This is a genomic window from Saccharothrix sp. NRRL B-16348 (assembly GCF_001280085.1).
Taxonomy (GTDB): domain Bacteria; phylum Actinomycetota; class Actinomycetes; order Mycobacteriales; family Pseudonocardiaceae; genus Actinosynnema.
Genome location: NZ_LGED01000046.1, coordinates 1 through 54,132, shown reverse-complemented (window position 1 = coordinate 54,132; position 54,132 = coordinate 1). Strand labels below are relative to the sequence as shown.

Genomic DNA, 54,132 nt, shown 5'->3' with positions numbered 1-54,132 from the left:
CTGACCCAGGAACAGGTGCACCTCGGCCAGCGCCCGGTGGCTGTCGGCCTGCGTCATCCACGCGCCGAGCCGGTTGCCGACGTCCAGCGCGCCCTCGAACGACGACACGGCCCGGTCCAGCTGCCCGAGCTGCATGTAGACGCCGCCGAGGTTGAGCTGGGCGATGCCCTCCTGCTGCAGCGCGCCGATCTTCCGGGTGATCACGAGCGCGCGTTCCAGGTGCTCGGCGGCCTGCTCCAGGTCGCCGATGTCGATGCAGACCGCGCCGAGGTTCGCCAGCACGGCGGCCTCGACGGCGGGCGCGGCGCCGGTGCGCCGCTGGATCGGGATCGCGCGGCGGAAGTAGTCGACGGCCACCCGGTGCTGCCCGATCGCCCAGTACAGCGTGCCGAGCGACGACAGCATCGCCACCTCGCCGAGGGCGTCCTGGGACGACTGCGCGACCGACAGCCCGGCCTTCGCGGTCGCCAGCCACTCCACCGGCAGGCCGATCGTGTAGAAGTACCGCCGCAGCGCGTCGGCGAGCTGCCACACGTCGCGGTCGGGCTGGCGGTCGGCGGCGTGCACGACGAGCCCGACCAGGTTGCCCCGCTCGACGTCCAGCCAGGCCAGGGCCTCCGCCGAGGTGGAGAACAGGCGGGGCGTGACGCCGGCCACGACGTCGGTGCGCGGCAGCCGCAGCAAGGTGCTCTTGAACGCGTCCGTGGCGTTGTCCACCGACCGGATCGACCAGTCCAGCAGCCGCCGCGACGCCTGCGCGCTCTCCGCCGCGTCGTCCTCGATCTCGCGCCGCTCGGACGCGTAGTCCCGCAGCAGGTCGTGGAACTGGTAGCGGCCGGGGGCGTGGTTGTCCACGAGGTTCGCGGTGGCCAGCCGGTCGAGCCGCCGTCGCGCGTCCTGCGTGGTCAGCCCGCCCAACGCCGCCGCCACGTCCGGCGTGATGTCGCCCGGCGCCAGCGACAGCAGCCGGAACAGCGACGCCAGCTCCGGCTTCAGCGCCGTGTACGACAGGTCGAACGCCGCGTGCACGGCCGCCCGCTCGTCACCCTCCACGGCCAGCGCCGCGAGCCGGTTGCCCGCCCGCAGCTCCTCCACGTACGACGCGATGGTGATCTCCGGCCGGGACAGCAGGTTCGCCGCCGCGATCCGCAGCGCCAGCGGCAGGTGCGCGCACAGCTCGGCCAGCTCGTCGGCGGCGTCGGACTGCGCCGCCACCACCTCCTCGCCGAGCATCCCGGCCAGCAGCGCGCGCGTCTCGGACCGGTCGAGCACGTCCAGCCGCACGTTGGACGCGGCGTGGCTCACCGCCAGCCCGCGGAGCGTGTCGCGGCTGGTCACGAGCACCGCGCACCCCGGCGAGCCGGGCAGCAGCGGCCGGATCTGCTCGGCGTTGGCCGCGTTGTCCAGCACCAGCAGCACCTGCTGGTCGGTCAGCCGCGACCGGAACATCGCCTCCTGCTCGTCCTGGTCCAGCGGCACGGACTCGGGCGGCACGCCCTGCGCCCGCAGGAACCGCGGCAGCACGTCCACCGCGCTCAACGGCGGGCCCTGGGCGTAACCGCGCAGGTTGACGTACAGCTGCCCGTCGGGGAAGAAACGCCGCATCTTGTGCGCCGCGTGCACGGCCAACGCGGTCTTGCCGACGCCCGGCGGCCCGGCCAGCGTCACCACCGGCACGCCCTGCGCGGTCCGCAGCAACGCCTCGATCAGCTGAACGGCCTGCTCACGGCCCACGAAGTCGCCGATGTCGGCGGGCAGCTGGGAGGGCACCACCCGGTCCCGCCGCGCCGCGGGCGCGCTCTGGCCCAGGTCGAGCGACGGCGAACCGCCGAGCACCTGCTGGTGCACGCGCCGCAGCTCGTCGCCGGGGTCGATGCCGAGCTGCTCGGCCAGCAGCCCGCTGACCCGCCGGTACGCGCCGAGCGCGTCGGCCTGCCGCCCGGACCGGTACAGCGCGACCATCAGCTGCGCCCACAGCCGCTCCCGCAGCGGGTGTTCGCTGGTCAGGCGGGACAGCTCGGGGATCAGCTCGGCGTGCCTGCCCAGCTCCAGGTCGACCTCGACCCGGCGTTCCTCCACGTGCAGCCGCCGTTCACCCAGGCGGGGCACCTCGTCGCGGTGCAGCACCTCGGACGGCACGTCCACCATCGCGGGACCGCGCCACAGCGCCAGCGCCGCGGTGAAGATCGCCGACGCGGGCTCCAGCCTGCCCGCGGCCCGCTCGCGCTCGCCCTCCTCGACGAGCTGCTCGAACCGCATCACGTCGATGGTGCGCTCGTCGACGTCGATCAGGTAGCCGTCGGGCACGGTCCGGATCGGCACCGCCGGTCCGAGCACCTGCCGCAGCCGCATCACGTAGGTCTGCAGCGTGCCGCGGGCCCGCGCGGGAGGCTCGGCGCCCCAGATGTGCTCCGCCAGCTCGTCCACGGAGACGCCGGCGCCGGCGCGCATGAGAAGGGACACAAGCAGGGACCGCTGCCGGCCCGCCCGCACCACGACCTGCTCGCCGTCGACCAGCACCTGCAACGGGCCGAGGACGCGGAACTCGACCACAGGGCTCACCGGCGACCTCCCTCCGCACGTGTGCAGGTTTCTGTTGTCCGTTGTACAGCGTAGGAGGGTGTTTGCCCGATCCGCCGTGGTCGAGTTGGGTCAGCGAAGCTGTGTGAGACGTGTGTTAATGCTGATTCACGTGGCCGGATCGTGACCTCGGACGAGTCGGAAGGGTTGTGGTGACCGGTTAGGGTCCCTGACCACACCGTGAGATCCCGGATTTCCCTAGGGGTGTGTCAAATGCTTCAATCTCGAACGGCCCGGCGCCGATGGTTGGCCGCGATCGGCCTGACCGGCGTCGCGGCACTGGCACTGTCGGCCTGTGCCCAATCCGAGCGCGGCGACGACTCGGGGTCCGGCAAGGTCGGCGGCACGATGGTCTTCGGCGCCGCGGGCGAGCCCAAGAACTTCGACCCGATCTTCAACGACGACGGCGAGAGCTTCCGCCCCATCCGCCAGATGTTCGACACGCTGGTGACGTACAAGCGGGGCACCGCCGACCTCGCGCCGGGTCTCGCGGAGAAGTGGACGCCGAGCGAAGACGGCAAGTCGTGGACGTTCGACCTGCGCAAGAACGTCAAGTTCCATGACGGCACGGCGTTCAACGCCGCCGCCGTGTGCTTCAACATGGACCGCTGGTTCAACATGAAGGGCGCCGCCGCCCAGAGCCAGATGATCTACTACGGCGACGTGTTCGAGGGCTTCGCCAAGAACGAGGGCGACGCGGCGGGCGAGCCGGTCTACAAGTCCTGTGAGGCCAAGGACGAGCACACGGCCGTGCTGAACCTCAACAAGTACAAGGGCGCCTTCCCGGCCGCCTTCGGCTTGACCGCGCTCTCCATCTCGAGCCCGGACGCGCTGAAGAAGTACGACGCGGACAACGTCGTGCAGTCCGGCGACTCGTTCACCTACCCGGCTTACGCGACCGAGCACCCGACCGGTACCGGCGCGTTCAAGCTGGAGAAGTTCGACAAGGCCAACAAGACGATCACCCTGGTCCGCAACGACGACTACTGGGGCGAGAAGGCCAAGCTCGACAAGCTGATCTTCAAGATCATCCCGGACGAGAACGCGCGCAAGCAGGAGCTCAAGGCCGGCACGATCGACGGCTACGACTTCCCGAGCCCGGCGGACTACAACTCGCTGAAGACCGACGGCTTCAACGTCACGCCGCGGCCCGCGTTCAACATCCTCTACCTGGGCATCAACGGCGCCAACAACCCGGCGCTGAAGGACCTGCGGGTCCGCCAGGCCATCGCCTACGCCGTCAACCGCGACCAGCTGGTGAAGACCAAGCTGCCGCTGGGCGCCGAGGTGGCGACGCAGTTCATGCCGAAGACCGTGGCGGGCTACGCCGACGACGTGCAGAAGTACCCGTACGACGTGGCCAAGGCCAAGGACCTGCTCACGCAGGCCGGCGTGTCGAACCTGAGCCTGAAGTTCTACGTGCCGACCGAGGTCAGCCGGCCGTACATGCCGAACCCGTCCGAGATCGCCGCGGTGATCGCCGACGACCTGAAGGCCGCGGGCATCACCGCCGAGATCGTGTCCCGCCCGTGGAACGGCGGCTACAAGGACGACGTGCAGAAGCTCGGCAAGCACGACCTGCACCTGCTCGGCTGGACCGGTGACTACAACGACGCGGGCAACTTCGTCGGCACGTTCTTCGGCCGGGAGAAGAAGGAGTTCGGCTTCGCCGACCAGTCGATGTTCGACGGGATCGCCGCGGCCGACGGCGTGGTCGACCAGGACAAGCACGCGGACGCGTACAAGCAGGTGAGCCGCGACCTCATGAGCAAGTACCTGCCCGCGATCCCGGTGTCCCACTCGCCGCCGGCGATCGTGGTCAGCAGCAAGATCTCGGGCCTCGTGCCCAGCCCGCTGACCGACGAGCGCTTCGACACGGTGAGCAAGGGCTGAACCGAACGGTAGGCGGGTGGTGGCGCTCGTGATCCGGGCGTCACCACCCGTGCTGTCCAGAGGGCTTCCATCATGCTGCGATTCATAGTCCGTCGCCTGCTCCAGGCGATCCCCACACTGCTGATCCTGTCGCTGCTGGTCTTCGTCTGGCTGCGGTCGCTGCCCGGCGGCCCGGCGGGCGCGCTGCTCGGCGACAAGGCGACCCCGGAGAAGATCGAGGCGCTCAACAAGGTCCTCGGCCTCGACCAGCCGATCTTCATCCAGTACTTCAAGTTCCTGGGCCGCATCCTCAGCGGTGACTTCGGCAGCTCGCTGATCAGCGGCGAGCCCGTGGTGGCCGAGATCGGCCGCGCGCTGCCCGCCACCATCGAGCTGGGCCTGACCGCGCTGCTGTTCGCCGTGGTGTTCGGGATCCCCCTCGGCTACCTGGCGGCGAGCTACCGGGGTCGGTTCCTGGACAACGCCACGGTCATCGGCACGCTGGTCGGCGTCGCGGTGCCCGTGTTCTTCCTCGGCATCCTGCTCAAGCAGCTGTTCGCGCAGGACCTGGCGCTGTTCCCGCCGTCGGGCAGGCAGGACGTCACCATCGACCCGACGCACGTCACGAACTTCGCCGTGCTCGACGGGCTGATGACCCAGGAGTGGGACGTCGCGGCCGACGCGCTGTGGCACCTCGTGCTGCCCGCGATCGCGCTGGGCACCATCCCGCTCGCGGTCATCGTGCGGATCACCCGCGCCTCGGTGCTCGACGTGCTCAACGAGGACTTCGTCCGCACGGCCAACGCCAAGGGCCTGCAGGCGACGCTGGTCCGCCGCCGGCACGTGCTGCGCAACGCGATGCTGCCGGTGTCGACCACGATCGGCCTCCAGACCGGTCTGCTGCTGGGCGGCGCCGTGCTCACCGAGCGGGTGTTCGTGTGGGGCGGGCTGGGATCGTTGCTGGCCCAGGGGATCGAGCGCCGGGACTACCCGCGCCTGCAGGCGTTGCTGCTGCTCGCGGCGGTGGTCTACGTGCTCGTCAACCTGCTGGTCGACATCTCCTACGCGATCATCGACCCGAGGGTGCGGGCATCATGACCAGTCTCCTCAAGCGCAAGCAGCAGCGGGTGGACGCCCTGGCCGAGTCGGCGGGCACGAGCCTCGCCGCCGACGCGGTGCGGCGGATGCTGCGCAGCCCGGTCGCGCTGATCGGCGCGTTCCTGGTGCTGCTGTTCCTGGTGCTGGCGATCATCGCGCCGTTCATCGCGCCGAAGGACCCCTACCAGCGCTACCCGGAACTGCTGGAGGACCTGCGGCCGGACTTCATCCCCGGCCCGATGCCGGGGTTCCTGCTCGGTGGCGACGAGCTGGGCCGCGACTTCTTCAGCCGGCTGCTGGTCGGCGCGCAGCAGTCGCTGATCGTGGGCGTCGGCGCGACGTTGATCGGCCTGGTGCTCGGCATGCTCATCGGCGGCGCGGCCGGCGCGTTCGGCGGCTGGGTGGACAGCTGGCTGATGCGGTTCACCGACATCATGCTGTCGATCCCCAGCCTGCTGCTGGCCATCTCGATCGCGGCGCTGGCGAGCCGGGGCAGCCAGACCACGGTGATCATCGCGGTCGCGGTGACCACCGTGCCGATCTTCGCCCGGCTGCTGCGCGGCGCCATGCTCGCGCAACGGCACAGCGACCACGTGCTGGCGGCGACGGCGCTGGGCGTGCGGCGGCGGACCGTCGTGTTCCGGCACATGCTGCCGAACTCGCTCGGCCCGGTCATCGTGCAGTCGACGCTGACCCTGGCGACCGCGATCATCGAGGCGGCGTCGCTGTCGTTCCTCGGCCTCGGCGACCCGGACCCGTCCCGGGCCGAGTGGGGCCTGATGCTCGGCAACTCGCAGCGCTACATCGACGTCAAGCCGGAGCTGGCGTTCTACCCGGCCATCGCCATCATCATCGTCGCGCTGGGCTTCACGCTGCTCGGCGAGTCGTTGCGCGAGGCGCTCGACCCGAAGAACCGGAGGTGAACCGCGATGGCGTTGCTCGAAGTGCGTGATCTGCGGGTGGTCTTCCAGCGCAGGGGCACCGAGCCCTTCACGGCCGTGGACGGCGTCTCCTTCGACGTCGACCCCGGGCAGACGGTGGGCCTCGTCGGCGAGTCCGGCTGCGGCAAGTCCGTGACGTCGCTGGCGATCATGGGCCTGCTGCCCTCGCGGGGCAACAAGGTCACCGGCTCGGTCCGGTTCGAGGGCACCGACCTGCTCACCTTGAACGACAAGGAGATGCGCAACCGGCGTGGCCGCGACCTGGGCATGGTGTTCCAGGACCCGCTGTCGTCGCTCAACCCGGTCATCCCGATCGGCCTGCAGGTCACCGAGGTGCTGGAACGGCACCGCGGCATGTCCCGCAAGGCGGCGATGGTGGAGGCGGCCGACCTGCTGGGCCGGGTCGGCATCCCGGACCCGCAGCGCAGGCTGAGCGAGTACCCGCACCAGTTGTCCGGCGGCATGCGGCAGCGCGCGCTGATCGCGATCGCGCTGGCGTGCCGGCCGCGGCTGCTCATCGCCGACGAGCCGACCACGGCGCTGGACGTGACGATCCAGGCGCAGATCCTCGCCCTGCTCAAGGAGCTGGTGCGGGACATGGGCACCGCGCTGATCATGATCACGCACGACCTCGGTGTCGTGGCGGGGCTGTGCGACGAGGTCAACGTGCTCTACGGCGGCCGGGTCGTGGAGAAGGCGGCGCGGTACCCGCTGTTCGCCGACCCGCGGCACCCGTACACGCACGGCCTGCTGGCGTCGATCCCCCGGCTCGACGGCGCGCGCGGCGAGAAGCTGGTGCCGATCAAGGGTTCGGTCGCCGACAACATCCCGTGGGACCACGGGTGCGCGTTCGCGCCCCGCTGCCCCAACGCGCTCGCGGTGTGCCGTGAGGTCACGCCCGAGCTGGAGGCCGGTGACGTGCGGTCGCTGCGCTGCCACAACCCGGTGCTGCCGGGAACGCCCGCCGCCCAGGAGGTGCCCGCATGACCGCCGCTGTCGAACCGGCAGCAGCCGACGCCCCCACGGGCGACACGCTGGTGTCGGTCGAGGGCCTGAAGATCCACTTCCCGATCAAGCGCGGCCTGCTCGTCGACCGCACGGTCGGCCACGTGTACGCGGTCGACGGCGTGGACCTGCGGATCAACCGCGGCGAGACCTACGGCCTGGTCGGCGAGTCGGGCTGCGGCAAGTCGACGCTGGGCCGCGGCATGCTGCGGCTGGTCGAGCCGACGGACGGCCGGGTGCTGTTCGACGGCACCGACCTGGTCGGGCTCAAGGGCGAGGAACTGCGCCGGATGCGCCGCCGGATGCAGATGGTGTTCCAGGACCCCATGTCGTCCCTGGACCCGCGCCAGTCGGTGGACTCGCTGCTGGTCGAGGGCCTGCGGGCGCACGGCCTGGACAAGGGCCGCGAGCAGACCGGCAAGCGCTTGCGGGAGCTGCTGTCGGCGGTCGGGCTGCCGTCCACGTCGCTGCGCAAGTACCCGCACGAGTTCTCCGGCGGCCAGCGGCAGCGCATCGGCATCGCGCGTGCGCTGGCGGTCGAGCCGGACCTGATCATCGCCGACGAGCCGGTGTCCGCGCTGGACGTGTCGGTGCAGGCGCAGGTCGTCAACCTGCTGGAGGACCTGCAGGAGGAGTTCGGCCTCACCTACCTGGTGATCGCGCACGACCTCGCCGTGGTGCGGCACATCTCGGACCGGGTCGGCGTGATGTACCTGGGCGGCCTGGTGGAGGAGGCGACCTCGGACGACCTCTACGCCGAGCCGCTGCACCCGTACACCAGGGCGTTGCTGTCGGCGATCCCCGTGCCGGACCCGCTGGTGGAGGACGAGCGCGAGCGGATCCTGCTCACCGGCGACCTGCCGTCGCCCGCCAACCCGCCGACGGGCTGCCGCTTCCACACCCGCTGCCCGTGGAAGCAGGCGACCCGGTGCGACACCGAACGGCCCGAGCTGCGCGAGGTGCTGCCGGGGCACAAGGTCGCGTGCCACTGGGCGGAGGACATCCGGGCGGGCAGGATCCGGCCGCACGAGGTCGAGGCCGTGCTGGTGGAGGAGGGCGGCATCTCGCCGGACATCCCCCTGGTCGGTCCCGCCTCGATGACGGAGGCGTTGAACCCGTGAGTCCCGCGTCCGGGGGCGCCGAGCGGCGCCCCCGGACGTGTTGTCAGACCACCTGCGGGTAGAGGGTGCGCGGGTCGGCGGACAGCGCGGCCTTCAGGTCGACCACGCCCTGGTCGGCCAGCACCTCGACGAGATCGGCCTCGACGCCGTCCAGGGCGGCGCGCACGACGTCGGCCGGGTCGTTCTTCGGCATGTCCAGGTGCGCGGTCATGTCGGTGTCCGTCGGGCCCAGCAGCACGCCGGTGACCAGCGTGCCCTGGCCCGCCAGCTCCACCCGGACGCCGTTGGTGAGGCTCCACTGCGCCGCCTTGGCCGCGCTGTACGCGGTGGCGCGGTCGTAGGACACCCACGACATCGACGACAGCACGTTCAGGATCGCGCCGCCGCCGTTGGCCGCGAGGACCGGCGCGAACGCCCGGATCACCGCCAACGTGCCGTAGAAGTGCGTGTCCATCTCCAGCCGGATCGCGGCGGGGTCGCCGGTGACCAGGTTCTCGCCGGTGATGATGCCCGCGTTGTTGACCAGGAGGGTGACGTCGCCCGCGGCGGCGGCCGCGGCGGTGACGGCGGCCTCGTCGGTGATGTCCAGCGACAGCACCTCCACGCCCGGCAGGTCGATCGAGCCCGCGTCGCGCGCGGTGGCGTAGACCTTCGCCGCGCCGCGGTCCAGCAACTGCCGTGCGAAGTGCCGGCCGAGGCCGCGGTTGGCGCCCGTGACCAGGGCGACCGAGTTGGCGATCTTCATGGATGTCTCTCCCAGGCGTGAGTTGGCTTTGCCAACCTAGCCTGGCTGGATTGGGATGCACAACCGAGCCATACTGGGGCGGTGACGGGACCCGACGAGAACTGCTCCCTGGTCAAGGCGGTGGAGCTCGTCGGTGAGCGCTGGACCTTCCTCGTGCTGCGCGAGGCCCTCGCGGGCGCGACCCGCTTCTCGGAGTTCCGCGCACGCCTCGGCATCGCCTCCGATGTGCTCGCGGCCCGGCTCGCGAAGCTGGTCGACAGCGGCCTGCTGGCCCGGCAGTCCTACCGGGAGCCGGGGCAGCGCCCGCGCGACGGCTACTGCCTCACCGAGGCGGGCAGGCAGGTGAACCTGGTGCTCTGCGCGTTGGAGCAGTGGGGCGACGAGCACCTGCCGGACACCGTGTCCAAGGTCGTCTACCGGGCGGACGACGGGCGCCGGGTCCGGGTGCGGTTCGTGGACGGCGAAGGCGCCGTGGTGCCGGCCGGCGACGTGCACCCCGACCAGGGCTAACGGCTCACGGGCCGGTAGAGCAGCCGGACGATCGCCAGGCAGCCGGCCTGGAGGGCGAGCGCCACGAGGGCGTGCACGGCCCAGGCGCCGGCGAGCGTCGGCCCGCCCCACGCGCCGTCGAGGTCGGGGTCGGCGGTGAACGGGTGGCCGATCGCGCCGATCGTGTCCGGCCAGAGCGGGTAGAACCAGCCGCGGGCCACGAGGTAGAGGGCGAGCAGCACGGGCACCGCGGCGACGAGGGCGCGGACGACACCGGGCCGCGGGTGGATGCCGAGGGTTTTCACGGCACGAACGCTAGGCGTGACGCGGTCGCGGGTCGTCACCCCGCGGAGCCATCCCGGCCGTGCTACCGGGGTAGCGGGTCGGGGGCGCCTCCCCCTGTGGTGGCGCCCCCGACCCGGTGGTCACGTCACGCGGGCCAGTTCGGCGAACGGCCGAGCAGGCCCACGAGGCGGTCGGTGATCGGCGCGTCCTCCGGCACGTCGACCGGCAGCGCGAACGCCCCGCCCGGACCCCGGACGTCCGGCGTGGTCGGGAAGTGCCGCGCCATCCGGTAGGCGGCGGTGGCGAGCTCGGCGTCGAGGGTGCTGTCGAGGCCGATCGCCCGGCACAGGTCCCAGGCGTGCACCAGGTTGTCCACGAAGTGCCCGGCCACCAGGTCGCGGCCCCGGCGCAGGCCGTAGCCGGGGAACTCCGCCTCGCGCTCCAGCACGCCGTCCGCCCGGAACGCCTCGGTGACCGCGTCGGTCGCGATCCGGTAGGCGGTGGGCATGTCGTCGCTCGCCGCCGTGTCGACGGTCGTGCCGCGGACGGCCGCGGTGAACGACAGCGTCGACTCGACCTGGTGGCGCAGCAGTTCGTAGACGGTCCAGCCGGCGCACGGCGTGGCCAGGTCCAGGTGCGCCTCGTCGAGATCGGCCATGAGCTTCAGGTTGAGGTCGAGCGCCGACCGGTTCAGGTCCAGGAGATCCATGTGCAGCCACCCCTCGTCAAGTTGTACGAACGATCGTACAATTAGTTTGGCGGTGGTCAAGGGCGCTAGCGTGGAGGTTGTGAAGGTCGACGGACGGGTGGAGCGCGGCGAGCAGACGCGGCGGCAGATCCTGCGGCGCGCGGCGGAGATCGCGTCGGTCGAAGGGCTGGAGGGCCTGTCGATCGGGCGGCTGGCCACCGAGCTGGAGGTCAGCAAGAGCGGGGTGTTCGCGCACTTCGGGTCGAAGGAGGAGCTGCAGCTCTCGACCGTGCGCGCGGCGGCGGCGATCTTCGTGCGGCAGGTCGTCGAACCGGCGCTGGTCGAGCCGCCGGGGCGGGCCAGGCTGGAGCTGCTGCTGGACGGGTGGCTGGCGTACTCGGAGAACCGCACGTTCCCCGGCGGGTGCTTCTTCTACGCCGTGCAGGCCGAGTTCGACGCCCGGCCGGGACGGGTGCGCGACTCGATCGCCGGGTTCGGGCGCGAGTGGAACTCCTACGTCCGCGAGACCGTCGCCGCGATCCCGGAGGTCGCCGACCCGGACCAGCTGGCGTTCGAGCTGGTCGCGTTCCTCGAGATGGCCAACGCCCAGTCCGTGCTGCACGACGACCCGCACGCGTACGAACGGGCGCGCGTCGCGGTGCGCAACCGCTTGGCTCAGGCGGGCACGGCGGCGTCAACCGCCCTGCGCTGAGCGGCTTTGACGGCCATCCCGATCGGCACGCCGATCAACGTGGCCACCGCGAACGAGACCAGCGTGGCCACGATCGGGTCGGTGAAGAGCCGGCCGCCGAAGTAGCCGAGCGTGGCCGTGTAGGCGCTCCACAGCGCGGCGCCGACCAGCGCGATCGGCGCGAACCGCCGCAGCGGCCACCGCAGCGACCCGGCCAGGACCGCGCCGACCAACCCGCCGCCGGGCACGAACCGCACCGCGACCAGGATCGACTCACCGCCGGTGGCCAACTTCGACGCCGTCCACGCGATCACGGCCCGCGGCCCGGGCCGTTGACCGACCCGTGCGAGCGCGCGCAACCCGACCCCTCGCCCGATGCCGAAGTTGACGAGGTCGGACAGGGCGCAGCCGACGGCCGCCACGGCGATCACGGCGGTCAGCGACAGCTCGCCGGACGCGGCCAGCACGCCGTACCCGATCAACACGGCCTCGGTCGGCGCCAGCGGCACGAGGGCGACGACGAACAGCACCACGAACGCGGTCATGACCGGGGAACGTCGAGGGGTTCCCGATCATCTCCGACCTGTCGATGTCTTCAGCAACCCGTCACCTTTGCGGCGTGCGTGGGCGTGGGCGCTCCGTGACCGGCACCGCCCTCACGGCGACTCGCCGATCGCGCGCGCACAGCGGTCGGCGTGGGCGCGCAGGGCGTCGACCAGCTCGGGCGGGCCGTCGACCAGGGTGAAGTCCACGTCCACCGACGTGACCATCCAGGCCAGGTCGCGGGCGGTGTCGGCGCCGACGTGCAGCAGGCACGTGCGGTCGTCCACGGGTTCGACGACGCCCATGCCCGGCCAGACGCGTTCGGTGACGGTGTCCGCGGGCTCGTGCAGCGCCACGGTCGCCCGCACCGGCCACGCGCGGGACGACAGGCGGTGCTCCAGGTAGGTGGCCACGTCGCCGCCGGGTGGTTCGCGGGGCGTGAAGCGGGGGCCGTTCGGCGTCCGCAGCGCCAGCCGGTCCACGCGGAAGCTGCGCCAGTCGTCGCGGTCGGTGTCCCAGGCGACCAGGTACCAGTGCCGGACGAAGCTGACCAGGCTGTGCGGCTGCGCGGACCGGGTCGTCGCACCACCGCGCGGGCTGTCGTAGTCGAACCGCAGCGACTCGTGCCGGCGGCAGGCGTCCGCGATGGCCATGAGCACGTCCGGGTCCACGCGCGGCCCGCCCGTCCCGACGCGCACGGTCGCCGAGTGCAGCGTGCCGACCCGGTGCCGCAGCCGCGCGGGCAGCACCTGTTCCAGCTTGGCCAACGCGCGCAACGACGTCTCCTCGATCCCGGCGACCGAACCGCCCGCCGCCGTCCGCAGGCCCACCGCCACGGCCACCGCCTCGTCGTCCTCCAGCAGCAGCGGCGGCAGCGCGGCGCCCGCGTCGAGCCGGTAGCCGGCCGTGCCGCGGCTGGCGCGCACCGGGTAGCCCAGGTCACGCAGCCGTTCGACGTCACGGCGGACCGTGCGCGTGGTGACCTCCAACCGCTCGGCCAGCTCGGCGCCCGACCAGTCCCGCCGGGTCTGCAGCAGCGACAGCAGTCGGAGGAGCCGAGCGGTGGTGTCCACCGCTCCACCTTAGGACAGGAACTGTCCCAACCGCTGCCTAGCGTCGCGCCCATGACCGCACAGCACGACATCCGCCCGTTCCGCATCGACATCCCGCAGGAGCAGCTCGACGACCTGGAGGCGCGGTTGGCCGCCACCCGCTGGCCCGACGAGCTGCCCGGCGTCGGCTGGAGCCGGGGCGTGCCGGTGGGCTACCTCAAGGACCTCGCCGAGCACTGGCGCACGGCCTACGACTGGCGCGCGCACGAGGCGGCGATCAACGAGCACCCGCAGTTCCTGGCCACCGTGGCCGGGCAGACCGTGCACTTCCTGCACGTCCGCTCGCCCGAGCCGGACGCCCTGCCGCTCGTGCTGCTGCACGGCTGGCCGGGCGGGGTCACGGACTTCCTCGACGTCATCGGCCCGCTGTCCGACCCCCGCGCGCACGGCGGCGACCCGGCGACGGCGTTCCACCTGGTCGTCCCGTCCCTGCCGGGCTTCGGCTTCTCCACCCCGCTCGCCGGGCCGGGCATGGGCGCGGCGCGGATGGCCGGCGTGCTGGTGGAGCTGATGGACGCGCTCGGGTACGGGCGGTACGGCGTGCAGGGCTACGACACCGGCGCGTGGGTCGGCCCGGAGGTGGCCAGGCAGGCACCCGACCGGGTGGTCGGGCTGCACGTCAACGCCCTGCTCACGTTCCCGGTCGGCGCGGAGGGCGAGTTCGACGGTCTCAGCGACGTCGAGCGGCAGCGGTGGGCGGCGATGGAGCACTTCAACGACGGCTACCTGCAGTGCAACTCGAAACGGCCGCAGACGGTGGCCTACGGGCTGCACGACTCGCCGGTGGGCCAGCTCGCGTGGATCGTGGAGAAGTTCAAGGAGCTCACCGACCCGGAGGACGGCCTGCCCGAGGACAGCGTCGACCGGGACCGCGTCCTCACCGACGTGTCGCTGTACTGGCTGACCGGCACGGCCGCGTCGGCGGCGCAGATCTACTACGAGGAGATCAGCGCCAAGGGGTGGGCCGACGCCGAGCGGACCACCGTGCCGACCGGCGTGCTGGTCTCGGACCACGACAAGACCATCCGCCCGTGGGCCGAACGCGACCACAACGTCGTGCGCTGGACCGAGCTGGACCGCGGTGGCCACTTCCTGGCGATGGAACAACCGGAACTGCTGGTCACGGACGTGCGCGATTTCTTCTCGGGACTGTGTTGAATTGCCGCTGCTCCGCAGACGGCGGGCGAGGTCGCCCGGAAGTCGACCGCTCGCGCCTGATTTTCCGACGATCGAAAAGCGTGATCGCCGGAAAATGAGTCACGAACGATCGACGCGACCTCGCGGTTGAGGGGAAGTCGCCTCGCCGTCACGTCGACGGCGAGGCGACCCCCGAAGCTCAGCGGTGGGCGCGGTTGATCGCGGACACCAGGGCGCGCAGCGACGCGGCCACCGTGGAGCTGTCGATGCCGACGCCCCACAGCACGCGGTCGGACACGGCGCACTCCAGGTAGGCGGCGGCGCGGGCGTCGTCACCCGACGACATGGCGTGCTCGAAGTAGTCCAGCACGCGCACGTCGTACCCGACGGTGGCCAGGGCGTCGACGAACGCGGCGATCGGGCCGTTGCCGCCGCCGGTGATCTCCTGCGTCTCGCCGTCCACCACGACCACGGCCTTGATCTTCTCGTGGCCGCTGCCGTCGCCGGACACCTTCTGGCGCAGCAGCTTCAGCGGCGCGGCGGCGTCCAGGTACTCCTCGGAGAACGCGTCCCACATGTCCTTGGGGCCGATCTCGCCGCCCTGGGTGTCGGTGACCTCCTGGATGACCTTGGAGAACTCCACCTGCAGCCGGCGGGGCAGGTCCAGGTGGTGCTCGGTCTTCATCAGGTACGCCACGCCGCCCTTGCCGGACTGCGAGTTCACCCGGATCACGGCCTCGTAGTTGCGGCCGACGTCCTTCGGGTCGATCGGCAGGTACGGGACGTCCCACGGGAACTCGTCCACGTGCTGCCCGGCGGCCTTGGCGGCGTCCTCCAGGGCCTCGAAGCCCTTCTTGATCGCGTCCTGGTGCGAGCCGGAGAACGCGGTGAACACCAGGTCGCCGCCGTACGGGTGCCGTTCGGGGACGGGCAGCTGGTTGCAGTACTCGACCGTGCGCCGTACCTCGTCGATGTCGGAGAAGTCGATCTGCGGGTCGACACCCTGGCTGAACATGTTCATGCCCAGCGTCACCAGGCACACGTTGCCGGTGCGCTCGCCGTTGCCGAACAGGCAGCCCTCGATCCGGTCGGCGCCCGCCAGGTAGCCCAGCTCGGCGGCGGCCACGCCGGTGCCGCGGTCGTTGTGCGGGTGCAGCGACAGGATGATCGACTCGCGGCGGGCCAGGTTGCGCGACATCCACTCGATCGAGTCGGCGTAGACGTTCGGCGTGGCCATCTCCACCGTCGCCGGCAGGTTGATGATCAGCGGCTTCTCCGGCGTCGGCCGGATGATCGCCGACACGGCGTCGCAGACCTCCAGCGCGTACGACAGCTCGGTGCCGGTGTAGGACTCGGGCGAGTACTCGTAGCGGAACTCGGTCTCGGGGTAGAGCTTCTCCTGCTCCAGCGCGAACGCGGCGGCGTCCGTGGCGATCTTCTTGATGCCCTCGCGGTCGGACTTGAACACGACCCGGCGCTGCAGGATGGACGTCGAGTTGTAGAAGTGCACGATCGCCTTGCCCGCGCCGCGCAGCGACTCGAACGTGCGGGTGATCAGCTCGGGGCGGCACTGGGTCAGCACCTGGATGGTGACGTCGGGCGGGATCGCGCCGTCCTCGATGATCTCGCGGACGAAGTCGAAGTCGGTCTGCGACGCGGCCGGGAAACCGACCTCGATCTCCTTGTAGCCCATCCGCACGAGCAGGTCGAACATCTTGCGCTTGCGCGCGGGCGACATGGGGTCGATCAGGGCCTGGTTGCCGTCACGCAGGTCGACGGCGCACCACAGGGGCGCTTTGGTGATCCGCTTGGACGGCCAGGTGCGGTCCGGTACGTCGACCGTTTCCACCTGTTCGTGGAACGGCCGGTAGCGGTGGACCGGCATGGACGTGCCGCGCTGCGGGTTCCAGACCGGCTGGTCGGCCACGGGACGGGCCGGCGGTCGGATGCGGCTGGTGCCGGAGGTGTAGGCGTCGGGACTCGCGCTCATGATCGGGGTGCTCCTGCTGCTGCCGGTGGGAAGACGACCGGCGGGCAACGCTCGTCCCGCGACGGGGGGCCGGTCTGATCAGACCCCGTCACGGCGGCGAAGCAGGAGGGCGCGTGCCATGACGGACAGGTTAACCGGATTCCGCGCCGAGGTGGAACCGAGCGCCCAGATGGTGGAACTTCACCCGTCCGAGTTTCACTCGATCGTGGGGCGGGCACCTTCTTGACATGTCCAGATGGCGAACCTCAACGCGCAGCGGCAGCTACACCGCTGCCCGGGTGATCCGCGGCGTCGGTGCCGTTTTCGCGGGCATCGAAGTGCTGTACATCCTGATGCTCCTCATCGGGGTGAACACGGCCAACGCGTTCTTCCGCTTCATCCAGCAGCTCGCCGAGCCGCTGGCGTTGTTCTTCCCCGGACTGTTCCAGACGGGCAACGTCAACCTCGACGTGATCCTGAACTACGGCCTCGCGGCGGTGTTCTGGCTCGTCGTGGCGAGCCTGCTGGCCCGCGTCGTCGCGCGCTAGCCCCCTGCCGTCCCGGTCTCCGCCGTCCTCCCCCCTGCGGCGGGGACCGGGCGTTCGCCCTTTGCTCACGACGACCAGCGCGTCACGGCGAGGCCGATCGTCGGCTGCCGCCGCACCACGGCACTGCTCGCGGGTCGGCTCGGCCCGTCCGCGAACAACCAGGCCGAGCCGTTGGAGCCGGGGTAGACGTTGCCGTCGCAGTCGTCGTGCTCTAGGTCCGCTTCCCTGCTCTCCTCCTCGCCCGGCACGCCCGCTCGGGCGCGTCCAGGTGCACGTCGACGCCGGCGGACGCACCACAGCCCGGCGGCGGCACGCTCATCGCGAGGTCGGTGACGACGACTTCTTGGGGCACACCGACGGCCAACGTCACGAGGGCGATCACGGCTTCGACCGACACGATCCGCAACCCAGCCGTCGGACCGGTCGGAGCCACCGCACTACGACGGCTCGGACGGGTGAACTCGATCGGCGCACGGGCGGTGGGCGCGGCGCCTTGGCGGCGATGTCCCGGCCGGTCGTGCGCTCACTCGTGCTCCGGCTCGTCCGGGAAGGCCGGTTGACCCCACCGACCTGCGAAGACGGTCTCGCTCAGCGGCTTGCGCACGCGTGGCCGCCGCTCACGCGCCCGCAGCTCCTCCGGCAGCTCGGCGGCGTCACCGAGGAGTCCCACGGCGATCACGACGACCGGCCGCACGTGGTCCGGCAGCCCGAACGCCTCGCGCACCTCGTCCGGCGAGAACCCGCCCATCTGGTGCGTGACCAGCCCCAGCTCGACGGCCCGCAGCACCAGGTTCTGCACCGCGAGCCCCAGCCCGAACTCGGTGTTCGGCATCGGCCCGCGCTCGTCGGACTCGGCCACCGCGCCCACCAGCAGCACCGACGCCCGGCCCGCCCACGACTGGTTGCCCGGCCGCAGCGCCGCGAAGATTCGCCCGAACGTGTCGTCACCGCGGTAGCCGACCAGGAACCGGGCGGGCTGGGTGTTGCCGTGCGAGGCCGCCCAGCGGGCCGCTTCCAGCAGCGCGCGCACGGTGTCCGGCGACACCTCGGCCGTGCCGTCGAACGCCCGCGGGCTCCAGCGCCGCATGATCAGGTCGTTGCCGTCCACCGACCCATCCTGTCGATCAGATCGCGTACGGCCAAGCCGTGATGGCGTACGCGCCGAACCACGCGCTGAACACCGACACGCCTGCCAGCACCGCCACCACCGTGCTGGTCCGCCGCCGGGCCAGCGCCAGCGCGATCGGCACCAGCAGCGTGAACGCGGGCAGCAGCAGCCGCGCCTTCGAGTTCATCAGCCCGTTCGACCCGAGGTCCATGGCGAGCACGCCCGCGCCGTAGACGACCAGCGGCCACTCCAGGCCGCGCCGCAGGCTCAGCACCACCAGGGCCAGCGCCACCACCAGCAGCCACACCGTGGCCAGCTCCAGCACCGACCGCGGCTCGCCCAGGATGAGCAGCGCGAACTTCCAGGTGGCCGCGCCGCCGTCGAACCGCGAGTCCCACCCGATCTGCTGCACGGCGAACCAGCCGTCCCACCGCCCGGTGCGCAGCGCCACGTACCCGAGGTAGCCGAGCAGCCCGAGCGGCGCGATCAGCGCGCCCACCCACGGCCGCCAGTCGTCCCGCCGCCGCCACGCCGCGACCAGGGCCGCCGCGCACACCGCCAGCACCAGCGCCGCCGCCGTGGGCCGCACGAGCCCCGCCGCCGCGCAGCACACACCGGCCAGCAGCCAGCGCCGTTCGACCACGCCGACCAGCGACCAGACGGCGAGCGCGCAGAACGTCGCCTCGGAGTACGTCATCGACAGCGCCACGGCCATTGGCGACGCCGCGAACAGCACCACCAGCACCAGCCCGGCGCGCCGCGACCCGCCGAACACCCGCGAGCCCAGCCGTGCCAGCCCGTAGGCGCACACCACGCCGCTGACCAGGCTCACCGCGAACGCGGCGCCGACCGTCGGCACACCGGGCAGCCCGTCCACCCACCGCACCAGCGTCGGGTAGCCGGGGAAGAACGCCAGCGGCGTCTCGGGCGTCCGCCGCCCGAACGCGTCGACGAGCCACGCCGGCACGTCCGCGTAACCGCCCTCGGCGATGCCCAGGAACCACTGCCCGTCCCACGACGTGAGCGCCCGCGTGACGTCCTTGTCCCACCGGGCCGCCATCAGCTGCAAAGCGAGCAGGCCGAGCTCGCGCACGGCGAGGTAGAGCAGGGCGGGCGCGAGCGCCGCGGTGACCCGGTGTCTGGCCGCGCGCGCCAACCGCCCACGCGCTCCGGGCGCGTCATCGGGGTGCACGCGAACGCCCTCCAGGGTCGACACGGGGTCGAGAGTAGTGGGCGTCACGGCGACCGCTGTCCACTCCTTGGGCCAGGTAGTCTCCCCGGTGAGCTGGGCTTGAAGCACCTGGGAGGAGTGGGTCTGTGGCGCTCGTCGTCCAGAAGTACGGCGGTTCCTCGGTCGGGAGCGCCGAGCGGATCAAACGGGTGGCCGAGCGCATCGTCGCGACCCGCAAAGCGGGCAACGAGGTCGTCGTCGCCGTCTCCGCGATGGGCGACACGACCGACGAGCTGCTCGACCTCGCCCGCCAGGTGTCCCCGGTGCCGCCCGCCCGCGAGATGGACATGCTGCTCACGTCCGGTGAGCGCATCTCCATGTCGTTGCTGGCGATGGCGATCAGCTCGCTGGGCGCCGAGGCGCGCTCCTACACCGGCTCGCAGGCCGGCGTGATCACCACGTCCGTGCACGGCAAGGCGCGCATCATCGACGTGACGCCGAGCCGCATCCAGGACGCGCTGGCCGAGGGCGCGATCGCGATCGTCGCGGGCTTCCAGGGTGTCAGCCAGGACAGCAAGGAGATCACCACGCTCGGCCGCGGCGGCACCGACACCACCGCGGTGGCGTTGGCGGCGGCGCTGAAGGCCGACGTCTGCGAGATCTACACCGATGTCGACGGCGTGTTCACCGCCGACCCGCGCATCGTGCCGAACGCCAAGCGGCTGGAGACCATCACCTACGAGGAGATGCTCGAGATGGCGGCGAGCGGGGCCAAGGTGCTCATGCTGCGCTGCGTCGAGTACGCCCGCCGCTACGGCGTCCCGGTGCACGTCCGATCTTCGTTCAGCAACAAGCCCGGGACCATCGTGTCCGGGTCAGTGGAGGACCTTCCCGTGGAACAGGCGATGATCACCGGCGTCGCGCACGACCGGTCCGAGGCCAAGGTGACCGTGACCGCGGTGCCCGACCTGCCCGGCATGGCGGCGCGCATCTTCCGCGTCGTGGCCGAGGCGGAACTCGACATCGACATGGTCGTGCAGAACGTCTCGCAGGCCGTGTCCGGCCGCACCGACGTGACGTTCACGCTGCCGAAGGACGACGGGCCGCGCGCGGTCGCCGCGCTGGAGAAGTCGCGCGCCGAGATCGGCTTCGACCAGGTGCTCTACGACGACCACGTGGGCAAGGTGTCGCTGGTCGGCGCGGGCATGCGCTCGCACCCCGGCGTGACCGCGCAGTTCTGCGAGGCGCTCGCGTCGGCGGGCGTCAACATCGAGATCATCTCCACCTCGGAGATCCGGATCTCGGTCATCTGCCGCGACACGCAGCTCGACGACGCGGTGCGTGCCCTGCACGACGCGTTCGAGCTGGGCGGCGACGAAGAGGCTGTGGTGTACGCGGGGAGCGGACGATGAGCGGACCTGTCCTGGCTCTGGTGGGAGCCACCGGTGCCGTCGGCACCGTCATGATCGACATCATGAACGGCCGGGAGTCCGTGCCGTGGGGTGAGATCCGGCTGATCGCGTCCGCGCGCTCGGCGGGCAAGAAGATCACCGTGCGCGGCGAAGAGCTGACCGTGGTCGCCCTGTCGCCCGAGGCGTTCGACGGCGTGGACGTCGCGATGTTCGACGTGCCGGACGAGGTGTCGGCCGAGTGGGCGCCGGTCGCCGCGTCGAAGGGCGCGGTCGCGGTGGACAACTCGGGCGCGTTCCGCATGGACCCCGAGGTGCCGCTGGTGGTGCCCGAGGTGAACGCCGACCAGATCGGCGTGCGCCCCAAGGGGATCATCGCGAACCCGAACTGCACGACGTTGTCGATGATGGCCGCGCTCGGCGCCCTGCACCGCGAGTTCGAGCTGCGCGAGCTGGTCGTGGCGTCCTACCAGGCCGCGTCGGGCGGCGGGCAGGCGGCGATCGACCGGCTGTACGCGGAGATCTCGGCGTTGGCGGGCAAGGAGGTCGGCGTGCGCGCGGGCGACGTGCGCGAGACGTTGGAGGCCGCCGGCCTGCCGGTGTCGGACTCGCCGTTCCCCGCGCCGCTGGCGTTCAACGTGGTGCCGTGGGCCGGGTCGTTGAAGGACGAGGGGTGGACCAGCGAGGAGCTGAAGGTCCGCAACGAGTCCCGCAAGATCCTCGGCATCCCGGACCTGAAGGTGTCGGCGACCTGCGTGCGCGTGCCCGTGGTGACGACGCACTCGCTGGCCGTGCACGCGACGTTCGCCCGCGAGGTGACCGTCGAGCAGGCGCACAAGATCTTCGACGCGCAGCCGTCCATCGTGCTGGTGGACGACCCGGCGGCGAAGGAGTTCCCGACGCCCGCGGACGTCGTCGGCGGCGACCCGACCTACGTCGGCCGGGTGCGGCAGGCGTTGGACTTCCCGAACACGCTGGACTTCTTCGTGTGCGGCGACAACCTGCGCAAGGGCGCGGCGCTGAACACCTACGAGATCGCCGAGGAGCTGGCGACCCGGCTGTAGGTTCAGGCCCATGGCGGACGTAGTGCTCGCGATCGACCTGGGGACGACGTCGACCAAGGTCATCGCGGTGGACCGGGACGCGGGCGTGGTCGCATCGGCGGAGCACGGCTACCCGATGCGCACCACGCCCTCCGGTGAGGCGACCCACGACCCGGTCGAAGTGTGGGGCGCGGCCCTGCGGGCGTTGCGCGAGGTCGCGGCGCAGGGGCACGCGGTGCGGGCGCTGTCGTTGACGGGCGCGATGCACACCCTGGTCGGGTTGGACGCGTCGGGCACGCCCGTCACGCCGTCGCTGTCGTGGGCGGACAACCGCGCCGTGGAGCAGACGGCCAGGCTGCGCGGCACGGCCGACGGGATCGCGCTGCACCGCGCGACCGGCACCCCGATCCACACCATGTCGCCGTTGGTGAAGCTGGCGTGGTTCCACGACCAGGGGTTTTCCGCCGCACGGTGGTGCGGGCTGAAGGATTTCGTCGCCCTGCGACTGACCGGGGTGCTGGCCACCGAGCACTCGTCGGGGTCGGCGACCGGCTTGATGGACCTCGTGTCGCTGGACTGGCACCCGGACGCGTTGGCGTTCGCCGGCGTGCGCGCCGAGCAGTTGCCGTCCCTGCACGCGCCGGTGGACTCGCTGCCGTTGACGCTGGACGTCCCGGGCCTGCCCGCCGGCCTGCCGGTCGTGCTGGGCGGCGGTGACGGGCCGATGGCGAACCTCGGCGTCGGCGCGGTCGTGCCGGGGGTGGCGGCGGTGTCGCTGGGCACGAGCGGCGCGCTGCGGGTGGTGCGTTCGGAGCCCGCCGTGGACGAGCACGGGCGGGTGTTCTGCTACGCCGTCGCCGAAGGGCTGTGGGTGATCGGCGGCGCGGTCAGCAACGGTGGTGTGGTGGCGAAGTGGGCCGCCGAGACGTTCGGCGTCGAGGTGGGCGCGTTGCTGGACGAAGCCTCCGGCGTGCCGGTGGGCGCGGCGGGCGTGGTCGCGCTGCCGTACCTGCTGGGCGAGCGCGCGCCGTGGTGGGACGCGGACGCGACGTCGGCGTTGATCGGGCTGCGGCGTGAGCACGGGCGGGCCGAGATCACCCGCGCGCTGGTCGAGGGCGTGGCGCAGCAGTTGGCGCTGGTGCTGGACGCGGTGCGCTCGGTGGCGGACGTGCACGCGGTCCGGGTGACCGGCGGCGCGTTCCGAAGTGACCTGTGGGCGACCGTCCTGGCGTCCGCGCTGGGCCTGGAGCTGGAACTCGCCGACGACAGCGAGGGCTCCGGCGTCGGCGCCGCCCTGGTCGCCTGGCGCGCGCTGGGCGAACTCCCGTCCTTGACCGTCGCCGCCGACCTGATCAAGCCGGTGAAGACGATCGCCCCCGACCCGGACGCGGCCCGCCACTACGCCAGGACGCGCTCCGCCGTCGACCGCCTCTACCAGGCCCTGCGCGACCTGGGGCGGGAGCAGCCCTAGCGCGCCCGCAGCAGGAAGCCGTGCTCCACCAGGCCGGTCAGGCCGAACTTCTCGACCATCCGGTGCTCCGGCCTCGGCTCCGCGGCCACGTGCTCGACGTCGAACGCGTGCCCGAAGCGCTCGACGACCTCCTCCAGACCGACGGAGAACGGTGGCGACGGCAGCCTCGGGTGGTACTCCAGGGTGTTGATGAAGTACCGGGCGCCGGGCCGCACCAGCCGGGTGATCACGTCGGCGTAGCGCTGCCGCATGTCATCCGGGAACGCGATCAGCGAGGCGCGGTCGTAGACCAGGTCCACCGGGCCGATCTCCGCCGGTCCCAGCTTGAAGATGTCCTGGCGGCGGATGACGAGGTTGCCGGCGCGGAACACGTCGGGCTCCTCCTCCACCGGGTCCAGGCCGTTCTCGGCGAAGAACTCGGCGACGGCCCTGGGCACCAGCTCGACCCCGACGACCTCCGCCGCCGACTCGGCGAAGAACCGCAGGTCGGTCGTCTTGCCGCAGAGCGGCACCAGGACCCGGGCGCCGGCCACCAGGCCGAGCCGGGCCAGCATCCGGGCGTGCTCGTGCACGTCCCGCAGGTGGAAGCTGGTCTTCGTGCCGCCCTGCTCCCAGGATTCGAACCAGAACTCGGACTCCATGGTGGAGTAGAGGTGCGCGGAGCGTGGTGGAGACGGGTCCGAACGGGTGATGTTCGTTCCGATCAGCCCACCGCGACCGGCGCCGTGCGCCTGCCGAGCACCACCGTGCCCGCCGCGATCACGACCGCGCCGACGCCCGCCACGGCGAAGCCCCAGGCCGGTGACGAGAGGTCGATGACGAAACCGGTCACCGGCGCACCCAGCGCCACGCCCAGCGTGAACGCCGACCCCTGCAGGCCCATCGCCACGCCGCGCGCGGACGCCGGCGCGTGCTTCGTGATCAGCTCGCCCGTCGCGGTGATCGTCGGCGCGCACAGGAAGTTCGTCGGCACCAGCGCCAGCGCCAGCCACCACGGCGACCAGCCGAACAGCCCGATCGGCACGGCCAGCACACCCATGCCGCCCATCAGCACCCACAACGGCGGCACGCGCGTCAGCCCGCCGTAGACGAACCCGCCGACCAGCGACGCCACGCACATCACGACGATCATCGCGCCGGTCCACCCGGTCAGCCCGAGCTCGCGCATCGACGCCACGACCGACACCTCGACGCCCGACAGCACGAACGTCGCACCGCCCGCGCTGATCAGCACGCCGAGCAGCCGGCCGTCCAGCCACTCCCGCCGCGGCACCCGCGCGCCCGTCTCGCCCTCGTGCCGCACGGGCGGGTTCACCGCGTACAGGATCACGCCGATCACGACCATGGACGCCCCGATCGCCCACATCGCCGTCCGGCTCGACGCCTGCGTGGTGAGCGCGACGCCCAGCGCCGGCCCGGCCATGAACGAGACCTCGACGGCCATCGAGTCCATCGCCAGCGCGGTGCGCCTGCGGTCGTCCGGCACGAGCGCGGTCAGGATCTGGCGGCCGAGGGACATGACGGGCATCACGGTGAAGCCGGACACGAAGCACGTGACGAGCAGCACCTCGTAGGACAGCAGCGGCGCGACGAACCAGAAGACGCCTTCGGTGGCCATCGACAGCAGCAGCATCGCGCGCAGCCCGCGCCGGTCGACCAGGTGGCCCATCAGCGGCGAGCCCAGCGCGATGCCGACCGTGCTGACCGCTCCGACCAGGCCCGCGGCGCCGTAGCCCCGTTCCAGGCCGAGGAGGACGTGCATGGTGACCGTCATGCCCGCGGCCGTCGGTGGCACGCGCGCCAGCAGCATCAACAGCATGAAGCCGGGCACGCGCGGCGTCCGCAGGACAGCCAGGTAGTGAGAGACGTTCACGTGCCCATCTTCACTCGCCGGGGCAACAGGTTTAACCGTTCGTTTTCTTGACTCGTTCCAGAAAGGGTGGTGGAGTGGCAGAGCCATGACCCCAGGACCACGCGAGCTGCTCAAGGACGCCGGGCTGCGCATCACCGCGCCCCGGATCGCGGTGCTCGACTGGCTCGCCGAGCACCCCCACGCCACGGCCGACGCGGTCGCCGAGGGCGTGCGGGCCAGGTTGGGGTCCGTGTCGACGCAAGCCGTCTACGACGTGCTGCACGCGTGCGCGCGGACCGGGTTGCTGCGCCGGATCGAACCCGCCGGGCACCCGGCGCGGTACGAGACGCGGACCGGCGACAACCACCACCACCTCGTCTGCCGGGACTGCGGCCGGACCGAGGACGTCGACTGCGTCCACGGCGCCGCGCCCTGCCTGGAACCCTCGGACACGGTCGGCTTCGCCGTGGACGAGGCAGAGGTCCTGTTCTGGGGTCTGTGCCCCGACTGCCGAACCCCTCAGAAGGAGCTACCAGCGTGACCGATGCGCGTCCCACCACCAACAACGCAGGCATCCCCGTCGCGAGCGACGACCACTCGCTGACCCTCGGCGCCAACGGCCCGATCCTGCTGCAGGACCACTACCTGATCGAGAAGAACGCCCAGTTCAACCGGGAGCGGGTGCCCGAGCGGGTCGTGCACGCCAAGGGTGGCGGTGCGTTCGGCTACTTCGAGACGACCGAGGACATCAGCCGCTTCACCAAGGCTGCCCTGTTCCAGCCCGGCGTGAGGACCGAGACGCTGCTGCGCTTCTCGACCGTCGCCGGTGAGCTCGGCTCGCCCGACACGTGGCGGGACCCGCGCGGTTTCGCGCTGAAGTTCTACACGACGCAGGGCAACTACGACATCGTCGGCAACAACACGCCGGTGTTCTTCCTGCGCGACCCGATCAAGTTCCCGGACTTCATCCGCTCGCAGAAGCGCCGCGCCGACACCGGCCGCCGCGACCACGACATGCAGTGGGACTTCTGGACGCTCCAGCCGCAGACCGCGCACCAGGTGACGTGGCTGATGGGCGACCGCGGCATCCCGAAGACGTGGCGCCACCAGAACGGCTACGGCTCGCACACCTACCTGTGGGAGAACGCCGCCGGCGAGCGCTTCTGGGTGAAGTACCACTTCAAGACCGACCAGGGCATCGAGAACCTGACGTCGGAAGAGGCCGCGAAGATCGCCGGCGAGGACGCCGACGCGCACCGCGCCGACCTGTGGCACGCCATCGAGCGCGGCGAGTTCCCGTCGTGGACGCTGCACGTCCAGGTGATGCCGTACGAGGACGCCGCGACGTACCGCTTCAACCCGTTCGACCTGACCAAGGTGTGGCCGCACGCCGACTACCCGCTGATCAAGGTCGGCAAGCTGGTGCTGGACCGCAACCCGTCGGACTACTTCGCGGAGATCGAGCAGGCCGCGTTCGAGCCGACGAACCTGGTCCCCGGCATCGGCACGTCGCCGGACAAGATGCTGATCGGCCGGATCTTCTCGTACCCGGACGCCCACCGGTACCGGATCGGCGCGAACTACAACGAGCTGCCGGTGAACCGGCCGAAGTCGCCGGTGAACTCGTACTCCAAGGACGGCGCGATGCGGTTCACCAACGCCGTCGACCCGGTGTACGCGCCGAACTCGTACGGCGGCCCGCACGCGTCCACCGAGGCGGCCGGCGAGGTGGCGTCGTCCTACGGCGTCGAGGACGCGGTCACCCGTTCGGCTTACAAGCTGCACGCGGAGGACGACGACTTCGGCCAGGCGGGCACCCTGATCCGCGAGGTGATGGACGCGGGCCAGCGCGAGCGCCTGGTGCAGACCGTGATCGGGCACGCGTCGAACGGCGTGTCCGAGCCGGTGCTGGAGCGGGTGTTCGAGTACTGGCGCAACATCGACAAGGAGACCGGCGACAAGATCGCCGCGGCCTTCGGCAAGTGATCGTGCCTCCCGAATAGTGCACCCCTGAAAGTGCACACCGACAGGGCCGTCCGGATTCGTCCGGGCGGCCCTGTCACCTTGTCACGGTGCGGACTACGGCCCGGTGTCCCGGTCCTTCTGCCAGGGGTAACGCGGCACGACCAGCTCGAAGGAGTCCACCAGCCACGTCTTTCGCGTCTCCGCGTCGGACGCGGCGTCGGCGTCGGTCTCGGCAGCACGCGGTGGCGCGACCACGGCGGCACGGCGCGTGACCCGGACCCAACGGGGCTCACTGTCGGTGATCGGCATCGCGGGTGGTGGCGGATCGCCCACCCTGACCCTCACCCAGTAGCCCACGATCTTCAGATTACCGTAGTGAATAACGGAACCAGGCTCGGTTGATGTTCGTCCGAACGGGGACACCGTGCCGCCGATCGGGGGTCGTGCGCATGACGGATCAGCCTTCACTGGACGAGCTGGCGGCCCGGGCCGAACGGCTCGACCAGGCGCGGCTCGCGCTCAAGCGCGACCTCGCCGACCGGGTCGTCCTCGGCCGCGACGACAGCGGCCTGGTCGAGATCGGGGTGGACCACACGGGCAAGGTCGTCGAGGTCGCGGTCAACGCGACGCTGGTCGGCCGGGTCGACCCGAAGGTGCTGGCCAACGCCGTCCTGCAGGCGGCGGCCGAGGCGCAGCGCCAGGCGCGCGAGCTGGTGGCGGAACGGCGGTCGTACTACCTGGGCACGCGGTAGGGGCAGGGCAAGACAGCGAAGGGGGAGGTCATGGCAGGTTTCAAGGTCGACAGCAACCGGTTGCGCCGGTCCGCCGACGGGTTCCGGAGCGCGGGCGACCAGGCCGGCGTGGTGGCGGGCTCGTTGGGCGACACCACCGTCCCGGCCGGCGCGTTCGGCGTCTCCGGCCCGGGCGCCGGGCTCGCGGCGGACCTGGACGCGATCGTCGGACGCCGGCGTGACGGGATCGCGCGGCGCCGCGACCGGCTCGCCGAGATCGCCGACAAGGTGCGCCGGGACGCCGACGAGTACGACCGGTCGGACGCGGACAGCGCCGACGGCGTCAACCGTTCCGGAGAGGGCCTGCGATGACCCACCCGGCACTGCAGAAGGCGATGGACGGCTGCGCGCGGCTCGCGCAGGCCGCCGCCACGGTCGGCTCGCCGGACCCGATCGCGGCGATCCGGCAGATCGACTACGACCCGGAGGCGATCCAGGCCTACGTCGACCGGCTCCGCCAGGCCGCCTCCGACCTCGACAAGGCGATCGAGCAGCAGGAGAACGCGATCGCCGAGCACGAGGCGGGCGCCGAGGGCTCCGCGTCGGACTCCGCGCGGGCGGAGATGAACGAGGAGCTGGCCCAGCTGCGCGACGAGCGCAAGCGGCTGGAGGACCTGATCGGCGAGGTCGAGCGGATCTCCACGCGGATGGACGGGATCGCCAACACCACGGCCGACCAGGTGCTGGCGATCGCCGCCCACGCCGATCCCGCGGTCGCGATGGTGCTGGACGGCAGCTGGCTCGACGACGTGACCGGCGACGGCGCGGCGGCGGAGGAGACCGTGCACGTCGCCGTCGCCGACGTCATCAAGGCGTGCCAGGCGGCCCAGGAGCAGGTCGCCGCGCTCCGGTCGGAGCTCAACGCCAACATGGACGCCGCCGAGAGCGGTGGCGGCGGCGAAGCCTCCTCGGGTGGCGGCGCGGAAGCCGGCACGGGGGAAGGCGGGGCCGCGGGATCCGGACAGCCGGAAGCGGGCACGTCGGGCGGCGGCGGCACCGGGGCGGCCGGGAGCGGCAACCCCGTGCCGGACTGAGCCGGAGGACACCGGCCGGTCGCCCCACGCCGGGGCGACCGGCCGCGCGTCACGCGGTCTCGGGGATGTCCTGCCGGGTGTTGGCCAGCGCCAGCCCGGTGCGCAGCGACCCGACGGCCTCCGCCACCGCCTCCCGGAACACCCCGCCGACGCCGAGGATGTTCGCGTAGCCGTGGAACAGGCCCTCGTAGCGCCGCAGCACCACCGGCACGCCCTGGCGCGCCAGCTTCTCCGCGAACGCCTCGCCCTCGTCCCGCAACGGGTCGAACCCGGCCGTCGCCAGGTACGTCGGCGGCAGCCCGCTCAGGTCCTCCGCCAGCAGCACCGACAGCCGCGGGTCGGTGTGCGCCTCGCGTGCCGGCGCGTAGTGGTCCAGGAACCAGTCCATCTTCTCGTCGGTGAGGAAGAACCCGTTGCCGAACAGCTCCCGCGACCGCCGCCGCACCGACGCGTCCACCGCCGGGTAGAACAGCAGCAGGAACACCGGCTTCACCTCGCCCGCGTGCAGCGCCGTCACGGCCGCCAGGTTGCCGCCCGCGCTGTCGCCGCCCAACGCGATCCGCCGCGGGTCGATGTCCAGCTCCTCCGCGTGCGCCACCGCGTACTCGAACGCGGCCTGCGCGTCGTCCGCCGCGGCCGGGAACGGGTGCTCGGGAGCGAGCCGGTAGTCGGCCGACAGCACCCGCACCCCGCCCTGGACGGCGAGGAACCGGCACAGGTTGTCGTGGCTGTCCAGGTCGCCGCTGACCCACCCGCCACCGTGGTAGAAGACCAGCAGCGGCGAACCCGCGGCCAGCCCGGTCGGCTCGTAGAACCGCGCGCCGACGCCGTCCAGCGACAGCGAGCGCACCGCCACGCCACCGATGACGGGCCCGCACACGAGCGCGTTGCTGCGGGACAGCGCCAGGCGGTTGGCGGCGGGCGTGGTCAGCGTCAAGTCCTCGCCGCTGAGCTGCTGCAACCTCAGCAGCAGCTGGGCTTCCGGGTGCAGCCGTTGACCGTCCAGCGTGATGGGGCGGCCGGTGATCAACCGGCGCAGCGGCGCGGGCAGACCGAACACGAAGCGCAGGGCACCGGCCAGGACACCGGGAGGGATCGACTCGGCGAGCTTCGACATGAGACGTACGTTACTCGCGGGTAGGGGTGCGGGGCGAGCGACTGGACCTCCAGTTAGGTGCAGGTGGCAGGATCGGGCACCATGACGGTCACCGTGGTGGGCATCGGCGGATCCCTCCGCCCCAACTCGCAGTCCGAGCGCGCGATGAGGATCGCCCTGGAGGGCGCCGTCGACGCGGGCGCGAAGGTCGTCGAGGTCTCCGGACCCGACCTGGTGCTCCCGTTCTACGACCCGGCCATCCCCGACCGGACCGACAACGCGCGGCGGCTCGTCGAGGCGCTGCGCGGCGCCGACGGCGTCGTGCTCGTCTCGCCCGGCTACCACGGCACCGTGTCCGGCCTGGTCAAGAACGCCCTGGACTACATCGAGGACCTGCGCGACGACGAGCGCCCCTACCTGGACGGCCGCGCCGTCGGCTGCGTCGCCACGGCCCAGGGCTGGCAGGCGTCGGTGACCACGCTGACCGCGTTGCGCTCGATCGTGCACGCGCTGCGCGGCTGGCCCACGCCGTTGGGCGTGGCGGTGAACTCGCGCGAGGTCGAGTTCGACGTGGAAGGCGGCTGCACGGTGCCGTCCGTCGCCGACCAGCTCCGCACGATCGGGCGACAGGTGGCCGAGTTCGCCGTGTCGAGGACGGGCTGAGCGGGTACGTGTGAGAGGGGCGTGAGCTGCCACACGACCGGGTGTGGTTCGGCTTCGGCCGGGTGTTGAGCCGATCGACGGGCTCGACCACCAGCTCAAAGGAGAGCGTTCACCATGCAGGTGCTCTACACCGCGGAAGCCATCGCAGTCGGGGACGGTCGCAACGGCGAGGTCCGCTCCTCCGACGGCGTGATCGACGAGCAGCTCTCCACGCCCAAGGAGCTGGGCGGCCCCGGCGGCGACCGGACCAACCCCGAGCAGCTGTTCGCGGCCGGGTACGCGGCGTGCTTCCACAGCGCGCTGAAGGTCGCCGCGCGGCAGGCCAAGGTGACGATCGGCGAGACGTCCGTGACCGCGAAGGTCGACCTCGGCCCCAACGGCAGCGGCGGCTTCGAGCTCGCCGTCGAACTGGCCGCCCACATCCCGGGCGTCGAGCAGGACGTGGCCGAGCGGCTGGCCGCCGCCGCGCACCAGATCTGCCCGTACTCCAACGCCACGCGAGGCAACATCGAGGTGGCTCTCACGACCACCGTCTGAGGAGGCGTCAGACCCCATGAGCAAGTCTCAGAAGTCTCCGATCACCAGCCCGCTGTCCGAGTCCGACAAGGCCTCGGTCGCCGCGGTGCTCCAGGCCACCCTGGTCGACCTGATCGACGTGTCCCTGGTGGCCAAGCAGGCGCACTGGAACGTGGTCGGCAAGAACTTCCGCAGCGTCCACCTGCAGCTGGACGAACTCGTCACGACCGCCCGCACGTACACCGACGAGGTGGCTGAACGGGCCGCCGCGCTCGGCATCTCGCCGGACGGCAAGGCGAAGACCGTCGCGGCGGGCTCGGGCGTGCCGGAGTTCCCCGGCGGCTGGCTGAAGGAGGACGAGGTCGTCGCGGCCGTCGTCACCGCGCTGGGCGAGCTGATCGGGCGGCTGCGCGCGCGGATCGACGAGACCGACAAGTCCGACCTGGTCACCCAGGACCTGCTGATCGAGATCACGAAGAACTTCGAGCAGGCGCACTGGATGTGGCAGGCGCAGCAGGCCTGACCGACACCGCGGGGGCCACCGGACAGCCGGTGGCCCCCGAAAATGTCGTACCCCGTCGGTAAAATCGAAAACAGGGTTCCCCTGGGCGGGGACTCCTGCGTAGCCGGCTCCGCAGCCGGTTCCACCGTCGGCTCGTCGGCAAGCCCAGCCCACGGCGAGCCCGACGACGTGCGGCAAGTCCGACGGCCCACGGCCGGCCCGGCGGCCTTCGGCAAGTCCGGGCCTACCGGGAGCCCGGACCTACCGCGAGCCCGGACCCACGGCAGGCCCGGACCCACGGCGAGCGCCGGTCCTGCGCCGCTACAGCACGCGCCGCACGAACGCGACCTCGGCGGCCGTCTGCCGGATCGTCTCCGCGACCACCAGGGAACCGTGCCCGGCGTCGTACCGGTACACCTCGTACGCCGCCCCGCGCGCCGCCAGCCGCTCCAGGTAGTTGTCGATCTGCCTGATCGGGCACCGCGGGTCGTTCTCCCCCGCCAGCACGAGCACGGGCGCGCGCACCGCGTCCACGTACGTCAACGGCGAGCACTCGCGGTACCGGTCGGGGAGTTCCTCCGGCGAACCGCCGAACAACGCCCGGTCGAACGCGCGCAGCGGCTCCATCTCGTCCTCGTACGCGGCCAGGTAGTCCGCCACCGGCACGCCCGCGACACCCGCCGCCCACCGCTCCGGCTGCGTGCCCAGCGCCAGCAGCGACAGGTACCCGCCCCACGACGCGCCGTTCACCACGCACTTCGCCGGGTCGGCGAACCCGGACGACACGGCCCAGTCGTGCACCGCCGCCACGTCCTCCAGCTCGGTCAACCCCGGCCGGCCCTCGATCGCGTCACGCCACTTCGACCCGTACCCGGTGGACCCGCGGTAGTTCACGTGCACCACGGCGAACCCGGCGTCCAGCCACACCGCCCGGTAGGCGGAGAACCGGTCCTCGTCCGCCGAGTGCGGCCCGCCGTGCAGGTGGAACACGGTCGGCAGCGGGCCGTCGGGCGCGCCGGCCGGCCGTGCGACCAGGGCGTGCACGTCGCCCACGAACACGTCGGTCAGGTCGACCGACGGCGGCGCCTTGTGGCCCGGCGGCTCCAGCAGCACGCGCTCGTCGCCGTCCACGTCCAGCACCCGCACCACGCCCGGCCGCGCGGCCGACGACCACGAGTACTCCACCGCGCCGTCCGGCCGCACGTTCGCGCTGCCGACCGTGCCGTGCGGGGTGTCCAACGCGGACAGGACGCCGGTGGCCAGGTCGTAGCGGTGCAGGGTGTTGCGCGCCTGGAACGTGTGCACGACCAGCAGCGACTTCGCGTCCGGGTACCAGTCGGCGCTGATCTCGCCGGGCAGGTCGATCACGACCTCGGTCTCGGTGTCCGCCGCGACGTCCCAGATCAGCAGCTCTTCCTTGCCGCGCCGCTCGTGCCCGACCAGGAGCCGGTTGTCGCCGCGCACCGGGCTGAACGCGATCGCGTCCAGGCCCTTGCCCGGCCCGTCCCACTTCTCGGTGATCTTCTCGCCCGTCGGGGTGACGACGCGCAGTGCCGCGTGCCGGTTGTCGCCGTGCTCCGAGTGCGACAGCACGACCAGCGTCTCGTCCTTGGACAACGCCGCCACGCCGCCGTCGTTCTCGTGCGCGTAGATCACCTCGGCCGGCCCGCCGTCCCGTGACACGTACACGGTGGTGCCATCGTCGGTGGACGTGCCGACCGCGACGACCTCGTGCCCGATCTCCAGCCCGGCCGGGTACCCGGCCTGCACGCCGTCCACGGCGGGCTTCGCGTCGCCGCCCGGCTTGAACGGCTCGCTGACCCACGTGCCGAACTCGTCACCGTCGGTGTCGGCGAACCACCAGATCGTGTCACCGTCAGGGCTGAGCGCGCCGTGCGACGTGCCGTTCGGGCGGTCGGTCACCTTGCGGTGGGTGTCGCTCGCGCGGTCCCACGCGTAGATCTCCCACACGCCGCTGGAGTTCGACAGGTACAGGCTGCGGTCGGGTGCGTCGTCGGCCCACCCGGGCAGGCTCACGCGCGGAGCCGTGAAGCGGGCCCGCCAGCGGGCTTCGGCCTCGGCGTCGGCGAACAGCGGCTCGGGCACTTCGGCGGTCGGGTGCGTCGTCACACACCCGATCCTGCCGGCTTCCGCGCGGTGACCAGGTAGTAGTCCACGAGACCCCGCTCCGCGGCGCGCAACCAGTTGCGATCCCACCGGTCGGGGCGCGGCCCCTGGTCGAGCCACCGGTCCAGCGCGCGCCACACGTGCTCGCCGATGCTGAGCGCGGTGACGTCGGCGAACCCGGCTCCGCGCAGGTCGCGCACCACGTCGTCGACCAGGTGGGCGCGGTCGAGACCGGAGGCGAACGTCTCCAGCAGCTCGGCCAGCCGCGCGCCCGCGTCCGCCGTCCTGGCGAAGAACGTGGTGACGGCGAACCGGCCGCCCGGCGCGAGCACGCGGGCGCTCTCGCGCGCGAACCCCGGGACGTCCTCGAAGTGCTGCGCGGCCTCCACGGACAGCAGGGCGTCGAACGAGCCGTCGGGGAACGGGAGGTCGTCGGACGCGCCCTGGACGAACGCCACACGCGGGTCGTCGTTGGCCTCCGCGGCCCGCGCGACCTGCTCCGGCACCAGGTCGACGCCGCGGACCAGGGCGGGCTCCCTGCCCAGGACGCGGCGCGCGCCCAGGCCGCGCCCCGAGCCGACTTCGAGCACCCGGTCGCCCGGCCCGATCCCGAGCGCGGCCACGACCAGGTCGTACAGGGCCTGCTGGGACGCGATCCGCTGCTCGACGGTCAGCTCGCCGTCCAGCGGGATGCCCGCCCAGTAGCCGAAGTTGATGAAGCCGCCGGCGAACACCGGCAACGCCGCCAGGTCGCCCACCCCGTACACCCGCCGCACTTCGCCCATGTCCCGATCATGCCGCGCCGCGTTCACGGTGCGTGAGGCGATTCGGGTGACGCAAGGTCACCGGTTCGCGTGAGTCAGCGGTCGAGTTCCTCGGCCAGGATGCGGTCCACCTTGCGTGACGCCCGGACCAGGGCACGGCAGGCCAGGGTGACCAGCGCGGCGACCGTGCCGACGACGACGGCCGCGGCGGGCGAGGCCAGAACCCCGACCAGACCGGCTAAGCCGAGCGCGACCGGGATCCAGGCGACGACGGGCAGCCGGTTCTTGGTGGCGGTGGTGGTGGTCATGGGACATCTCCCTGCTGGCGGGGCGGACGCCGGTCGGACACGTTGACTCGTCGTCGTCCGAACCCCGCCACTTGTTACGCAACGTCACATGAACGGTCAACCTTCACTCGATCGGATTAACCGAACGTGACGGACCCTCGGTCAGCGACCCGGATGGGGGATTAAGCAACAGCGGGGAGTAGTTCGTAACGTCCTCGTTGGTCCGAACGAATCACGGTTACACGGGTGGTAACGCTGGGAGGTCTGACCGATGATCGAGAACACGGTTCGGCAGGGCGGTCGCGTCGGGTGCACCGACGCCCTGGGTCGTCGGCGGACGCTGGAGGTGTCGCTCACCGAAGAGGGCAACGTCTGCATCCACACCCCGCCCGGCGAATCCGCGAAGCTCGACTGGAACGAGGTCGGCGAACTCCTCCGGCGCCTCGCGGAGCTGCGACCGCACGTGAAGTGACGTCCGGTCGACGCGGCCGGGAGGTCCAGCGGACCCTCCCGGCCGCGCCCGAGCCGGAAAAGCGCTCGCCGACCGCCACGCGAGCCACTCCAATGGGCACGTGATCGACCACACCGAACTCAACCGCCGGCACTGGGAAGACACCGCCGCCGCCGCGCACGGCCCCCTGGCCCGCGAGCACTGGGCGAAGACCGAGCCGCACTGGGGCCTGTGGGCCACCCCGGAGTCCGAGGTCTCCGCCCTGCCACCGGACGTGTCCGGCATGGACGTCATCGAACTCGGCTGCGGCACCGCCTACGTGTCGGCGTGGCTGGCCAGGCTGGGCGCCCACCCCGTCGGCATCGACATCTCCGCCCGCCAACTCGACACCGCTCGCGAGATGCAGGCCGAATTCGCCCTCGACTTCCCGCTGCTCCTCGGCGACGCCCAGCAGGTGCCGCGCGAAGACGCCTCGTTCGACCTCGCGATCAGCGAGTACGGCGCCTCCCTCTGGTGCGACCCGTACCGCTGGATCCCGGAAGCCGCACGCCTGCTGCGCCCCGGCGGCCACCTCGTCTTCCTCCACCGGTCGCCGCTGTTCGCCCTCTGCGCCCGGGACGAGGCGACGGCGTCCACCTCGCTCATGCGCCCCCAGTTCGGCCTCAACCGGGTCGACTACGGCACGTCCACCGAGTTCACCCTCCCGCACGGCGACATGCTGCGGCTGCTGCGCTCATCCGGCTTCACCGTGGACGACCTGATCGAGATCCAGGCGCCCACCCCCGCGAACCGCGAGTACCACGAGGTGTCGTCCACGTGGGCCCAGCAGTGGCCGAGCGAGGAAATCTGGAAGGCGCGACTGACGTCTCCGCAGGTCAGGTAGTCGCTCCTGGGCGAACGAGTAAATCTGTGATCACGGGAGTAGACATTCGCACCTCGACGTGTGTAGTGTTCTCCTTGTACGAGAGAGAACGTCAGATCGGCACGGGAGATGACGAACTACCCGTGATGCGAGGGCGGTCGGCGCGTGCAGTACCGGGAGTGCAAGCGATTTACGCAGGACAGCAAGTCGCACCCCGAGCCGACAGACCCGCGTGCAGTGGCAAGGCGGTCAGGCGAGCTGGAGCCGATCAGTGGAAGGGGTTCCAGCGCGGTGGCCGGACGGTCGGCGAGGTGAGCCGGAGCAAGCGAGAAGTCCGGTGTCGGCCGTCGAACGAGTGGCGAGTAAGTCCGGAACCAGAGAAGAAGGGAAGGGTTGAACACCATCGGATCGCCCGCCTCAGGCTGAAGTCAGGTCAGGCGGGTACCGCAGTCCAGAAAGATTGGAAGGTGGTCTCCGGTTACGCAAACGCGATCCACGCAGTCTCCGTCGCGGTTCGGGCGGATGACGCGGACACGGTAAACCGGCCGCGAGGCCGGATGGTGGGAACCCATAACCCTGGGGCCCGGTGCCGACAAACGGCACCGGGCCCCTCGTGGCGCGGAGGTGCGATGACCCCAGAAACGAACGAGCCGCGACCCGCGGCTGACAACTTGGACGACGACCACTACCCCGCCTTCACGATGGGCAGAGCCGCGGAGATGCTCGGCACCACGCCGGGTTTCCTGCGGGGCCTTGACGAGGCGAAGCTGATCGAGCCGGAGCGCTCGTCAGGCGGCCACCGCCGCTACTCCCGGTACCAACTCCGGTTGGCCTCCCGGGTCAGGGAACTGGTCGACCAGGGCATGAGCCTCGACGCCGCGTGCCGCATCGTCACCCTGGAGGACCAACTCCAGGAAGCCAGGAACCTCAACAAGCAGAACGCCCCGCCCGAGCCGGACCAGCCCTACCCGCCGCTCCGGGGCATGTGACCGAGTCGGACCGTCGACCCGACCGAGCAGAGCAGCGCGCGTCACGGCCTCACCACCCGTGACCGCGCCCGCCGGTCAATCTCTCGTCACCCGAACACGGATCGAGCCGTGCGGCCACCGTGCCCCGGAGCGCACTTCCTTCCTGCACCGTTCACCGCTGTTCGCGCTCCGCGCCTGTGGATGGTGGCGTGCTTCTCCTCAGCTCCCCGTCTCCCCTGCTGTGGGCGGGACAGCACGTGGTGCACGATGAGGTTCAGCAACGCGAAGAGCGCGGGCACCGGTTCTTCGTCGCCGTCGATGAGGATCTCGCCTGGATGCACAGCTGCCGGCCCTCCCAGTACCTGCCCTCTTCCGTCACCTGCCAGTCCGCAACGGTGTCCGCAGCCCAGTGCTGGGCCGCGAAAACGCCGCAGTACGGGCACCCGAATGCGGCGCCCCGTACTTCGGAGACCGATCTTCTTGCGCCTCTGCTGTCACCAGAGCTTCGACTTCCGCTAAGCGACCCAAGGTCACCCGATCGTGTCTGGGCAAGGAGGACCGATGTCCCAGGGAAGCTCCTTCGCCGGGAGACCAGGATCGAGCCACGCAGCGCGACTGGGGCGCGGACCGTGCGATGCACGATGAAGGATGTGTCGGACATCACTGTGGCGTGACGGGCGGTGAGAGCCGCTGCGGTGCCTCGTTGTCGACGGCCAAGACCAAGCAGGCCCACAGAGAAAGTCTCTGTGGGCCTGACCTGCGTCGGGGTGACAGGATTTGAACCTGCGACCTCTTCGTCCCGAACGAAGCGCGCTACCAAACTGCGCCACACCCCGGCTTGGGATCGAACGAGGGGAACTCTACCTGACGTTCCCACCCACTCCGAACCGGGTATCCCTTTTCGCGTCGGACACGTCCTGACCTGCGTCGACAGGCCGCGGCACCAAGGTCAACAGGCTCGCCTCCGGTGGGCACGCGAAGCGCACCGGCGCGTACGGCGACGTGCCGAGGCCGGCGGACACGTTCAGCCACATGTGCGAGCCCCACCGCGAGACGCCACGGGCACGCGAGCGGTCCAGTTCGCAGTTCGTCACGATCGCGCCGTAGCCCGGGATGCGCAGCTGGCCGCCGTGCGTGTGGCCCGCCAGCACCAGGTCGTAGCCCTCGGCGGCGAACGGGTCCAGCACGCGCGGCTCGGGGGAGTGCGTCACGCCGAGGCGCAGCGGCACGTCCGGCACCTGGCCGCTGATCTCCTCGAACCGGTCACGCTTGAGGTGCGGGTCGTCCAGGCCCGCGGCGAACACCTCCAGGCCGTTCACCTCGAACCGGCGGCGCGCGTGGGTCAGGTCCAGCCAGCCGCGCTCGACCATCGCGGCGCGCAGGTCCTTCCACGGCAGGGGGATGCCGTGCACGCGCCGCGTCTTCGCCGACGGCATCAGGTAGCGGGCCGGGTTCTTCGGGCGGGGCGCGTAGTAGTCGTTGCTGCCGAACACGAACACGCCGGGACGGTTCAGCAGCGGACCCAGCGCGCGCACGACGGCGGGCACGGCCTGCTTGTGCGCCAGGTTGTCCCCGGTGTTCACGACGAGGTCCGGCTCCAGCTCGTCCAACGCCGCGACCCACCGCTGCTTGGACTTCTGGCCCGGCATCATGTGGAGGTCGGAGAGGTGCAGCACCCGCAGCGGCGACGAGCCGGGCGCGAGCACCGGCACCGTCGCTTCGCGCAACGTCCACCTCCTGCGCTCGATGCCCGCCGCGTAAGCGAGCGTGGCGGTGCCCAGGGCGGTCGTGGCGAGGAGCGTTCGGCCGAGCGTGTTCACGTAGTCGAGGGTAGGGGGTTAACCGATTCGGGGTGAGACGGGCTTCCCGGTACCGTTCCGGCTCATGGCGGAGCTGAAGGCGCGGTTGCAGGCGGATCTGACGGCGGCGATCAGGGGGCGGGAGACGGTCCGGGCGGGCGCGCTGCGGATGACGTTGGCCGCCCTGACCACCGAAGAGGTCTCCGGCAAGAGCGCTCGTGAGCTGAGCGACGACGAGGTCCTGAAGGTCATCACCCGCGAGGTGAAGAAGCGCAAGGAAGCGGCGGAGGCGTTCGCCGGCGCGGGGCGGACCGAGCAGGCCGAGCTCGAGCAGGCCGAGTCCAAGGTGCTGGAGGCCTACCTGCCGGCGCAGCTGGACGACGCCGAACTGGCGACCCTGGTCGACGCGGCGATCGCCCAAGTGACGGAGCAGCTCGGCGAACGGCCCGGCCAGCGCCAGATGGGCCAGGTCATGAAGGCCGTCAACGCCCAGGTGGCGGGTCGTGCGGACGGCGGCCGAGTAGCCGCTGCGGTCAAGGCCAAGCTGGCCTGAGGGCGTTCCGAGCGCGGAATCGCGTGAGTTCGGGCGATCTTGCGGACGAAACCTCCGTAGGTTCGAATCCTGCCGCCATTCACGGCGTGCCGGCCGGGGCCGGTCAGGACGTACACGATTGGGTGATCATCGCCCGAAAATGTACGGAAACACTGTTCTCGTACCTCGGTTGAAAACCAGCGGAACCGCCGAAACCACCCCCCGACCGTCCAGCCGCCCCGACCCCAGCCATCCAGCCGCCACCCGGCCATCGGTCGCCAGGCCCCGGAGTCGGTGAGAACTCCGGGCCGTCCGAGCCGAGGCCGAGCCGTGCGCAGGGCACGGCGGCGACAGGGCGAGGCGGGGGTTGGTGCGCCGCACCCAGGGCCGGCCCGTGGGGTAGGTGTCAGCGGCGGGGTGGGTCGGTGGGAATGGTGATTTCGGGTGGGCCCGTGGGGCGGCCCGGGTCGCCTGGGCGGCCCGGTTGGCCTTGGCCCGGGTTGGGGGATTCGGTGGTCGGTGGTGGGTCGGTCGCCTGCGGTGGGGGGACGTAGCCCGTGGAGACCAGGAGGGTGACGACGGTGCCCTTCAGGGCGCTGCCGCGCGGGGTTTGGCCGACTACTTGGCCCTTTGGCTGCTCGGAGTTGCGGTTCTGCGCGGAGACCTTGTAGCCGGCCTGTTCGAGGATGCGGGTGGCGTCGTTGACGTTCCGGCCGACGACGTCGGGGATGCGGATCTCGCTGCCGCCCTTGAGGTAGCGCTCCTCGACGGCCGGCATGCCGCGCACCGGGAGTCCATCGTGGACTTTCGTCATCGTGTCGAACCACGTGCGCGCGGGCACGGTGCCGCCGTAGATGTCACCCTTGCCGCACAAGCGGGGAGGGCCGGCGTTCACGCAGATGCCGCGCGGTTCGACGCCGTCGTTGAACGTCTGCACGGCGCCGGCGAAGTCCGGGGTCGCGCCGATGAACGCGGCCGACTTGTAGTCCTCCGTCGTCCCCGTCTTGCCCAGCATCGGCCGGGTCCACTTGAACTGCCGGGCCGCGGCGGAGGCGGTGCCGGCACCTTGATCGTCCTTCGACAAGCCGACGGCCAGGCCGTTCGCCAGCGGCTCGGCGACGACCTGCTCGCACGGCGCCTCGTTGACCGCCACCGGCTGCCCGTCGCGGTCCAGGATCTGGCCGATCGGGGACGGCGGGCACCACACGCCGCCGCTCATGATCGTCGCCGCGACGTTCGCCAGTTCCAGCGTGCTCACCGGCGCCGGGCTCAACGTGAACGAGGCGTTGCCGCCGTTCGACTTGTAGAACTCGGTCTGCGAGACCCGCAGCTCCTTGCTCTTCGCCTTCGGGTCCGGACGCACGCCCGCGATGTTCGTCGCCATCGTCTCGCGCATCCCCAACCGGGACGCCATGTCCACCACCGGGTCCATGCCCAGCTGCTCTTCCAGGATCACGAACCCCGTGTTCGGCGACGTCTGCAACGCCGTCTGCAACGACATCTGCGGCGGGTACGACGACGACGCGTTGCCCAGGCAGTACCACCGCGTGGCCGGCTCCGGAGCGGGCGGGCACTTGTCGCCGCCGCCCTTGAACACCCGCGACACGTACGAGTTCGGCGTGGCCATCGTGTTCTCGATGCCCATGCCCTTCTCCAACGCCGCCGCGGCTGTGAACACCTTGTAGACCGACCCCGCCCCGAACTTGTTCTCCACTCCCGACGGCAGGTCGAACTGGGTCTGGAACTGGTCGGCCTTCAGCCCGTAGTCCCGGTTCGCCACCAGTGCCACGACCTCGTGCCGCTCCTTGCCCGGCCGCACGACCGCCATCGTGTTCGCGATCCCGTCGGTCGACTTCGCGACCTGGCCCTCGGCCGCGCGCTTCGCGTGATCGGTGATCGTGCGGTCCAAAGTGGTCCGGATCGTGTAGCCGCCGGTCTTCAGCTGCTCCTGGCTGAAACCGTTGCGCGCCAAGTAGTTCAGCACGTATGAGCAGAAGAACCCGTGCTCCGGCCCGGCGCCGACGCACCCGCTGGGCGGCGTTCGCACCGGCGTCGCCAACCCGAGCGGTTCGGCTTTCGCGGCCTCGGCGGCGTCACGCGACAGCTTGTCGTTCTCGACCATCTTGTCGATCACCTGGTTGCGCCGCTCCAACGCCTTCTCCGGGAACACCTCCGGGTTCAGCGCGGACGGGCTGTTGACCATGCCCGCGAGCATCGCCGCCTGCGGCACGGTCAGCTTGTCCGCCGTCGTGTTGAAGTACGCCTGCGACGCCGCCGCGATGCCGTAGATCGTCGAGCCGAACGGCACCACGTTCAGGTACCGGGCGAGGATCTCCTCCTTGCCCATCTGGCTTTCGAGCTGCAACGAGATGCGCCACTCGCGCGCCTTGCGCGCGACCGTCTGCTCCTGCGCCTTCTGCTGCTCGACGAGGTTGTTGCGCGCGACGACGTGCACGAGGTAGTTCTTCACGTACTGCTGGGTGAGCGTGGACGCACCCTGCGTGACGGAGCCGCTGAACTGGTTCGTCAGCCCGGCCCGGATCGTGCCCCGCCAGTCGACGCCCTGGTGCTCGTAGAACCGGCGGTCCTCGACCGAGACGAGCGCGGCCTTCATCGTCGGCGAGATCATCTCGGGCGGGACGAGGATCCGGTACTGGTCGTACAGGTACGCGATCGGCGCGCCGTCCTTGTCGGTGATCGTGGAGATCAACGGCGGGTCGGTGGTGACGAGGTCGGCGGAGATGCTGTCGACGGTGTCGCTGGCTTCGTTCGACACCATCCCCAGCGAGCCGACGACAGGGAACAACATGCCTGCCAGCAGCACTCCGGCTAGCAGACACAGGCCGAGCAGCTTCAGCACGCCGTTCCTGGCTCGCATGCAGGTCAGCGTACGCGGCACCTGAAGAGGTGATCGAGATCGCGCACAGTTGATTACACAGAATGAGTACTCGTACTCAAGACAGGTAACAGGTGGGCAACCCAGGGTTGGAGGTGGAACCGGAAGGCTCTACAGTCCGTCACTGTCCAAGACAGCAGCCGACGGCACGACCACTCGATGGTGAGCCTACGGCATCCGCGGCAGGGGTGTGGCGGATTTAGAAGCTCTGGGCACTGTGTGAACTGAGGTGGGGGATATGCAGCAGGTGCAGGGGGATTGGCGGATCAAGGCCTCGTGCCGCGATGAAGAGCCGGACCAGCTCTTCGTCCGCGGAGCGGAGCAGCGCAAGGCGAAGTTGGTGTGCCTGGGATGCCCGGTGCGCACCGAGTGCCTTGCCGAGGCGCTGGACAACCGGATCGAGTTCGGTGTCTGGGGCGGTATGACGGAGCGTGAACGGCGGGCGCTGCTGCGGCGTCGCCCGGACGTCACCTCATGGCACGAGCTCCTCGACACAGCACGTCAGGAGCACCACGAGGAGTCCGCGGTCGGCTGACCGGCCGGGCTTCCCTACTCGCCCGCCAACCGCCGACCGATCTCGTGCAGGCCGTCCAGGTCGTGCACGTCGGTAGGCAGCGCGGGTACCCCGATCAGCGGAACACCGGGGTGCGCACGGGTGAACCGCGCGAGCAGTCGCTTCTCCCGATCGGCGACCGCCACGCGATCCGCGTGCACCCGCAACACCGCGGCAGCCAGCGGAGCGTCCCCAGTGCGCTCGAGCCGGTCCGCCGCCGCCAACGCGCCTGGTGCCGGCAAGGGGGCCAGCACCGGGTGCGTCCGGTTCGCGACCAGGCCGGTCAACGGCATCCGTTCCGCGCTCAACCGCTCCACGAAGTAGCTGGCTTCCCGCAACGCGTCCGGTTCCGCCGCCGCGACCACCAGAAATCCGGTTCCGGGTGATCGCAGCAGCTCGTAGGTGGCCTGGGCGCGTTGCCGGAAGCCACCGAACATGCTGTCGAACGCCTGCACGAACGTCGACGCGTCGTGCAGGAGTTGGCCGCCCACGATCGTGGACACGGCTTTGGTGAACAGGCCGAAGCCCGCGCCCACGATCTTGCGGATGCCGCGCCCGCCCGCCCGGGCGGGCGCCGACAGCATCCGGATCAGCTTGCCGTCCAGCACCGTCGACAGCCGCTGCGGCGCGTCCAGGAAGTCCAGCGCCGACCGGCTCGGCGGCGTGTCCACGACGACCAGGTCCCACTCGTCGCGTTCGACCAGTTGGCCCAACTTCTCCATCGCCATGTACTCCTGCGTGCCGGAGAACGACGTGGAGATCGTCTGGTAGAACGGGTTCGCCAGGATCTGCTCGGCCCGCTCACGACCGGCGTGCTGCCACACCATGTCGTCGAACGTGCGGCGCATGTCGAGCATCATCGCGTGCAGCTCGCCCTTGACCCCGTCCACCTCGACCCGCCGCGGCTGGTTGTCCAGCTCGCCGAGGCCGAGCGACTGCGCCAACCGGCGCGCCGGGTCGATGGTCAGCACGACGGCACGCCTGCCGCGTTCGGCGGCACGCACGGCCAGCGCCGCCGCCGTGGTCGTCTTGCCGACGCCACCGGACCCGCAGCACACCAGCACCCGGGTCGCCGGGTCGTCCAGCAACGCGTCCACGTCGAGCCGGTTCACCGCACACCCCGTCCGACCAGCACCTCGGCCAGCTCGTAGAGCGCGGCCACGTCCACCCCGTCGGTCACCTCCGGCAGTTCCAGCGTCGGCAGGTCCGCCTCGGCCAGCTTCTCCTTCGCCCGTTCCTCCATGCGGACCCGCAACGCGTGCTCCACGGTCTGCTCGACCAGCCCGTGCAGCACGTCGCCGTCGACGTCGAGGCCCGCCGCCTCCAGCCCGGTGCGCACCCGCCCGGCGTCGATCCGCCCCTCGGAGGCCGACGCGACCGACCGCGCGGGCAGCCGCGGTGGGCTGACCCGGTTCACGAACACCGCGCCCGGCCGCAGGTCCGCGGCGTCCAGCTCGGCCACCGCGTCCAACGTCTCCCGCACCGGCATCTCCTCGAGCAGCGCCACCAGGTGCACCGCCGTGTCACCGGAGTGCAGCAGCTTGACCACGCCGTCGCTCTGGCCCTTGATCGGCCCGACCTTGGCGAGGTCGGCCATGGCCCTGGTGACGTCCAGGAACCGGACCACCCGACCGGTCGGCGGCGCGTCGAGCACGACGGCGTCGTACTCGTGCCGCCCCGTCTTGCCCGCTCGCCGCACGCACTCCTTGACCTTGCCCGTGAGCAGCACGTCCCGCAGACCCGGCGCGAGCGTGGTGGCGAACTCGATCGCGCCCATCTTCTTCAACGTCCGGCCGGCGAAGCCGAGGTTGTAGAACATGTCGAGGTACTCGAGCAACGCCGCCTCGGGGTCCACCGCGAGCGCACGCACCTCGCCGCCACCGGGCGCGGACGCGATCCGCTCCTCGGAGTACGGCAGCGGCGCCCGGTCGAACAGCTGCGCGATGCCCTGCCGGTTCTCCACCTCCACCAGCAGCACGCGTCGCCCGCCGGTGGCCAGCGCCAGCGCGAGCGCGGCGGCGACCGTGGTCTTGCCGGTCCCGCCCTTGCCCGTCACCACGTGCAGTCGCGCACGGGCGAGTTCGTCGGTCCAGCCGTTCACCAGATCAGCCTATGCGCGCCGCCCTGAGAACCGCTGGCCACGCCGCCGGCCACGGTCAGTCCCACATGGTGACGAACACCACCGCGATGGCGGTCGCCGCGACGACGCCCCAGGCCAGGACCGACGGCAGCACGTACGCGATGAGCACCGCGACGACCGCGACGATCACCGCCCCGACCAGCAGCGCCCGCATCACGTCGGACCGCCGGGAACCCTTGCGATCCCGCGCCAGCGCCATCCCGACGAGGATCATCACCAGCCCGCCCAGCAGGAACGCGCTGGTGGCGACGATCCGCCACGTTTCCACGTGATCAACGCTAGCGCCGCGTGATCGCGCAGTCACGTCACGCTTTGGTGCTCCCGCACCACCTCCCTCCCCAGCCACACCAGACGCGCCCGCGCCGCCTTGTCGATCGCGAAGTACCAGAGCGCCCGCTCCGCGCTCGTGGTCGAGATCCGCAGGCCCGGACCGCCCTCCGGGGCCATCACCTCCACCGAGCCGTCCCCGAAGTCCAGGCCCCACGCCGCGACCCACCCGCCACCGGCGTCCTCCTGGACGATCGCGAACAGCCTCGGCGCCTCCGCGACCACTTCCCTGTCATCCATGCTATGAATCATAGGGTTTGAACTGCTCAAAGCTCCAAAATCGAACGAGTGAAGTTCGGGCGATCGACCGTTACGGACAGTGGTTAGGGTGATCGAATGGCAATCGGCTCCACACGCGGCAAGCGCAGGCTCGGACGCCACCTCCGGCCGATCCTGGAGAGGTCCGGCCTCAAGGTGGACGAGGTGGTCAAGCTCTCCAGGGTGTCGCGCCCGACGATCACCCGGATGCTGTCCGGCGAGGCCCTGGCGCGTTGGCCCGCGCTGTCGATGGTGCTCGACGTCATCGGGGCGACCCCGGAGGAGAAGACGCGGGCGCTCCAGCTCTGGGAGGTCGCCGACGTCGACCCGTCCGCCATCGAGCACGCCCGCGACCTGCCGGCCAACTACAAGCGACTTCGGATGGACGAACTGGAGGCGGTGCGCGAGCGGACCCTCGACTCGGCTCTCATCCCCGGCCTGCTCCAGACCGCCGGTTACGCGGAGGCGGTCGCGCGGGCCACCCACCGGCAGATCATCGGCGACAGCTGGGACTCCCGGGCGGCCGCCGAGCGCTCGGACCGGCAGGAGGCGCTGACCAGGGAGAACCCGATCGAGTACCACGCCCTGATCGACGAAGCCGCACTTCGTCGCCTGGTCGGCGGCCCCGACGTGATGCGGGAGCAGTTGGATCACCTCGTGGCGATCGCGGAACGGCCGAACGTGACGATCCAGGTCCTGCCGTACGCGATCGGCGCTTACGGCGCGCAGGTCGGGGCCATGTTCCTGCTGGACTTCGACCAGTCGGACGAGCCGCGGGCCGCCTATGTGGAAGCCCTGACCGGGATGCTCCCCGTGGAAGATGAGGAGGCCGAGGTGTTGTCGGCGGTCTGGGACGACGCCGCGCGCCTGGCGCTCACGGAGGAGGACTCCGTGGGTCTCATCAGGGCAGTACGGGACGCGCTAGGAGACTGATGATCAACCAGACTTGGCGGAAGAGCAGCCGCAGTGGTTCCGCGGCGCAGTGCGTCGAGTTGGCGGTGGGCGAGCTGGTGGCCGGGGTGCGGGACACCAAGAACCGGGACGGCGGGACGCTGGAGTTCGGCGCGAAGGCGTTCCGGGCGTTCCTCGCGGATGTGAAGCGGTCTCAGGTTTGAGCACGGCGTAACACGAACGGGGGTACTCGGACGGGTGCCCCTGTTCGGCGTCCCGCTAGGCTGCCGCTCATGCAGAAGTGGGAGTACGCGACAGTCCCGCTGTTGATCCACGCCACCAAGGCGATCCTGGACCAGTGGGGCGCAGACGGCTGGGAGCTGGTCACCGTGCTGCCGAACCCGAGCGGTGAGCAGCACGTCGCCTACCTGAAGCGGCCCAAGGCATGAGCTGGACGGCACGTCTGGCCGAGCTGGGTGTCGAACTGCCCGAGGTCGCGGCGCCGGTCGCGGCGTACGTGCCCGCCGTGCGCACCGGGCAGCTGGTCTTCACGTCCGGGCAGCTGCCGTTCGTCAAGGGCTCGCTCGCGGCCACCGGCAAGGTCGGCGGCGACATCAGCCCCGAAGAGGCCAAGGCGCACGCCCGCACCTGCGCGCTGAACGCGTTGGCCGCCGTCGACTCGCTGGTCGGCCTGGACAAGGTCGTGCGCGTCGTCAAACTGGTCGGGTTCGTCGCCTCCGCCGACGGCTTCACCGGCCAGCCCGCCGTGATCAACGGGGCCTCCGACCTGCTCGGCGAGGTGTTCGGCGAAGCCGGGCAGCACGCGCGGGCCGCGGTCGGCGTCGCCGAGCTGCCGTTGGGCGCGCCGGTCGAGGTGGAACTGATCGTCGAGATCGGGGAGTGAGATGTCGGACACGTGCCACGAGCTGTTGCTGAGGCTGGCCGGGCGGCTGCCGGACGACCTCCTCTGGAGGTTCCGCGACTGGGCCGCCACGGACGCCATCGCGGTGCTCGCCCGGGCCCTGCCGCGCACGTTGCTGCACGACAGGATCGGTTTGACGGACTACGAGCAGCGCCTGCTGGCGGACGCCCTCGTGCCGCACGGGGCCGACCGGTCCACGATCAGTTCTGTCAAAGGGCTGGACGAACTGCCCGAATCCGGCTACACCTTCTCCCCGGAATCACCCGATCGGGTGTCGATGGGTGATTCCGCGACCGTGGTGCTCGGAGCGACCTTGCGCGGACGCCTCGGGGTCGGCGAAGTCCGGTCCTCGTGGCGACTGGGCGAGGGCGAACCCAGGAGGCTGATCCTGGTCACCGCCTCGACCGGCGAAGCCCGGTTGACCGGTGAGCTCCAGCGAGTGCTGCGGGCGCTCGGCGAGCACGACCCGTGCGTTGAGGTCCTGCCCGCCGGACTGGACCTGCCGCCCTACCACAGGGCGGCGTTGGCGGCATCGGAGCTGGTGTGCGCCGGCGCTGACGCCGACGGGCACTTGGTGCCCGTATAGAGCTCGGCGCTCCCGCGCGGGCCGGAAGGAGAACAGGCGTGACGAACGACGGAGTGGGACTCCCCGTCCGTTTACACGACCTCCTGTTGGCGTTGGCCGGACGTGTCGACGACGACGCGTTGACACAGGCTCGGGAGCTGCTGGCGGTCGCGGAGCTGGACAGAGCCGTGGAGCTCGTCGTCGGCTGCCTGCTGGCCGGGCGCATCCCGGTGTCACCGGAGGAACGCCACGAGATCGGCTGGCTGCTCGGCGAGGTCCGCTCGGACCGGACGCTGGCCGACCGGCTGTTCGCGGTCGAGCGGGTGCCGACGGTCAAGCACCGGTTCAGCGTGGAGTCCGACCCGGCCGAGGGCCTCGGCGACGTGCTGGGCAAGACCGTGTCGGTGCTGCCGGACGTGCGCGGCGTGCGTGCCACGTGGCGGTCCAGCCCGGCCGGCGCCACGCCCGGACCGCTGCCGCAGCGACTCGTCCTGGTGGACATCGGCCCGGCGGGCTTCGCGCCCGCCACCGCCTACCGGGTGGACACCGTGCTGCGCAAAGCGGGCATCCGCGCGGCGGTCGAGGTGCTGACCGTGGGCACGCAGCTCGGCGAGTACCACGCGGCGGCCGTCACCACAGCGCGCGAGGTGTTCTTCTCGTCGGGCTCGACAAGCCCACAGCCACCACCCGACTCGGCCGCCTGGTTCGACGGTGAAGTGCGGGGTCAGGCACCGGTGGTCGAGCCGGAACCGGTGCCTGTCGAACCCCAGAACGGCTCCAAGTCACGTCGGGCGCGCGTCGAGTCCTATGAAGGCGCGCAGCCGTTCCCGCCCAAGCCGGTGAAGCGGCTGCCGGTGCGGGAGCCGGTCGAGGACGTCCGCGTCGAGGAGCCGTACGTCGAGGAGCCCCACGTCGAGGACGTCCACGTCGTCGACGAGGTGCAGCCGGACGAGGTGCCGGCCGTGCGGGTGGAGGAAGCGCGCGTCGAGGAGACGCCCGTCGAGCCGCCGCCCGTCGTCGACGAACGGCCGCCCGCGCCGGTGTTCGCGTTCCCGGACGACCACCCGCTGTCGCGGGCCGAGGTCACCACGGAACTCGGGCCGGACGACCTGGCCGCGTTGCAGGCCGCGTTGGCGGAAGGGCAGGCGCCCGCCGCCGTGCAGCTGCCGCCGACCGTGGACGCCAAGCTCAGCGACCGGGAACGGGCGTTGTTGCAGCAGCTGCACGAGGAGCTGGCGCAGCGGGAGCAGCAGTCGTGGCCCGGCGGCCCCGAGTTCGTCAACGGGGCGCCGAAGCCGACGAACGGCAAGTACCCCGGCTAGAGGCTCTTCAGCCTGATCAACAGCTCGGCCCTGTCGCCCCTGGAGAGGGGGCGGTAGGGCCGAGCTGCGTCACGGTCCGTCGAAGCTTCGATCCGGCGGCGGACCGGGTCGTCCTCGGGCATGTCCCGCACTTCGAGTCCCGCTTCGGCCCACGCGGCGGCGTGCGCGTCGGCCCGGTGGTGCCGGAGGGCTCTGAGCTGGTCGAACAAGCGGGCTTGCCGCGTGTCGCCGGTGTGGGCGGCGCTCATCGGGTGGTCGACCGGCGGGACGGCGATGTCCGGCGGGGCCGGCCACAGGTCGGCCGCGGCCCTGGTGTGGGCCTCGTTGACCATCTCGAGGAACGCGCGGCACCGCGCGGTGGCGGTGACCTGGCCGTTCTCGACCACCAACCAGTCCGGGTCGGCGAGGGCCCCTTCGAGGTGCGGGTTGTAGCGGTGCACGTCCTTCACCGCTTGGAGCGGCATCGGGCCGTGGGCCAGGACGCTTGCCAGATCGCCCAGGATCGGCACGTGCGGTGGACGTTCACCGTGGAGATAGCGCGCGCTCTGGCGGTGCACGGGAGGGATCAGGCGGTGCAGCTCCACGGCGGCCTCGGCGGCGGTGGCGCACGCGTTCGCCGCGTCCAGCGCCAGTTCGCTGGACGCCCGGAGTTCAGGGTCTTCGCGCAGGTCGAGAGCGGTCTGGAAGTGGCGTTCGGCGGCCCGCCAGTCGCCCTGGTCGTAGCGGGACTTCCCGGCGTGCTGGTGGGCGAAGTGGCCCAACGCGGGATGGGTGAGGAGCTCGGCGAACGCCTCATCGGCCTCGGCGAACCGGCCCTGCCACTGGTGGACGTGCGCGAGGCGGAGACGTGTCGCGGGGGTGTCGTCGGCCTGCCGGAAGGCGTGCTCCGCCTCGTCCAGGCGGTGGAGCAGCCGCGCGGCCTGGCCGACCTCGGTCCACTCGGCGTGCGTGGTCGGACGCTGACGGTCCAGCCAAGCCGTTAAGCCCTCGGGGTCTTCGGGCACCTCGCGCAGGGTCTCCGGGTCGATCCGGTACTTCACGCTTCCGCCTTCCTTCGTGCCAGGTCGATGATCCGCTGGAGGTGCAGGCCGCGCCGGACGTCCAGCGGGTGCTCCGTCGTGCCGCTGTCGATCATGGCCACGAAGTCGTCCAGCAGGTTCGTGAACGCCTGTTGCGCGGTCGTGCCGCGATCGGCCAGCACGCGGTGGCCGTGCTCGCCGTAGACGGTCACCTCGGCGATGGGCGGGCTGAGCGGCAACGTCATGGTCATCGTCGCCACGCTCGTCGCGCCGCCCTCGTGCTGGAACACGATCTGCCACAGGCCGTGCTCGGACCGGTTGGCCGCGATCACGTCGGTGATCGTGCCCAGCGTGGCGTCGAGCAGGTCGAACGCGTGCGGGCCGATGTCGTCCAGCGGGCCGCGCTCGTGCCGCCACGGCGACTGCGAGAACGGGCCACCGAGGAGCGCTCCGGTGAGCCAGCGCGCGCTGCCGCCCACCCAGCCGCCCTGTTGTTCGAGCTGCGCCAGTTGTTCACGGGTCTCGGGGGCGTAGCGCTTGGTGAGGACGACCAGGGAGGCGATGTCGTTCGCCTTGACGGCGTCGGCGAGGCGTTCGGCGACCTCCAGGGTGCCCGCGATCGGCTTCTCCAGGATCAGGTGCTTGCCCTGCTCGGCGGCCTTGATGGCGATCTCGCCCTGCACCTCGGGCGGCACGGCGAACGCGACCGCGTCCACGGCGGCCAGCAGCTCCTCCGGGGTCTTGGCGGTGGTCGCGTCGTGAGCCCTGGCGAGCTCCGCCGCCGCCTCTTCACGGCGGGCCCAGATCGTGGTCAGGCGAGTGCCGGGGTGATCGGCGATGCCCGGTGCGTGCACCATGGTCGCCCACGGGCCGGCACCGACGAGTCCTACGCGCAGCTGTTCGTCCACCTGGCCATCCTGCCTTTCATCGGCCACCGATGTAACTCGACTCGGGGATGAAGATCCGGCCGCCGTGGTCGAACCTCAGCTCGACGCCGTCCGGTCGGCGATCGACCTCGGGAGAGGTGTCCCAGCCGCTCGGGATCTCGACGGAGTGGCCGTAGTCGGGCGTCCGACCCAGCCACACCTCGTGGCGCGTGCCGCCGATCAGGCTCGACCGCTCCTTCACGTAGACGTTCGGCGTGCCCTCGTTCGTGCTGGTCGTGGTGCTGCTGGGGAGGAAGAGGATGACCGCGGCGGTGGCCGTCAGGGCCGTGCCGAGGATCGCGCCTCCGACGAACAGCAGGACGTTGAGGAGGCAGCCCGTGCGCGTGGTGTCCACGTCCGGATGATCCTCGTAGGCTCGGGTCGTGCGCGAACTCCCCGATGAACTCGTGTTGCCCGCCAGCGTCGTGCCGCCGGATTTCACCGGGCCGCCGGTGGAGCCCCGTGACGCGGCGACCGTCGTGCTGGTGCGCGACGGTGCGGCCGGGCTGGAGGCGTTCCTGCTGCGGCGGGTGGCCGGGATGGCGTTCGCGGGCGGGATGACGGTGTTCCCCGGCGGCGGGGTCGACCGGCGTGACGCGGACACGTCGGTGGCGTGGAGCGGGCCGGCGCCGTCGTGGTGGGCCTCGCGGTTCGGTTGCTCGGTCGAGTTGGCCACGGCGTTGGTGTGCGCGGCGGTGCGGGAGACGTTCGAGGAGTCCGGGGTGCTGCTGGCCGGGCCGTCCGCGTCGTCGGTGGTGGCCGACACCCGCGGGTTCGCCGCGGCCCGGGCGGCGCTGGTGGGGCGGGAGTTGTCGTTGGCGCAGTTCCTGGCGTCGGAGGGGTTGGTGCTGCGGGCGGACCTGCTGCGGCCGTGGGCGAACTGGTTGACGCCCGTGGAGGAGCCCCGGCGGTACGACACGTACTTCTTCGTGGCGGTGCTGCCGGAGGGGCAGACCGCCGACGGGGTGACGACGGAGGCTTCGGACGCGGCGTGGCAGCGGCCCGCGGATGCGTTGGGTGACTGGAAGGCTGGGCGGCGGGCGTTGATGCCACCCACTTGGGTGACGTTGTCGGAGTTGGACGAATTGGGGTCGGTGTCAGCGGTGGTGGACGAGCCTCGGACCGTGTCGAAGGTGATTCCGAAGTTGGTGCGGGAGGGGTCGGTGTTCCGGGTGGTCGTTCCGTGAGCGCTTATGGGGTGTTGCGGCAGGTCACGCCCACGGCGGCGGTGCTGCTCGCGGAGAACCCCGGGGTGATGACGTTGGAGGGGACGAACACGTGGGTGCTGCGGGCGCCCGGGTCGGCGTCGTGCGTGGTGGTGGATCCCGGGCCCGCGGATCCGGTGCACCTCGGGCGGATCGCGTTGGAAGCGCCGGTGGAAGTGGTGTTGCTGACGCACGGTCACCCTGACCATTCGGATGGGGCACGTTCGTTCGGGCGACAGGTGGATGCGCCGGTGCGGTCGGTGGATCCGGCGTTCCGGTTGGGCGGGGAGGGGTTGGCCGAGGGGGACGTGATCTCGGCCGCCGGGCTGTCGATCCAGGTGTTGGCCACGCCGGGGCACACGGCCGATTCGGTGTGCTTCCGGTTGGACGACGCGGTGCTGACCGGGGACACGGTGCTGGGTCGGGGGACGACGGTGGTCGCCCATCCGGACGGGCGGCTCGGTGACTACCTGGAGTCGTTGCGGCTGTTGACCACACTTCCGGAGGGCACGATCGGGTTGCCGGGCCACGGGCCGGAACTGCCGGACGTGGCGGCTGCCGCCGGTGGGTACCTGGTGCACCGGGAGCAGCGGTTGGCGCAGGTCAGGGCGGCGGTGGCGACGTTGGGCGGCGCGCCGACGGCACGTCAGGTGGTCGAGCTGGTGTACGCCGACGTCGACCGTTCGCTGTGGGACGCGGCGGAGTGGTCGGTGCGGGCGCAGTTGGAGTACCTACGCGACGCCTGACGGGTTGTCGATCACGTAGCGCCAGCCGCCGTCGGGGCCTCGTCGGGCGACGTCGGTCGCCGTGCCGGTGACGTCGTCGCCGATGCTCCAGTCGACGATCAGGAGGGCCAGATCACCCCTCGTGATCACCTTCCGGGTGACGACGGTCATCTTCTGGGTGAGAGCGAGGTGGCCTTCGAGCTCGACGGGCCGCGCACCGGGCTCGTACAGGCCGCTGGGGTCGCCGGCGTTGAAGGCTTGGGCGAACAACGCGGGCAACTCTTCCGGGGTACGGGCGATCATGCGGGTGACGCTAGGAGGACGGCGCGTGACCAACCAAACGGTAAGCACCGCACCGCGCCGGTGGCACCGATGACCACGACGACGAGCACCTGGACGGCCACCGCCGCTTCCGCCGTCGCCGCCACAACCGCCGCCGCTGCCACCGACGCCACCGCCGCCGGGACGAGCGCTTGGGCGGGCGACCCACACGGCGAAGTCGACCACCCGGTGCCGGACTGCCCGGTGGAGATCACGTTGCGGGCGTTGCGCGGTCGGTGGACGACGTTGGTGGTGCGGGAGTTGTTCGCGGGCGAGCGGACGTTCGGCGACTTGGCCACCGCGCTGCCGGCGTTGTCGGACAAGGTGCTCAGCGACCGGCTCGCGCAGCTCGTCGTGAGCGGCGTGGTGGTGAGGGTCCGTGAGCCGGGATGGCCCAGTCGGGTGCGGTACTCGCTCACGTCGCGGGGGCACGCGCTGCGTGGGGTCCTGGACGCCATGTGGGCGTGGGGTGCCGCCGCGACGTAGGCCGCTTGCGCTCGGCCGGAGGGCCGCGTCAGCGGCCGCTTTGTCCGCTGGCCGGACCGGTCCCGTCCGATGGTGGCGGTGCGGCAGGCCGTTGTGGCTGGGCCGAGGTCCGGCTGGGGCCGGGTGAGGCTTGAGGGGCCCGTGGGCGATCTTGGTGTGCCAGTCCGCCGGTGCCGGTGTGCCAGTCATCCGGGGCGGTGCATCCGGTCGGCCTGGGGCGGTGACGTCGGGTCGGCCGGGGGCGGTGTCGGGTCGGCTGGTGGCTGGCGGTGGTCGGTCAGGCGGTGGGTGCGGTGCGGGTGGTGGTGTGGGTCAGTGGTGGGTGGGTCCGGGTGGTGGGC

At 71.3% G+C, this 54,132-nt stretch carries 61 protein-coding genes and 1 tRNA gene (1 of these 62 only partly in view); 34 read left to right on the top strand and 28 right to left on the bottom strand.

Annotation, left to right across the window (positions count from 1 at the left end; all coding sequences use genetic code 11):
• On the bottom strand, positions 1-2,562 hold the 5' portion of the coding sequence (locus ADK67_RS07510) for an AfsR/SARP family transcriptional regulator (protein ID WP_053715662.1). Its footprint begins 705 nt before the window's first position; the window shows 2,562 of its 3,267 coding nt (coding positions 1-2,562); it begins with the start codon at positions 2,560-2,562; its stop codon lies beyond the left edge, outside the window.
• Between the two features lie 231 nt (positions 2,563-2,793).
• Here ADK67_RS07510 and ADK67_RS07505 point away from each other — a divergent pair, with 231 nt between their 5' ends.
• The 5 genes from ADK67_RS07505 to ADK67_RS07485 all read left to right on the top strand — a co-directional run bounded on the left by ADK67_RS07505 (position 2,794) and on the right by ADK67_RS07485 (position 8,617).
• Entirely contained in the window at positions 2,794-4,473 is a 1,680-nt protein-coding gene (locus tag ADK67_RS07505) for an ABC transporter substrate-binding protein (RefSeq protein WP_082403289.1), read from the top strand.
• Between the two features lie 72 nt (positions 4,474-4,545).
• On the top strand, positions 4,546-5,550 hold the full coding sequence (locus tag ADK67_RS07500) for an ABC transporter permease (RefSeq protein ID WP_053715660.1): 1,005 nt from the start codon (positions 4,546-4,548) through the stop codon (positions 5,548-5,550).
• Positions 5,547-6,473 (top strand): ABC transporter permease, encoded by a 927-nt coding sequence (locus tag ADK67_RS07495; protein ID WP_053715659.1) that lies wholly within the window; start codon positions 5,547-5,549, stop codon positions 6,471-6,473. Before ADK67_RS07500 ends, ADK67_RS07495 begins: the two co-directional genes overlap by 4 nt.
• A gap of 6 nt (positions 6,474-6,479) precedes the next feature.
• On the top strand, positions 6,480-7,478 hold the full coding sequence (locus tag ADK67_RS07490) for an ABC transporter ATP-binding protein (protein WP_053715658.1): 999 nt from the start codon (positions 6,480-6,482) through the stop codon (positions 7,476-7,478).
• Positions 7,475-8,617: an ABC transporter ATP-binding protein gene (locus ADK67_RS07485; RefSeq protein ID WP_053715657.1), complete on the top strand. Its 1,143-nt coding sequence runs from the start codon at positions 7,475-7,477 to the stop codon at positions 8,615-8,617. Before ADK67_RS07490 ends, ADK67_RS07485 begins: the two co-directional genes overlap by 4 nt.
• A 43-nt stretch (positions 8,618-8,660) precedes the next feature.
• Here ADK67_RS07485 and ADK67_RS07480 read toward each other — a convergent pair whose 3' ends face one another.
• Positions 8,661-9,362 carry an SDR family oxidoreductase gene (locus tag ADK67_RS07480; RefSeq protein ID WP_053715656.1) on the bottom strand — a complete coding sequence of 234 codons (702 nt, stop codon included), beginning with the start codon at positions 9,360-9,362 and terminating at the stop codon, positions 8,661-8,663.
• An 81-nt stretch (positions 9,363-9,443) separates the two neighbouring features.
• Here ADK67_RS07480 and ADK67_RS07475 point away from each other — a divergent pair, with 81 nt between their 5' ends.
• The gene (locus tag ADK67_RS07475) at positions 9,444-9,872 is read left to right on the top strand and encodes a winged helix-turn-helix transcriptional regulator (RefSeq protein ID WP_063797527.1); all 429 of its coding nucleotides are present in this window, start codon (positions 9,444-9,446) and stop codon (positions 9,870-9,872) included.
• Here the strand turns inward: ADK67_RS07475 and ADK67_RS07470 are convergent.
• Together ADK67_RS07470 and ADK67_RS07465 are read right to left on the bottom strand one after the other, a co-directional pair.
• Positions 9,869-10,156, bottom strand: coding sequence for a hypothetical protein (locus tag ADK67_RS07470; RefSeq protein ID WP_053715654.1), 288 nt, complete (start codon positions 10,154-10,156; stop codon positions 9,869-9,871). The genes ADK67_RS07475 and ADK67_RS07470 overlap by 4 nt on opposite strands.
• Positions 10,157-10,281: 125 nt before the next feature.
• On the bottom strand, positions 10,282-10,845 hold the full coding sequence (locus tag ADK67_RS07465) for a TIGR03086 family metal-binding protein (protein WP_053715653.1): 564 nt from the start codon (positions 10,843-10,845) through the stop codon (positions 10,282-10,284).
• Between the two features lie 79 nt (positions 10,846-10,924).
• On the opposite strand from ADK67_RS07465, the gene ADK67_RS07460 reads away from it, so the two are divergent.
• Positions 10,925-11,536: a TetR/AcrR family transcriptional regulator gene (locus ADK67_RS07460; RefSeq protein WP_197289326.1), complete on the top strand. Its 612-nt coding sequence runs from the start codon at positions 10,925-10,927 to the stop codon at positions 11,534-11,536.
• Here ADK67_RS07460 and ADK67_RS07455 read toward each other — a convergent pair.
• Entirely contained in the window at positions 11,500-12,060 is a 561-nt protein-coding gene (locus ADK67_RS07455; RefSeq protein ID WP_053715651.1) for a DedA family protein, read from the bottom strand. The genes ADK67_RS07460 and ADK67_RS07455 overlap by 37 nt on opposite strands.
• Before the next feature lie 111 nt (positions 12,061-12,171).
• Entirely contained in the window at positions 12,172-13,131 is a 960-nt protein-coding gene (locus tag ADK67_RS07450; protein ID WP_053715650.1) for a helix-turn-helix transcriptional regulator, read from the bottom strand.
• Between the two features lie 51 nt (positions 13,132-13,182).
• Between ADK67_RS07450 and ADK67_RS07445 the strand changes: the two genes are divergently transcribed.
• Positions 13,183-14,328 carry an epoxide hydrolase family protein gene (locus ADK67_RS07445; RefSeq protein ID WP_053715649.1) on the top strand — a complete coding sequence of 382 codons (1,146 nt, stop codon included), beginning with the start codon at positions 13,183-13,185 and terminating at the stop codon, positions 14,326-14,328.
• 178 nt (positions 14,329-14,506) lie between these two features.
• On the opposite strand, the gene leuA is transcribed toward ADK67_RS07445, so the two are convergent.
• Positions 14,507-16,297: a 2-isopropylmalate synthase gene (gene leuA / locus ADK67_RS07440; protein WP_053715648.1), complete on the bottom strand. Its 1,791-nt coding sequence runs from the start codon at positions 16,295-16,297 to the stop codon at positions 14,507-14,509.
• Positions 16,298-16,524: 227 nt separating this feature from the next.
• On the opposite strand from leuA, the gene ADK67_RS07435 reads away from it, so the two are divergent.
• Entirely contained in the window at positions 16,525-16,824 is a 300-nt protein-coding gene (locus tag ADK67_RS07435) for a hypothetical protein (RefSeq protein WP_053715647.1), read from the top strand.
• A gap of 211 nt (positions 16,825-17,035) precedes the next feature.
• Here the strand turns inward: ADK67_RS07435 and ADK67_RS50555 are convergent, their stop codons facing one another.
• From ADK67_RS50555 to ADK67_RS07420, 3 genes are all read right to left on the bottom strand, one after another.
• Positions 17,036-17,221 carry a hypothetical protein gene (locus ADK67_RS50555; RefSeq protein ID WP_157619994.1) on the bottom strand — a complete coding sequence of 62 codons (186 nt, stop codon included), beginning with the start codon at positions 17,219-17,221 and terminating at the stop codon, positions 17,036-17,038.
• Positions 17,222-17,347: 126 nt separating this feature from the next.
• Positions 17,348-17,911, bottom strand: a complete 564-nt coding sequence (locus tag ADK67_RS07425) for a nitroreductase family protein (RefSeq protein WP_053715750.1) — start codon at positions 17,909-17,911, stop codon at positions 17,348-17,350.
• 37 nt (positions 17,912-17,948) lie between these two features.
• On the bottom strand, positions 17,949-19,172 hold the full coding sequence (locus tag ADK67_RS07420) for a glycosyltransferase family 39 protein (protein ID WP_053715645.1): 1,224 nt from the start codon (positions 19,170-19,172) through the stop codon (positions 17,949-17,951).
• Between the two features lie 77 nt (positions 19,173-19,249).
• On the opposite strand from ADK67_RS07420, the gene ADK67_RS07415 reads away from it, so the two are divergent.
• From ADK67_RS07415 to ADK67_RS07405, 3 genes are read left to right on the top strand one after another with little or no spacing between them, the layout of a single operon-like run.
• Entirely contained in the window at positions 19,250-20,515 is a 1,266-nt protein-coding gene (locus ADK67_RS07415; protein WP_053715644.1) for an aspartate kinase, read from the top strand.
• Positions 20,512-21,576: an aspartate-semialdehyde dehydrogenase gene (locus ADK67_RS07410; protein WP_053715643.1), complete on the top strand. Its 1,065-nt coding sequence runs from the start codon at positions 20,512-20,514 to the stop codon at positions 21,574-21,576. The genes ADK67_RS07415 and ADK67_RS07410 overlap by 4 nt, the downstream gene beginning before the upstream one ends.
• A 10-nt stretch (positions 21,577-21,586) precedes the next feature.
• Positions 21,587-23,026, top strand: a complete 1,440-nt coding sequence (locus ADK67_RS07405; RefSeq protein ID WP_053715642.1) for a gluconokinase — start codon at positions 21,587-21,589, stop codon at positions 23,024-23,026.
• Here the strand turns inward: ADK67_RS07405 and ADK67_RS07400 are convergent.
• Together ADK67_RS07400 and ADK67_RS07395 are read right to left on the bottom strand one after the other, a co-directional pair.
• A complete protein-coding gene (locus ADK67_RS07400; RefSeq protein WP_053715641.1) occupies positions 23,023-23,667 on the bottom strand; it encodes a thiopurine S-methyltransferase in 645 nt (214 codons plus the stop codon). The genes ADK67_RS07405 and ADK67_RS07400 overlap by 4 nt on opposite strands.
• 62 nt (positions 23,668-23,729) lie before the next feature.
• Positions 23,730-24,899, bottom strand: a complete 1,170-nt coding sequence (locus ADK67_RS07395) for an MFS transporter (RefSeq protein ID WP_053715640.1) — start codon at positions 24,897-24,899, stop codon at positions 23,730-23,732.
• 85 nt (positions 24,900-24,984) lie between these two features.
• Here ADK67_RS07395 and ADK67_RS07390 point away from each other — a divergent pair, with 85 nt between their 5' ends.
• Positions 24,985-25,419 carry a Fur family transcriptional regulator gene (locus tag ADK67_RS07390; RefSeq protein WP_053715639.1) on the top strand — a complete coding sequence of 145 codons (435 nt, stop codon included), beginning with the start codon at positions 24,985-24,987 and terminating at the stop codon, positions 25,417-25,419.
• On the top strand, positions 25,416-26,864 hold the full coding sequence (locus tag ADK67_RS07385; protein WP_053715638.1) for a catalase: 1,449 nt from the start codon (positions 25,416-25,418) through the stop codon (positions 26,862-26,864). Before ADK67_RS07390 ends, ADK67_RS07385 begins: the two co-directional genes overlap by 4 nt.
• A 93-nt stretch (positions 26,865-26,957) precedes the next feature.
• Here ADK67_RS07385 and ADK67_RS07380 read toward each other — a convergent pair whose 3' ends face one another.
• Positions 26,958-27,200, bottom strand: coding sequence for a hypothetical protein (locus ADK67_RS07380; protein ID WP_157619993.1), 243 nt, complete (start codon positions 27,198-27,200; stop codon positions 26,958-26,960).
• A 92-nt stretch (positions 27,201-27,292) separates the two neighbouring features.
• On the opposite strand from ADK67_RS07380, the gene ADK67_RS07375 reads away from it, so the two are divergent.
• The 3 genes from ADK67_RS07375 to ADK67_RS07365 are packed head-to-tail and all read left to right on the top strand — an operon-like array spanning position 27,293 to position 28,668.
• Positions 27,293-27,595 carry a YbaB/EbfC family nucleoid-associated protein gene (locus ADK67_RS07375; RefSeq protein ID WP_053715636.1) on the top strand — a complete coding sequence of 101 codons (303 nt, stop codon included), beginning with the start codon at positions 27,293-27,295 and terminating at the stop codon, positions 27,593-27,595.
• A 30-nt stretch (positions 27,596-27,625) separates the two neighbouring features.
• Positions 27,626-27,946 carry a type VII secretion target gene (locus tag ADK67_RS07370; RefSeq protein WP_053715635.1) on the top strand — a complete coding sequence of 107 codons (321 nt, stop codon included), beginning with the start codon at positions 27,626-27,628 and terminating at the stop codon, positions 27,944-27,946.
• A complete protein-coding gene (locus tag ADK67_RS07365; RefSeq protein WP_053715634.1) occupies positions 27,943-28,668 on the top strand; it encodes a hypothetical protein in 726 nt (241 codons plus the stop codon). The genes ADK67_RS07370 and ADK67_RS07365 overlap by 4 nt, the downstream gene beginning before the upstream one ends.
• 49 nt (positions 28,669-28,717) lie before the next feature.
• On the opposite strand, the gene ADK67_RS07360 is transcribed toward ADK67_RS07365, so the two are convergent.
• Complete coding sequence (locus ADK67_RS07360; RefSeq protein ID WP_053715633.1) at positions 28,718-29,785, bottom strand: alpha/beta hydrolase; 1,068 nt, start codon at positions 29,783-29,785, stop codon at positions 28,718-28,720.
• Positions 29,786-29,866: 81 nt separating this feature from the next.
• Here ADK67_RS07360 and ADK67_RS07355 point away from each other — a divergent pair, with 81 nt between their 5' ends.
• The 3 genes from ADK67_RS07355 (at position 29,867) to ADK67_RS07345 (ending at position 31,466) form a co-directional block, all read left to right on the top strand.
• A complete protein-coding gene (locus ADK67_RS07355; RefSeq protein ID WP_053715632.1) occupies positions 29,867-30,427 on the top strand; it encodes an NADPH-dependent FMN reductase in 561 nt (186 codons plus the stop codon).
• Positions 30,428-30,541: 114 nt separating this feature from the next.
• The gene (locus ADK67_RS07350; RefSeq protein WP_053715631.1) at positions 30,542-30,964 is read left to right on the top strand and encodes an organic hydroperoxide resistance protein; all 423 of its coding nucleotides are present in this window, start codon (positions 30,542-30,544) and stop codon (positions 30,962-30,964) included.
• A gap of 16 nt (positions 30,965-30,980) precedes the next feature.
• Positions 30,981-31,466, top strand: coding sequence for a Dps family protein (locus tag ADK67_RS07345; protein WP_053715630.1), 486 nt, complete (start codon positions 30,981-30,983; stop codon positions 31,464-31,466).
• 300 nt (positions 31,467-31,766) lie between these two features.
• Here the strand turns inward: ADK67_RS07345 and ADK67_RS07340 are convergent, their stop codons facing one another.
• The 3 genes from ADK67_RS07340 to ADK67_RS07330 all read right to left on the bottom strand — a co-directional run bounded on the left by ADK67_RS07340 (position 31,767) and on the right by ADK67_RS07330 (position 34,644).
• Positions 31,767-33,575: a prolyl oligopeptidase family serine peptidase gene (locus ADK67_RS07340; protein WP_053715629.1), complete on the bottom strand. Its 1,809-nt coding sequence runs from the start codon at positions 33,573-33,575 to the stop codon at positions 31,767-31,769.
• Complete coding sequence (locus ADK67_RS07335) at positions 33,572-34,357, bottom strand: class I SAM-dependent methyltransferase (protein ID WP_053715628.1); 786 nt, start codon at positions 34,355-34,357, stop codon at positions 33,572-33,574. Before ADK67_RS07335 ends, ADK67_RS07340 begins: the two co-directional genes overlap by 4 nt.
• 74 nt (positions 34,358-34,431) lie before the next feature.
• The gene (locus tag ADK67_RS07330; protein WP_053715627.1) at positions 34,432-34,644 is read right to left on the bottom strand and encodes a hypothetical protein; all 213 of its coding nucleotides are present in this window, start codon (positions 34,642-34,644) and stop codon (positions 34,432-34,434) included.
• Between the two features lie 250 nt (positions 34,645-34,894).
• Here ADK67_RS07330 and ADK67_RS07325 point away from each other — a divergent pair, with 250 nt between their 5' ends.
• The 3 genes from ADK67_RS07325 (at position 34,895) to ADK67_RS07315 (ending at position 36,925) form a co-directional block, all read left to right on the top strand.
• Entirely contained in the window at positions 34,895-35,095 is a 201-nt protein-coding gene (locus tag ADK67_RS07325; protein WP_053715626.1) for a hypothetical protein, read from the top strand.
• A gap of 100 nt (positions 35,096-35,195) precedes the next feature.
• Positions 35,196-35,957: a class I SAM-dependent methyltransferase gene (locus tag ADK67_RS07320; protein WP_053715625.1), complete on the top strand. Its 762-nt coding sequence runs from the start codon at positions 35,196-35,198 to the stop codon at positions 35,955-35,957.
• 608 nt (positions 35,958-36,565) lie between these two features.
• Positions 36,566-36,925 (top strand): helix-turn-helix domain-containing protein, encoded by a 360-nt coding sequence (locus ADK67_RS07315; protein ID WP_053715624.1) that lies wholly within the window; start codon positions 36,566-36,568, stop codon positions 36,923-36,925.
• Positions 36,926-37,666: 741 nt separating this feature from the next.
• Here ADK67_RS07315 and ADK67_RS07310 read toward each other — a convergent pair.
• Both ADK67_RS07310 and ADK67_RS07305 read right to left on the bottom strand, forming a co-directional pair.
• A tRNA-Pro gene (locus ADK67_RS07310) sits at positions 37,667-37,740 on the bottom strand.
• Between the two features lie 24 nt (positions 37,741-37,764).
• The gene (locus ADK67_RS07305; protein ID WP_053715623.1) at positions 37,765-38,724 is read right to left on the bottom strand and encodes a metallophosphoesterase; all 960 of its coding nucleotides are present in this window, start codon (positions 38,722-38,724) and stop codon (positions 37,765-37,767) included.
• Between the two features lie 64 nt (positions 38,725-38,788).
• Here ADK67_RS07305 and ADK67_RS07300 point away from each other — a divergent pair, with 64 nt between their 5' ends.
• On the top strand, positions 38,789-39,256 hold the full coding sequence (locus tag ADK67_RS07300; RefSeq protein WP_053715622.1) for a GatB/YqeY domain-containing protein: 468 nt from the start codon (positions 38,789-38,791) through the stop codon (positions 39,254-39,256).
• Positions 39,257-39,641: 385 nt separating this feature from the next.
• On the opposite strand, the gene ADK67_RS07295 is transcribed toward ADK67_RS07300, so the two are convergent.
• Positions 39,642-42,113: a penicillin-binding protein gene (locus tag ADK67_RS07295; protein ID WP_053715621.1), complete on the bottom strand. Its 2,472-nt coding sequence runs from the start codon at positions 42,111-42,113 to the stop codon at positions 39,642-39,644.
• Positions 42,114-42,369: 256 nt separating this feature from the next.
• Between ADK67_RS07295 and ADK67_RS07290 the strand changes: the two genes are divergently transcribed.
• On the top strand, positions 42,370-42,666 hold the full coding sequence (locus ADK67_RS07290; RefSeq protein WP_053715620.1) for a WhiB family transcriptional regulator: 297 nt from the start codon (positions 42,370-42,372) through the stop codon (positions 42,664-42,666).
• Positions 42,667-42,680: 14 nt separating this feature from the next.
• Here the strand turns inward: ADK67_RS07290 and ADK67_RS07285 are convergent, their stop codons facing one another.
• Genes ADK67_RS07285 through ADK67_RS07270 form a run of 4 tightly spaced genes read right to left on the bottom strand, consistent with a single transcriptional unit; the run spans position 42,681 to position 45,391 of the window.
• Positions 42,681-43,796: an ArsA family ATPase gene (locus tag ADK67_RS07285; protein ID WP_053715619.1), complete on the bottom strand. Its 1,116-nt coding sequence runs from the start codon at positions 43,794-43,796 to the stop codon at positions 42,681-42,683.
• Positions 43,793-44,785, bottom strand: a complete 993-nt coding sequence (locus tag ADK67_RS07280) for an ArsA-related P-loop ATPase (RefSeq protein WP_157619992.1) — start codon at positions 44,783-44,785, stop codon at positions 43,793-43,795. Before ADK67_RS07280 ends, ADK67_RS07285 begins: the two co-directional genes overlap by 4 nt.
• Before the next feature lie 55 nt (positions 44,786-44,840).
• Positions 44,841-45,092 (bottom strand): hypothetical protein, encoded by a 252-nt coding sequence (locus tag ADK67_RS07275; protein WP_053715617.1) that lies wholly within the window; start codon positions 45,090-45,092, stop codon positions 44,841-44,843.
• 32 nt (positions 45,093-45,124) lie between these two features.
• Positions 45,125-45,391 (bottom strand): hypothetical protein, encoded by a 267-nt coding sequence (locus ADK67_RS07270; RefSeq protein WP_157619991.1) that lies wholly within the window; start codon positions 45,389-45,391, stop codon positions 45,125-45,127.
• 96 nt (positions 45,392-45,487) lie between these two features.
• Between ADK67_RS07270 and ADK67_RS07265 the strand changes: the two genes are divergently transcribed.
• From ADK67_RS07265 to ADK67_RS07245, 6 genes are all read left to right on the top strand, one after another.
• Complete coding sequence (locus tag ADK67_RS07265; protein WP_053715615.1) at positions 45,488-46,342, top strand: helix-turn-helix domain-containing protein; 855 nt, start codon at positions 45,488-45,490, stop codon at positions 46,340-46,342.
• Positions 46,342-46,524: a DUF397 domain-containing protein gene (locus ADK67_RS07260; protein ID WP_197289325.1), complete on the top strand. Its 183-nt coding sequence runs from the start codon at positions 46,342-46,344 to the stop codon at positions 46,522-46,524. Before ADK67_RS07265 ends, ADK67_RS07260 begins: the two co-directional genes overlap by 1 nt.
• Before the next feature lie 69 nt (positions 46,525-46,593).
• Positions 46,594-46,749 (top strand): DUF4177 domain-containing protein, encoded by a 156-nt coding sequence (locus tag ADK67_RS50550; protein WP_141979599.1) that lies wholly within the window; start codon positions 46,594-46,596, stop codon positions 46,747-46,749.
• Positions 46,746-47,204, top strand: a complete 459-nt coding sequence (locus tag ADK67_RS07255) for a RidA family protein (RefSeq protein WP_053715614.1) — start codon at positions 46,746-46,748, stop codon at positions 47,202-47,204. The genes ADK67_RS50550 and ADK67_RS07255 overlap by 4 nt, the downstream gene beginning before the upstream one ends.
• Before the next feature lies 1 nt (position 47,205).
• A complete protein-coding gene (locus ADK67_RS07250) occupies positions 47,206-47,808 on the top strand; it encodes a hypothetical protein (protein WP_053715613.1) in 603 nt (200 codons plus the stop codon).
• Positions 47,809-47,900: 92 nt separating this feature from the next.
• Entirely contained in the window at positions 47,901-49,109 is a 1,209-nt protein-coding gene (locus ADK67_RS07245) for a hypothetical protein (protein WP_157619990.1), read from the top strand.
• Here the strand turns inward: ADK67_RS07245 and ADK67_RS07240 are convergent.
• From ADK67_RS07240 to ADK67_RS07230, 3 genes are read right to left on the bottom strand one after another with little or no spacing between them, the layout of a single operon-like run.
• Positions 49,106-50,149 carry a tetratricopeptide repeat protein gene (locus ADK67_RS07240; RefSeq protein ID WP_053715611.1) on the bottom strand — a complete coding sequence of 348 codons (1,044 nt, stop codon included), beginning with the start codon at positions 50,147-50,149 and terminating at the stop codon, positions 49,106-49,108. The genes ADK67_RS07245 and ADK67_RS07240 overlap by 4 nt on opposite strands.
• On the bottom strand, positions 50,146-51,036 hold the full coding sequence (locus tag ADK67_RS07235; RefSeq protein ID WP_082403286.1) for a Gfo/Idh/MocA family protein: 891 nt from the start codon (positions 51,034-51,036) through the stop codon (positions 50,146-50,148). The genes ADK67_RS07240 and ADK67_RS07235 overlap by 4 nt, the downstream gene beginning before the upstream one ends.
• 16 nt (positions 51,037-51,052) lie before the next feature.
• Positions 51,053-51,409, bottom strand: a complete 357-nt coding sequence (locus ADK67_RS07230) for a hypothetical protein (protein WP_053715610.1) — start codon at positions 51,407-51,409, stop codon at positions 51,053-51,055.
• Positions 51,410-51,437: 28 nt separating this feature from the next.
• Between ADK67_RS07230 and ADK67_RS07225 the strand changes: the two genes are divergently transcribed.
• Both ADK67_RS07225 and ADK67_RS07220 read left to right on the top strand, forming a co-directional pair.
• Positions 51,438-52,241, top strand: coding sequence for an NUDIX hydrolase (locus ADK67_RS07225; protein WP_053715609.1), 804 nt, complete (start codon positions 51,438-51,440; stop codon positions 52,239-52,241).
• Complete coding sequence (locus tag ADK67_RS07220) at positions 52,238-53,005, top strand: MBL fold metallo-hydrolase (protein WP_053715608.1); 768 nt, start codon at positions 52,238-52,240, stop codon at positions 53,003-53,005. The genes ADK67_RS07225 and ADK67_RS07220 overlap by 4 nt, the downstream gene beginning before the upstream one ends.
• On the opposite strand, the gene ADK67_RS07215 is transcribed toward ADK67_RS07220, so the two are convergent.
• The gene (locus ADK67_RS07215) at positions 52,991-53,287 is read right to left on the bottom strand and encodes a YybH family protein (RefSeq protein WP_053715607.1); all 297 of its coding nucleotides are present in this window, start codon (positions 53,285-53,287) and stop codon (positions 52,991-52,993) included. The two genes, ADK67_RS07220 and ADK67_RS07215, sit on opposite strands and share 15 nt — an antisense overlap.
• Before the next feature lie 69 nt (positions 53,288-53,356).
• Between ADK67_RS07215 and ADK67_RS07210 the strand changes: the two genes are divergently transcribed.
• Positions 53,357-53,791, top strand: a complete 435-nt coding sequence (locus ADK67_RS07210) for a winged helix-turn-helix transcriptional regulator (RefSeq protein ID WP_082403285.1) — start codon at positions 53,357-53,359, stop codon at positions 53,789-53,791.
• The last annotated feature ends 341 nt before the right edge of the window (positions 53,792-54,132 follow it).

What these genes read in the sequence shown, in the direction of transcription:
- ADK67_RS07505 (WP_082403289.1), top strand. Translation starts at nt 2,794, where the DNA reads ATGCTTCAATCTCGAACGGCCCGGCGCCGATGGTTGGCCGCGATCGGC.
- ADK67_RS07500 (WP_053715660.1), top strand. Translation starts at nt 4,546, where the DNA reads ATGCTGCGATTCATAGTCCGTCGCCTGCTCCAGGCGATCCCCACACTG.
- ADK67_RS07495 (WP_053715659.1), top strand. Translation starts at nt 5,547, where the DNA reads ATGACCAGTCTCCTCAAGCGCAAGCAGCAGCGGGTGGACGCCCTGGCC.
- ADK67_RS07490 (WP_053715658.1), top strand. Translation starts at nt 6,480, where the DNA reads ATGGCGTTGCTCGAAGTGCGTGATCTGCGGGTGGTCTTCCAGCGCAGG.
- ADK67_RS07485 (WP_053715657.1), top strand. Translation starts at nt 7,475, where the DNA reads ATGACCGCCGCTGTCGAACCGGCAGCAGCCGACGCCCCCACGGGCGAC.
- ADK67_RS07480 (WP_053715656.1), bottom strand. Translation starts at nt 9,362, where the DNA reads ATGAAGATCGCCAACTCGGTCGCCCTGGTCACGGGCGCCAACCGCGGC.
- ADK67_RS07465 (WP_053715653.1), bottom strand. Translation starts at nt 10,845, where the DNA reads ATGGATCTCCTGGACCTGAACCGGTCGGCGCTCGACCTCAACCTGAAG.
- ADK67_RS07455 (WP_053715651.1), bottom strand. Translation starts at nt 12,060, where the DNA reads ATGACCGCGTTCGTGGTGCTGTTCGTCGTCGCCCTCGTGCCGCTGGCG.
- ADK67_RS07445 (WP_053715649.1), top strand. Translation starts at nt 13,183, where the DNA reads ATGACCGCACAGCACGACATCCGCCCGTTCCGCATCGACATCCCGCAG.
- leuA (WP_053715648.1), bottom strand. Translation starts at nt 16,297, where the DNA reads ATGAGCGCGAGTCCCGACGCCTACACCTCCGGCACCAGCCGCATCCGA.
- ADK67_RS07435 (WP_053715647.1), top strand. Translation starts at nt 16,525, where the DNA reads ATGTCCAGATGGCGAACCTCAACGCGCAGCGGCAGCTACACCGCTGCC.
- ADK67_RS07425 (WP_053715750.1), bottom strand. Translation starts at nt 17,911, where the DNA reads ATGCGGCGCTGGAGCCCGCGGGCGTTCGACGGCACGGCCGAGGTGTCG.
- ADK67_RS07410 (WP_053715643.1), top strand. Translation starts at nt 20,512, where the DNA reads ATGAGCGGACCTGTCCTGGCTCTGGTGGGAGCCACCGGTGCCGTCGGC.
- ADK67_RS07405 (WP_053715642.1), top strand. Translation starts at nt 21,587, where the DNA reads ATGGCGGACGTAGTGCTCGCGATCGACCTGGGGACGACGTCGACCAAG.
- ADK67_RS07400 (WP_053715641.1), bottom strand. Translation starts at nt 23,667, where the DNA reads ATGGAGTCCGAGTTCTGGTTCGAATCCTGGGAGCAGGGCGGCACGAAG.
- ADK67_RS07390 (WP_053715639.1), top strand. Translation starts at nt 24,985, where the DNA reads ATGACCCCAGGACCACGCGAGCTGCTCAAGGACGCCGGGCTGCGCATC.
- ADK67_RS07375 (WP_053715636.1), top strand. Translation starts at nt 27,293, where the DNA reads ATGACGGATCAGCCTTCACTGGACGAGCTGGCGGCCCGGGCCGAACGG.
- ADK67_RS07370 (WP_053715635.1), top strand. Translation starts at nt 27,626, where the DNA reads ATGGCAGGTTTCAAGGTCGACAGCAACCGGTTGCGCCGGTCCGCCGAC.
- ADK67_RS07365 (WP_053715634.1), top strand. Translation starts at nt 27,943, where the DNA reads ATGACCCACCCGGCACTGCAGAAGGCGATGGACGGCTGCGCGCGGCTC.
- ADK67_RS07360 (WP_053715633.1), bottom strand. Translation starts at nt 29,785, where the DNA reads ATGTCGAAGCTCGCCGAGTCGATCCCTCCCGGTGTCCTGGCCGGTGCC.
- ADK67_RS07355 (WP_053715632.1), top strand. Translation starts at nt 29,867, where the DNA reads ATGACGGTCACCGTGGTGGGCATCGGCGGATCCCTCCGCCCCAACTCG.
- ADK67_RS07350 (WP_053715631.1), top strand. Translation starts at nt 30,542, where the DNA reads ATGCAGGTGCTCTACACCGCGGAAGCCATCGCAGTCGGGGACGGTCGC.
- ADK67_RS07345 (WP_053715630.1), top strand. Translation starts at nt 30,981, where the DNA reads ATGAGCAAGTCTCAGAAGTCTCCGATCACCAGCCCGCTGTCCGAGTCC.
- ADK67_RS07335 (WP_053715628.1), bottom strand. Translation starts at nt 34,357, where the DNA reads ATGGGCGAAGTGCGGCGGGTGTACGGGGTGGGCGACCTGGCGGCGTTG.
- ADK67_RS07330 (WP_053715627.1), bottom strand. Translation starts at nt 34,644, where the DNA reads ATGACCACCACCACCGCCACCAAGAACCGGCTGCCCGTCGTCGCCTGG.
- ADK67_RS07325 (WP_053715626.1), top strand. Translation starts at nt 34,895, where the DNA reads ATGATCGAGAACACGGTTCGGCAGGGCGGTCGCGTCGGGTGCACCGAC.
- ADK67_RS07315 (WP_053715624.1), top strand. Translation starts at nt 36,566, where the DNA reads ATGACCCCAGAAACGAACGAGCCGCGACCCGCGGCTGACAACTTGGAC.
- ADK67_RS07300 (WP_053715622.1), top strand. Translation starts at nt 38,789, where the DNA reads ATGGCGGAGCTGAAGGCGCGGTTGCAGGCGGATCTGACGGCGGCGATC.
- ADK67_RS07295 (WP_053715621.1), bottom strand. Translation starts at nt 42,113, where the DNA reads ATGCGAGCCAGGAACGGCGTGCTGAAGCTGCTCGGCCTGTGTCTGCTA.
- ADK67_RS07290 (WP_053715620.1), top strand. Translation starts at nt 42,370, where the DNA reads ATGCAGCAGGTGCAGGGGGATTGGCGGATCAAGGCCTCGTGCCGCGAT.
- ADK67_RS07270 (WP_157619991.1), bottom strand. Translation starts at nt 45,391, where the DNA reads ATGGATGACAGGGAAGTGGTCGCGGAGGCGCCGAGGCTGTTCGCGATC.
- ADK67_RS07265 (WP_053715615.1), top strand. Translation starts at nt 45,488, where the DNA reads ATGGCAATCGGCTCCACACGCGGCAAGCGCAGGCTCGGACGCCACCTC.
- ADK67_RS07260 (WP_197289325.1), top strand. Translation starts at nt 46,342, where the DNA reads ATGATCAACCAGACTTGGCGGAAGAGCAGCCGCAGTGGTTCCGCGGCG.
- ADK67_RS50550 (WP_141979599.1), top strand. Translation starts at nt 46,594, where the DNA reads ATGCAGAAGTGGGAGTACGCGACAGTCCCGCTGTTGATCCACGCCACC.
- ADK67_RS07255 (WP_053715614.1), top strand. Translation starts at nt 46,746, where the DNA reads ATGAGCTGGACGGCACGTCTGGCCGAGCTGGGTGTCGAACTGCCCGAG.
- ADK67_RS07250 (WP_053715613.1), top strand. Translation starts at nt 47,206, where the DNA reads ATGTCGGACACGTGCCACGAGCTGTTGCTGAGGCTGGCCGGGCGGCTG.
- ADK67_RS07215 (WP_053715607.1), bottom strand. Translation starts at nt 53,287, where the DNA reads ATGATCGCCCGTACCCCGGAAGAGTTGCCCGCGTTGTTCGCCCAAGCC.
- ADK67_RS07210 (WP_082403285.1), top strand. Translation starts at nt 53,357, where the DNA reads ATGACCACGACGACGAGCACCTGGACGGCCACCGCCGCTTCCGCCGTC.